Annotated in this window: 51 protein-coding genes and 1 riboswitch (1 of these 52 only partly in view); of the genes, 22 read left to right on the plus strand and 29 right to left on the minus strand. The window is 41.0% G+C overall.

From position 1 onward, the window contains the following. The first annotated feature begins 118 nt into the window (after positions 1–118). From GHD25_RS07690 to GHD25_RS07705, 4 genes are all read left to right on the plus strand, one after another. Entirely contained in the window at positions 119–1,099 is a 981-nt protein-coding gene (locus GHD25_RS07690) for an N-acetylmuramoyl-L-alanine amidase (RefSeq protein ID WP_164215803.1), read from the plus strand. A gap of 322 nt (positions 1,100–1,421) precedes the next feature. Next, positions 1,422–1,577: a hypothetical protein gene (locus GHD25_RS07695; RefSeq protein WP_164215804.1), complete on the plus strand. Its 156-nt coding sequence runs from the start codon at positions 1,422–1,424 to the stop codon at positions 1,575–1,577. A gap of 102 nt (positions 1,578–1,679) precedes the next feature. Next, on the plus strand, positions 1,680–2,468 hold the full coding sequence (locus GHD25_RS07700) for a carbon-nitrogen family hydrolase (protein WP_164215805.1): 789 nt from the start codon (positions 1,680–1,682) through the stop codon (positions 2,466–2,468). 309 nt (positions 2,469–2,777) lie between these two features. Then, on the plus strand, positions 2,778–3,254 hold the full coding sequence (locus GHD25_RS07705) for a hypothetical protein (protein WP_164215806.1): 477 nt from the start codon (positions 2,778–2,780) through the stop codon (positions 3,252–3,254). Between the two features lie 100 nt (positions 3,255–3,354). Here the strand turns inward: GHD25_RS07705 and GHD25_RS07710 are convergent, their stop codons facing one another. After that, positions 3,355–4,425, minus strand: a complete 1,071-nt coding sequence (locus GHD25_RS07710) for a YkvI family membrane protein (RefSeq protein ID WP_164215807.1) — start codon at positions 4,423–4,425, stop codon at positions 3,355–3,357. Positions 4,426–4,668: 243 nt separating this feature from the next. Between GHD25_RS07710 and GHD25_RS07715 the strand changes: the two genes are divergently transcribed. The 3 genes from GHD25_RS07715 (at position 4,669) to alr (ending at position 8,480) form a co-directional block, all read left to right on the plus strand. After that, a complete protein-coding gene (locus GHD25_RS07715) occupies positions 4,669–5,907 on the plus strand; it encodes a PucR family transcriptional regulator (protein ID WP_164215808.1) in 1,239 nt (412 codons plus the stop codon). Positions 5,908–6,025: 118 nt separating this feature from the next. Beyond that, the gene (gene ald / locus GHD25_RS07720) at positions 6,026–7,141 is read left to right on the plus strand and encodes an alanine dehydrogenase (protein ID WP_164215809.1); all 1,116 of its coding nucleotides are present in this window, start codon (positions 6,026–6,028) and stop codon (positions 7,139–7,141) included. 172 nt (positions 7,142–7,313) lie between these two features. Beyond that, positions 7,314–8,480, plus strand: coding sequence for an alanine racemase (gene alr, locus GHD25_RS07725; RefSeq protein WP_164215810.1), 1,167 nt, complete (start codon positions 7,314–7,316; stop codon positions 8,478–8,480). 319 nt (positions 8,481–8,799) lie between these two features. On the opposite strand, the gene GHD25_RS07730 is transcribed toward alr, so the two are convergent. Further along, a complete protein-coding gene (locus GHD25_RS07730) occupies positions 8,800–11,892 on the minus strand; it encodes an AAA family ATPase (RefSeq protein ID WP_164215811.1) in 3,093 nt (1,030 codons plus the stop codon). A gap of 18 nt (positions 11,893–11,910) precedes the next feature. Continuing rightward, entirely contained in the window at positions 11,911–13,089 is a 1,179-nt protein-coding gene (locus GHD25_RS07735) for an exonuclease SbcCD subunit D (protein WP_164215812.1), read from the minus strand. Positions 13,090–13,272: 183 nt separating this feature from the next. On the opposite strand from GHD25_RS07735, the gene GHD25_RS07740 reads away from it, so the two are divergent. Further along, positions 13,273–13,506, plus strand: coding sequence for a hypothetical protein (locus tag GHD25_RS07740; protein ID WP_164215813.1), 234 nt, complete (start codon positions 13,273–13,275; stop codon positions 13,504–13,506). A 27-nt stretch (positions 13,507–13,533) separates the two neighbouring features. On the opposite strand, the gene GHD25_RS07745 is transcribed toward GHD25_RS07740, so the two are convergent. Together GHD25_RS07745 and GHD25_RS07750 are read right to left on the minus strand one after the other, a co-directional pair. Beyond that, the gene (locus GHD25_RS07745) at positions 13,534–14,088 is read right to left on the minus strand and encodes an RNA polymerase sigma factor (RefSeq protein WP_164215814.1); all 555 of its coding nucleotides are present in this window, start codon (positions 14,086–14,088) and stop codon (positions 13,534–13,536) included. A 574-nt stretch (positions 14,089–14,662) separates the two neighbouring features. Beyond that, positions 14,663–16,075 carry a dipeptidase gene (locus GHD25_RS07750; protein WP_164215815.1) on the minus strand — a complete coding sequence of 471 codons (1,413 nt, stop codon included), beginning with the start codon at positions 16,073–16,075 and terminating at the stop codon, positions 14,663–14,665. 153 nt (positions 16,076–16,228) lie between these two features. On the opposite strand from GHD25_RS07750, the gene GHD25_RS07755 reads away from it, so the two are divergent. Next, positions 16,229–16,759, plus strand: a complete 531-nt coding sequence (locus GHD25_RS07755; protein WP_164215816.1) for a DUF1648 domain-containing protein — start codon at positions 16,229–16,231, stop codon at positions 16,757–16,759. 79 nt (positions 16,760–16,838) lie between these two features. Here GHD25_RS07755 and GHD25_RS07760 read toward each other — a convergent pair whose 3' ends face one another. Both GHD25_RS07760 and GHD25_RS07765 read right to left on the minus strand, forming a co-directional pair. Next, positions 16,839–17,711 carry a DUF3307 domain-containing protein gene (locus tag GHD25_RS07760; RefSeq protein ID WP_164215817.1) on the minus strand — a complete coding sequence of 291 codons (873 nt, stop codon included), beginning with the start codon at positions 17,709–17,711 and terminating at the stop codon, positions 16,839–16,841. Beyond that, positions 17,708–18,400, minus strand: coding sequence for a SatD family protein (locus tag GHD25_RS07765; RefSeq protein WP_164215818.1), 693 nt, complete (start codon positions 18,398–18,400; stop codon positions 17,708–17,710). The genes GHD25_RS07760 and GHD25_RS07765 overlap by 4 nt, the downstream gene beginning before the upstream one ends. A gap of 381 nt (positions 18,401–18,781) precedes the next feature. Beyond that, a riboswitch (PreQ1 riboswitch) is annotated at positions 18,782–18,828 on the plus strand. A 101-nt stretch (positions 18,829–18,929) separates the two neighbouring features. Between GHD25_RS07765 and queF the strand changes: the two genes are divergently transcribed. From queF to GHD25_RS07780, 3 genes are all read left to right on the plus strand, one after another. Further along, positions 18,930–19,427, plus strand: a complete 498-nt coding sequence (gene queF / locus GHD25_RS07770) for a preQ(1) synthase (protein ID WP_164215819.1) — start codon at positions 18,930–18,932, stop codon at positions 19,425–19,427. Between the two features lie 85 nt (positions 19,428–19,512). Then, complete coding sequence (locus GHD25_RS07775; protein WP_164215820.1) at positions 19,513–20,130, plus strand: queuosine precursor transporter; 618 nt, start codon at positions 19,513–19,515, stop codon at positions 20,128–20,130. A gap of 9 nt (positions 20,131–20,139) precedes the next feature. After that, positions 20,140–20,277 carry a hypothetical protein gene (locus GHD25_RS07780; RefSeq protein WP_164215821.1) on the plus strand — a complete coding sequence of 46 codons (138 nt, stop codon included), beginning with the start codon at positions 20,140–20,142 and terminating at the stop codon, positions 20,275–20,277. Between the two features lie 516 nt (positions 20,278–20,793). Here the strand turns inward: GHD25_RS07780 and GHD25_RS07785 are convergent. The 4 genes from GHD25_RS07785 to GHD25_RS07800 all read right to left on the minus strand — a co-directional run bounded on the left by GHD25_RS07785 (position 20,794) and on the right by GHD25_RS07800 (position 25,076). Beyond that, positions 20,794–21,966 carry a saccharopine dehydrogenase family protein gene (locus GHD25_RS07785; protein WP_164215822.1) on the minus strand — a complete coding sequence of 391 codons (1,173 nt, stop codon included), beginning with the start codon at positions 21,964–21,966 and terminating at the stop codon, positions 20,794–20,796. 39 nt (positions 21,967–22,005) lie between these two features. Continuing rightward, positions 22,006–23,415, minus strand: a complete 1,410-nt coding sequence (locus GHD25_RS07790; protein WP_164215823.1) for a Na+/H+ antiporter NhaC family protein — start codon at positions 23,413–23,415, stop codon at positions 22,006–22,008. 79 nt (positions 23,416–23,494) lie between these two features. Continuing rightward, positions 23,495–24,577, minus strand: coding sequence for an alanine/ornithine racemase family PLP-dependent enzyme (locus GHD25_RS07795; protein ID WP_240452274.1), 1,083 nt, complete (start codon positions 24,575–24,577; stop codon positions 23,495–23,497). Continuing rightward, positions 24,555–25,076 (minus strand): M20/M25/M40 family metallo-hydrolase, encoded by a 522-nt coding sequence (locus GHD25_RS07800; RefSeq protein ID WP_164215825.1) that lies wholly within the window; start codon positions 25,074–25,076, stop codon positions 24,555–24,557. Before GHD25_RS07800 ends, GHD25_RS07795 begins: the two co-directional genes overlap by 23 nt. A gap of 422 nt (positions 25,077–25,498) precedes the next feature. Between GHD25_RS07800 and GHD25_RS07805 the strand changes: the two genes are divergently transcribed. Next, the gene (locus GHD25_RS07805) at positions 25,499–26,170 is read left to right on the plus strand and encodes a GntR family transcriptional regulator (RefSeq protein ID WP_240452279.1); all 672 of its coding nucleotides are present in this window, start codon (positions 25,499–25,501) and stop codon (positions 26,168–26,170) included. Between the two features lie 120 nt (positions 26,171–26,290). On the opposite strand, the gene GHD25_RS07810 is transcribed toward GHD25_RS07805, so the two are convergent. Continuing rightward, a complete protein-coding gene (locus GHD25_RS07810; protein WP_164215827.1) occupies positions 26,291–27,472 on the minus strand; it encodes a saccharopine dehydrogenase family protein in 1,182 nt (393 codons plus the stop codon). Between the two features lie 290 nt (positions 27,473–27,762). Between GHD25_RS07810 and GHD25_RS07815 the strand changes: the two genes are divergently transcribed. Next, the gene (locus tag GHD25_RS07815) at positions 27,763–28,725 is read left to right on the plus strand and encodes a hypothetical protein (RefSeq protein WP_164215828.1); all 963 of its coding nucleotides are present in this window, start codon (positions 27,763–27,765) and stop codon (positions 28,723–28,725) included. Positions 28,726–28,835: 110 nt separating this feature from the next. Continuing rightward, on the plus strand, positions 28,836–29,246 hold the full coding sequence (locus GHD25_RS07820; RefSeq protein ID WP_164215829.1) for a PaaI family thioesterase: 411 nt from the start codon (positions 28,836–28,838) through the stop codon (positions 29,244–29,246). 64 nt (positions 29,247–29,310) lie between these two features. On the opposite strand, the gene GHD25_RS07825 is transcribed toward GHD25_RS07820, so the two are convergent. Beyond that, positions 29,311–29,529 (minus strand): YjzC family protein, encoded by a 219-nt coding sequence (locus GHD25_RS07825; RefSeq protein ID WP_164215830.1) that lies wholly within the window; start codon positions 29,527–29,529, stop codon positions 29,311–29,313. A gap of 135 nt (positions 29,530–29,664) precedes the next feature. On the opposite strand from GHD25_RS07825, the gene GHD25_RS07830 reads away from it, so the two are divergent. The 4 genes from GHD25_RS07830 to GHD25_RS07845 all read left to right on the plus strand — a co-directional run bounded on the left by GHD25_RS07830 (position 29,665) and on the right by GHD25_RS07845 (position 33,558). Further along, on the plus strand, positions 29,665–30,795 hold the full coding sequence (locus GHD25_RS07830) for a glycerate kinase (RefSeq protein ID WP_164215831.1): 1,131 nt from the start codon (positions 29,665–29,667) through the stop codon (positions 30,793–30,795). A 134-nt stretch (positions 30,796–30,929) separates the two neighbouring features. Continuing rightward, positions 30,930–31,313 carry a DUF4064 domain-containing protein gene (locus GHD25_RS07835; protein WP_164215832.1) on the plus strand — a complete coding sequence of 128 codons (384 nt, stop codon included), beginning with the start codon at positions 30,930–30,932 and terminating at the stop codon, positions 31,311–31,313. Positions 31,314–31,796: 483 nt separating this feature from the next. Then, a complete protein-coding gene (locus GHD25_RS07840) occupies positions 31,797–32,423 on the plus strand; it encodes a metal-dependent hydrolase (protein WP_164215833.1) in 627 nt (208 codons plus the stop codon). 322 nt (positions 32,424–32,745) lie between these two features. After that, the gene (locus GHD25_RS07845) at positions 32,746–33,558 is read left to right on the plus strand and encodes an alpha/beta fold hydrolase (RefSeq protein WP_164215834.1); all 813 of its coding nucleotides are present in this window, start codon (positions 32,746–32,748) and stop codon (positions 33,556–33,558) included. Positions 33,559–33,626: 68 nt separating this feature from the next. Here GHD25_RS07845 and GHD25_RS07850 read toward each other — a convergent pair whose 3' ends face one another. The 3 genes from GHD25_RS07850 to GHD25_RS07860 form a co-directional block, all read right to left on the minus strand. Further along, positions 33,627–34,148, minus strand: a complete 522-nt coding sequence (locus tag GHD25_RS07850) for a BsuPI-related putative proteinase inhibitor (protein ID WP_164215835.1) — start codon at positions 34,146–34,148, stop codon at positions 33,627–33,629. 129 nt (positions 34,149–34,277) lie between these two features. Next, positions 34,278–35,444 (minus strand): nucleotide sugar dehydrogenase, encoded by a 1,167-nt coding sequence (locus GHD25_RS07855; RefSeq protein ID WP_164215836.1) that lies wholly within the window; start codon positions 35,442–35,444, stop codon positions 34,278–34,280. Between the two features lie 211 nt (positions 35,445–35,655). Further along, positions 35,656–36,447 carry a transposase gene (locus GHD25_RS07860; protein WP_164215837.1) on the minus strand — a complete coding sequence of 264 codons (792 nt, stop codon included), beginning with the start codon at positions 36,445–36,447 and terminating at the stop codon, positions 35,656–35,658. A 351-nt stretch (positions 36,448–36,798) separates the two neighbouring features. Between GHD25_RS07860 and GHD25_RS07865 the strand changes: the two genes are divergently transcribed. Next, on the plus strand, positions 36,799–36,954 hold the full coding sequence (locus GHD25_RS07865) for a ribbon-helix-helix domain-containing protein (RefSeq protein ID WP_164215838.1): 156 nt from the start codon (positions 36,799–36,801) through the stop codon (positions 36,952–36,954). Between the two features lie 35 nt (positions 36,955–36,989). Here the strand turns inward: GHD25_RS07865 and GHD25_RS07870 are convergent, their stop codons facing one another. The 7 genes from GHD25_RS07870 to GHD25_RS07900 all read right to left on the minus strand — a co-directional run bounded on the left by GHD25_RS07870 (position 36,990) and on the right by GHD25_RS07900 (position 46,353). Further along, positions 36,990–38,351 (minus strand): hypothetical protein, encoded by a 1,362-nt coding sequence (locus GHD25_RS07870; protein ID WP_164215839.1) that lies wholly within the window; start codon positions 38,349–38,351, stop codon positions 36,990–36,992. 54 nt (positions 38,352–38,405) lie between these two features. Then, on the minus strand, positions 38,406–39,608 hold the full coding sequence (locus tag GHD25_RS07875; protein ID WP_164215840.1) for an MFS transporter: 1,203 nt from the start codon (positions 39,606–39,608) through the stop codon (positions 38,406–38,408). Positions 39,609–39,761: 153 nt separating this feature from the next. Further along, positions 39,762–40,955, minus strand: coding sequence for an L-2-hydroxyglutarate oxidase (lhgO, locus tag GHD25_RS07880; RefSeq protein WP_164215841.1), 1,194 nt, complete (start codon positions 40,953–40,955; stop codon positions 39,762–39,764). Between the two features lie 110 nt (positions 40,956–41,065). Next, the gene (locus tag GHD25_RS07885; RefSeq protein WP_240452275.1) at positions 41,066–42,463 is read right to left on the minus strand and encodes an SLC13 family permease; all 1,398 of its coding nucleotides are present in this window, start codon (positions 42,461–42,463) and stop codon (positions 41,066–41,068) included. Between the two features lie 358 nt (positions 42,464–42,821). Next, the gene (locus tag GHD25_RS07890; RefSeq protein ID WP_240452276.1) at positions 42,822–44,795 is read right to left on the minus strand and encodes a TRAP transporter permease; all 1,974 of its coding nucleotides are present in this window, start codon (positions 44,793–44,795) and stop codon (positions 42,822–42,824) included. Positions 44,796–44,800: 5 nt separating this feature from the next. After that, a complete protein-coding gene (locus tag GHD25_RS07895) occupies positions 44,801–45,307 on the minus strand; it encodes a DUF1850 domain-containing protein (RefSeq protein ID WP_164215842.1) in 507 nt (168 codons plus the stop codon). 29 nt (positions 45,308–45,336) lie between these two features. Next, positions 45,337–46,353, minus strand: a complete 1,017-nt coding sequence (locus GHD25_RS07900; RefSeq protein ID WP_164215843.1) for a TAXI family TRAP transporter solute-binding subunit — start codon at positions 46,351–46,353, stop codon at positions 45,337–45,339. Between the two features lie 730 nt (positions 46,354–47,083). Here GHD25_RS07900 and GHD25_RS07905 point away from each other — a divergent pair. Further along, the gene (locus GHD25_RS07905; protein ID WP_164215844.1) at positions 47,084–48,040 is read left to right on the plus strand and encodes an acetamidase/formamidase family protein; all 957 of its coding nucleotides are present in this window, start codon (positions 47,084–47,086) and stop codon (positions 48,038–48,040) included. Positions 48,041–48,096: 56 nt separating this feature from the next. Here GHD25_RS07905 and nhaC read toward each other — a convergent pair whose 3' ends face one another. After that, a complete protein-coding gene (nhaC, locus tag GHD25_RS07910) occupies positions 48,097–49,518 on the minus strand; it encodes a Na+/H+ antiporter NhaC (RefSeq protein WP_164215845.1) in 1,422 nt (473 codons plus the stop codon). A 319-nt stretch (positions 49,519–49,837) separates the two neighbouring features. On the opposite strand from nhaC, the gene GHD25_RS07915 reads away from it, so the two are divergent. Then, positions 49,838–51,265, plus strand: coding sequence for an APC family permease (locus GHD25_RS07915; RefSeq protein ID WP_164215846.1), 1,428 nt, complete (start codon positions 49,838–49,840; stop codon positions 51,263–51,265). Between the two features lie 263 nt (positions 51,266–51,528). Here the strand turns inward: GHD25_RS07915 and GHD25_RS07920 are convergent, their stop codons facing one another. The 5 genes from GHD25_RS07920 to GHD25_RS07940 all read right to left on the minus strand — a co-directional run. Further along, positions 51,529–52,968, minus strand: a complete 1,440-nt coding sequence (locus GHD25_RS07920; protein ID WP_164215847.1) for an SLC13 family permease — start codon at positions 52,966–52,968, stop codon at positions 51,529–51,531. 115 nt (positions 52,969–53,083) lie between these two features. Further along, positions 53,084–55,105, minus strand: coding sequence for a TRAP transporter permease (locus GHD25_RS07925; protein WP_164215848.1), 2,022 nt, complete (start codon positions 55,103–55,105; stop codon positions 53,084–53,086). Between the two features lie 208 nt (positions 55,106–55,313). Next, a complete protein-coding gene (locus tag GHD25_RS07930) occupies positions 55,314–56,348 on the minus strand; it encodes a TAXI family TRAP transporter solute-binding subunit (RefSeq protein WP_164215849.1) in 1,035 nt (344 codons plus the stop codon). Between the two features lie 19 nt (positions 56,349–56,367). After that, positions 56,368–57,369 (minus strand): DctP family TRAP transporter solute-binding subunit, encoded by a 1,002-nt coding sequence (locus tag GHD25_RS07935; protein WP_164215850.1) that lies wholly within the window; start codon positions 57,367–57,369, stop codon positions 56,368–56,370. 159 nt (positions 57,370–57,528) lie between these two features. Then, positions 57,529–57,671 carry the end of a response regulator gene (locus GHD25_RS07940; protein WP_205601343.1) on the minus strand. Its footprint extends 520 nt past the window's final position, so only the last 143 of its 663 coding nucleotides appear in the window; its start codon lies beyond the right edge, outside the window; the stop codon is at positions 57,529–57,531.

Below are 57,671 nucleotides of genomic sequence, written 5' to 3' on the forward strand. Positions count from 1 at the left end.
TTCAACTCTAATTCCCTGAAACAACAATGAATCTACTAATTTTCCCTATTAGGTATATTTTCTATTAAACTTGGTTAGCTTGTATATTAACAAACTAGTATTTTAGGAGAGAGTGAATATGAAACATTTTAAAATAGCTGCAGTGCTTACCGTTATACTATTCTCAATGTTTATATTCCCGGCAGTGCTGCAAGCAGATAGCGGAGATACATTTATCGTAGGTACTGATTCAATGGAAATGAAAACAGCGCCGGAGCAGAAAAGCAGCAGCATTGGTTACTTAAATAGAGGAGATAAAATCACCATTTTTGAAGAAAAAAACGGCTGGGGAAAATCCTATTTTAACGGAGAAGAAATTTGGGTAGCACTGTACTTTCTTTTCCCTGTTGAAGATGAAGAAATGGAAAGTAATGAAACAAAAGAAACAAAACTATCAAATCCAATCACTTTCTTTGATGAAAATGGAGAAGAAGTTACTGTTTCAACAGAATGGAAGCATGTAAAAGACGAAAGATTATTGTCAGGCTCTACTGAAATTGCCAATCAAGATATCGGTAAATCCCTTTCTGACTATCACTTTATTATCGATGCCGGGCATGGCGGAATAGATTCCGGCGCTGTCGGGTTGAATGAAGTTAAGGAAAAAGACTTGAACCTTTCCACAGCAAAAACCATTGCTGAAAAATTGGAGGATGAAGGTGCAGCAGTTTCTATGACACGGAAGGATGACACCTTTATTTCTTTGGATGAACGTGTCCATATCAGCAATTCAAGTAATGCAAATGTCTTTATCAGCATCCATTACAACGCCAATGAAGACAGTGCAGCAAAGGGGCTTTCTACGTATTACAGTTCAAGTGTGACAAAAGAGCTCGCTGAAATTGTTCAGTCCTCCATTCTTGAAAGGGTAAACCTTGAGGATCGCGGGGCCAAACAGAACGGTTATCATGTGCTGCAGCATAATAATAAACCTTCCATCCTGATTGAGCTTGGGTTTGTCACGAACCCGAGTGACATAAAAGTAATTCAGACAGCGGATTATGAAGAAAAAGCAGCAGAAGGTTTGATCGACGGACTGAAAGAATACTTTAACGAGTAGGCAATATATATGCTGAAAGGGCAGGAAATCCCGGCAGTCTGCCGGTTACTTAATATTCCTGTCCTTTCTTTTTCCCCGCTTTCTTTTACCTATGGAAAATCATTAGATTTCATAGTAATAAAGTCCCTCCAACTTTAATTTCTACCCTTTTTTCATCTGGCTATGTCTTCCTGATTCTGGTACCATTTAATAGAAACAGCAAGAATAAAAGCTTTGGGGAACAACAAGTATCTTTTTGATTTTTACAGGCAATTGTGCTGATTTTACGCTGGCAAAGTCTGGACATAGTGTGGAGCAGGATGAGCTTATCGATCTGAAATAAATGATGGAGAAGCCGTTCATAACTAAGGAAGAACTGATCATTAATCGGGCCAAACTGCCATCCTTCATCAGCATTAATACTTATTATAAGCTGGAAAAGAATAACATTGAATTTAAATTCATAGCATTAAATGATATTAACAAGGGAACACGCTGAGAATCCATCAGCCTTTATGAAAAACCCCGAAGCAAAAGCAGCGGCAGCAATTTTAAAAAATGAACCGGACATTCTATTATCCGGTAAGGAGGAGGAATTTCATTGAAGTATGCCATTTTCCAAACCGAAATTATTCCTGCTGATCCAGAAGCAAATGAGGCACAAATTCGTCAATGGACAGAGAATACTGTTCAAATGGATAAACCGGATACAATTATGCTCCCTGAGCTGTGGAATACGGGATATGCCCTTGACTCACTTGCGGAAAAAGCTGATATGCACGGTGAACGGACTAAAGCTTTTTTAGGGAACCTCGCCAAAATACACAGCATAAATATCATCGGCGGATCTGTTGGCAATAAAAAGAACGGGAAATTATTTAACAGCAGCTTTGTTTTTAACCGCGGCGGTGAGCTTGTCTACGAATATGATAAAATTCACCTCGTCCCCATGCTGAATGAACACCAATTTCTTGATGGCGGGGAAAAGAAAGCCGAAGTTTTTGAGCTGGACGGCGTTAAAATGGGATTGATCACATGTTATGATTTGAGGTTTCCGGAATTGGCAAGACAGCTGGCCCTGGAAGGTGCAAATGTCCTTCATATTATTGCCCAATGGCCAAAAGCACGTAAGGATCACTGGAGGCATTTACAGCTGGCAAGGGCCATTGAAAACCAGCAGTTTATCATATCCTGCAACACTGTAGGTTATTGCGGCGACACGGAATTTGCCGGCAATTCCATGGTGATCGGCCCGTGGGGGAATGAACTGGCATTTGGCGGTCCAAGCAATAAGGAGACCATCACCATTCCCATTGACCTTTCCATTGTGCCTCAAATACGGGAAGATGTGCCGGTATTCACCAGCAGGGTTCCGAAGTTTTATAAGTAATAAAGTACGGGGCGGACAATGCACCCAGTTCTTTTTTTATCGTACATTAGCAAGCGCCCAGCGAGCGCTTTCCAATCTTCTGAAAGATGTATATGTAACCATTACAACAGGTTTGGCATACGGAATAAACTTTTAAATACTCAGATTAAAAGTACAAGTATTAGGGACGGCAGACTAGGCACAAAATGCCAGTCTGTCTCTTTCATTCCCCCAACATAAAGCAATGAGCCACCTCACTGCCAATGCCTTTCTAATATGATATAATTTCCGGTGGAATAAATCTGGTATCCGTACACGTGGAGGGTAACGATGAACAAGTGGTTCTATATTAACTTGTCTGTATTTGTATTGGCTTTATGGAATGTGTTTACACACTTTTCTTTTCCCGGCTTGCTGCTTCATGTCAGTCTTGGTCTGTTTGGGCTAATGCTTATTCTATTTAATTGGACACGCCATGCCATGTATTCGACAATCCGCAGCTCCCATGACCGTCAAAAGAAAATTAAAATTGCCCAGCTGATAAAAAAAGACATGCCATTTCACCGCTGGACCGGTACTGCTGCATTGATTATCATTTTATTTCATGGAACTTCCGCTATACATCATTTTGGTTTCCAATGGAATAATTTAAAGTTTCTCAGCGGATTACTTGCTGTATTCATCCTGGCAGGCGTGGTTGTTACAGGATGGATGCGGAGAATCAGACCAACCGGCTTAAAACGCAGGGCACATCTGTACTTTGGTATATCTTTAATTTTGCTGATTACCGTTCATCTCCTCTTTTAGCTAAAAAACCCGCAAGTCTTCTGAAGACCTGCGGATTTTTTCATAAAAGGTTTGCTGTTCACTAAAAAGAGAATATCGATGTATTTTTATGAAAAAGTCTTTAATTATCTCTTTCTTTTAAAGCCGTGATTTTTTTCATTCTGAAAGGTGTGACAATCAGAACCCCGATCAATACCAGTCCCAGATAGCCGATAAGCGGGTAAAAATATGCTACTAAATCTGTGAACCCTACAAAACTCAGCAGAAATCCGGCAATCATAGTGACCGTCAGGAAAATTTTAAAACTCTTTGTCTCTACCTCAACAAATCTTGCACTGAATGAGTAAAACATACTGATTGCCGTGTTAAATATCATACCAAATAAAACGATTGCAAATATGGTACCCAGTATAGGAGAGATATCGTTTACAATACCAAGCATTGGCATTTCATAATTACCTGCTTCTTCAATTTTTGAAAAGATGGCGAGATGACTTAACATGATAATTACACCAAGAATTAAACCGCCAAGCAGCCCGCCGGTTGCAGCAACCTTTCTGTTTTTCTCATCGCCTCCCATGACAATAGCCATAGCTGCACCTACCGAAATATTAAAGGAAACATAATTAATCGCAGATATAAACCAGTTCGGCAGTGTAGTATCAAAACTTGTGGCAGTATCATTAAGTGCTGCAAATGAGCTGTCCATCGTAAGAAAACTATAAACGGAGACAATAATTACGAATAAAATAAGAAACGGTGTCACACTGCTTATTGCTGCAACTACACGATTCACTTTCAGCATACCGACCAAGAGAACGATGATCGTCATAAGGATTGTTCCTACAACATGCGGGACGCCAAATTGCTGATTCAAGTTAGCCCCTGCGCCTGCTATCATTACAACCCCGACACCAAACGTGGTAAAAATAAGAACATAGTCAATAACCGTTCCCAAATATTTTCCGCTGATTTTATAAATTACATCTTTGTGTGAATTTGTCTGCGATCGGCTGCCGAGATAAACAAGCATCATTCCTGTGTACGCAAATAAGGCTGTAGTAACAATCGCACCCAGGATACCGAGAAGACCGAAACTTGTGAAGTATTGTAGAATCTCCTGTCCTGAAGCAAGGCCCGCCCCCACGATAATTCCGGTAAAAGCGCTTGCAATTTTCCAAGTACTCTTCATTTTTTGTTTTCCTCCTTTGATGTCAGTTCCATTATACATGCAAAAAGATGAAATCTGTTTGTGAATGTACTAAAATAAAGAGTAGATTATTTGTGGTTTTCTTTAAACCAATTCGTCATTCAAAGTGTATAACAGATGGTAAATTCTGTCGAATAATAAATATATTATCCATAAAAACTCCAAAGTATTTCTATTATACTCTGCATATAAACTGAAATTATGAAAAGAGAGGAAAAGAATTTAATGAAATACACCTCAAACGAACCAGGATATCACTTGAAACGGACATTTAATTCTTTTGAGCAGCTTGCCGACTATATTGGTGATATTTTTGACTGCCCCATTACCATAGAGGATAATAACCATCAAGTTATCGCATACAGCAAACACCGGGAAAATGTCGATGAAGCAAGAATTTCCACCATCATGAACCGCAAAGTCCCGGATAAAATCATTAACAGTCTTTGGAAAAACGAGGTCATGCCCAGGCTGATTGATAGTGATGAGCCTGTTTCCATATCTGAAATAAAGGAGATCGGCCTGGGGAACCGGGTAGCCATTTCCATATGGAAAAAGAAAGAGGTTCTCGGATTTATTTGGATCCATATTAGTGATAAAACACTATCTGAATCGGAGTTGTCCCTCTTAAAGGAAGCGGCATGGCAGGTTAAAAAACTATTACTCGCAAAAAATTCCGGAATAACAAAATCCGAAGAAAGCTATAAAGATTTTTTCTGGCAGCTGCTCACAGGAAATATGAGAAATCCGGAAGAGATTCAAAACCAGGCAAAGCAATTTAACGTCAACCTCAAAGATAAGCTCACCGTTGTAGTTTTCAGATTTTCCGATCAAATTACCGAACAAATAGAGAAACATGCCTATTATTTAGCTGAAATCCAAACACAGACAAAAGTCATTTTCCGGCTATTTGATGAAAATGAATTTATTTTACTGGTTCGCATCATAAAAGATAGTAACATTGAAGACAGACTTCAGGATTTTATGAAACAGTTTATATACAAGATCAGCAGTCAGCTGGAGCTAAACGGAATAAACGGAGCTTCCGGCTTCATTTACGATGAAGCAGCACATATTAAAAATGCATATAAAGAAGCGATACGTACAATTCATCTAAAAAGTATATTTCCAAAAGAACTAAAGCATACTTTTCTCTATGAAGACCTCGGTGTATATAAATTTATCGATGAATTATATACCACTTGGAACAAACAAAATCAGCAAAATAAATATGTAAGGAGGCTGCGGGAATATGATGAAAAAAACAAGACTGCACTATTAAAAACATTACAATATTATTTACAGTCGGATTCGAATGTTTACCGGAGTGCAAAGCAGTTATTTATTCATCCGAATACGATGAATTACAGATTGAAACGAATTAAAGAAGTAAGCGGGCTGGACTTAAAAGACACTGTACAAAAAACAGCTGTTTACCTCGAATTGATTATGGAAAATATATAAATAAATAGTCTTTGTGGAAAATTACAAAGCGAATTGCTTATTTTTATGTTTTTTCATAAGGTAAAATCGCTCAAGAAGCGATACGATAGGGATAAAGACGAAAAAAGGAGAGATATACATGATTATTGGTGTACCTAAGGAAATAAAGAATAATGAAAACCGTGTTGCCATGACACCTGCCGGAGTTGTTAACTTACGCAATGCCGATCACACAGTGCTTGTAGAAAAAGGCGCAGGAATGGGAAGCAGTTTTACGGACGAAGAATACAAAGAAGCCGGTGCAGAACTCGTTGCAGATGCTGCAGATGTTTGGAAAAGAGCAGACATGGTTATGAAAGTAAAAGAGCCGCTTCCATCCGAGTTTGAATATTTCCGTAAAGGCTTGATTTTATTTACGTACTTGCATCTCGCGGCTGAGCCTAAGCTGACCAAAGCCCTTGTAGAAAATGAAGTAACTGCTATTGCATATGAAACAATTACGGTTAACCGCACGCTGCCGCTGCTTACGCCAATGAGTGAAGTTGCCGGAAGAATGGCAACCCAGCTTGGTGCACAGTATCTCGAAAAATCCAAAGGCGGAAAAGGGATTCTTCTTGGCGGAATTCCGGGAGTAAGCCGCGGTACTGTTACAATTATTGGCGGAGGTGTTGTTGGAACGAACGCTGCAAAAATGGCGCTTGGTCTTGGGGCAAATGTAAACATTATCGACTTAAATCCTGCAAGACTTCGCGAGCTGGAGGACATTTTTGGATCAAGTATTCAAACATTGATGTCCAACCCGTTCAACATTGCTGAAGCAGTAAAGAATTCAGATCTTGTGGTCGGCTCTGTATTGATCCCCGGAAGAAAAGCGCCAAAACTTGTTTCTGAAGAAATGGTCAAGTCCATGCAGCCCGGCAGTGTAATTGTAGACGTTGCCATCGACCAGGGCGGAAACTTTGAAACCGTTGATCATCCAACATCCCATGATGATCCAATTTATGTAAAACATGATGTATTGCATTATGCCGTCGCAAACATTCCGGGGGCAGTGCCAAGAACGGCAACCGTTGGACTGACAAACGTTACTGTTCCATACGCTGTACAAATTGCTTCCAAAGGCGTGGAGAAAGCAGTTGAGGATAACCCGGCAATAGAAAGCGGGATTAATGTCATGAATGGTCAAGTAACATACGAAGCGGTTGCAAATGATCTTGATTACAAATATGTTCCTGTTAAAGATGCATTGAAATAAATGCCGGATGGTGTGATTGTCCATTTAATTATGTGGAAATGGACATTGCAATTTAATTTAAAGTACCCTTCCATAGCCATGCTGGAAGGGTACTTTTTGGAGTTTAACAGTCTATTTTTTGATGGGCAAACTATGCTGGATAAGGTTTTCCCATCGTAAAGGAGGAGAAGGCATGCAACATGGAAGTTACCGCGAAACCTGGACGGAAATCTCATTAGATGCTATCCATCATAACGTAAAAACCTTTAAGGACCATATAGGAAATAACACAAAATATATGGCTGTTGTTAAAGCTGACGGCTATGGACATGGCGCAGTCGAGGTTGCCAATGAGGCGCTCCTTGCTGGTGCAGAGTATATCGCTGTAGCAATATTAGATGAAGCTGTATTACTTCGGGACGCCGGAGTAAAAGCACCTATCCTTGTTATGGGATATACCCCGCCGGAGGCACTCAAAGAAGCCATCGAACGTGACATAACACTGACAGTGTTCACCCTGGAAGCTGCAGAAGCAGTAAACAAATTGGCCAACGATTTGCAAAAAAAGACCCGTATTCATATTAAAGTGGAAACAGGGATGAATCGAATTGGCCTCAGGAACAAAGATCATGTACTAGATCTCGCCCGCTCCCTGTCATCCGAATGGGTTTCCATTGAAGGGATATTCACTCATTTTGCCGACGCGGATAATAAAGACACTTCCTATACGGATAAACAGTTTGAAAGCTTTTTGGAAATGACGGATTATTTGCAGGAACAGGGTATTAATATACCAATCAGACACTGCTGCAACAGTGCCGGAACCATTGCCCATCCATCCAAGCATCTGGAAATGGTGCGGGTCGGCATCGCTATGTATGGTTTATATCCGGAAGATTTTATGAAAGAAATGATTGATCTGACACAGGCAATGACGTTAAAAACAAAGCCGGTATTTATTAAAAATCTGCAGGCACAGGAATATATCAGCTATGGCTGCACCTTTACAACCGAACGGGATTCCAAAATTGCCACTATCCCCATCGGCTATGCTGACGGTTTTTCACGGCTCCTGTCCAACCGCGGCGACGTAATCGTAAACGGAGAACGGGCCGGAATTGTCGGCCGTGTTTGCATGGACCAATCCATGATAGATGTTACCGGAATTGACGGTGTAGACCGGGAGACGGTTATCAGTATCTTTGGTGATGAAAAAGTAGGTCATATTCCAATGGCAGAAGTGGCTGACCTGATGGGAACCATCCACTATGAAACAACTTGCCTGATCGGAAAGCGGATACCAAGGGTATATGTGAAGGATGGCCGGGAAGTGAAGGAAAAAAGTCAATTGACGGAGTAAGTGGTTTCCTTTTAGCAACCGGGAAATCTGGCCGGAAATCGTGCAGGAGGAGGTGACTAACCTCCGACCTCTCACACTAATTACTGCTATTGCCTTCATGATTCGGGGCTCGAACCCTATAGAATGTGCGCATGCCTGGCACACCGAAAAAACCGCCTTTACAACAGGCGGTTTTTTCTATCTCGGCGGTCTGTTTTGCGGATACTTCTTATTATCCTTCATATCGTTTAATTCTTCTTTGGACTTGTTCTTTTTCTTTTTCCCTTTACTCATCATTATTCACCCTCCTTGGTGATTAGTATGAGTAAGATAAGCAAATTTATTTCGTTATAAATCTGGTGGTGCTTGCGCCTGATTTTTTCTTTTGTACTTCCAGCACGGCTGGGAACACGGTTTTTAATTCCTGTACATGGGAGATGACGCCGATCATGCGGCCGGATTGCTGCAGTTCAACCAGCGTATCTATCGCTTTGTTCAACGACTCTTCATCCAATGTCCCAAATCCTTCATCTATGAACATCGTTTCAATCGAGATACTTCCCTGGAAACTTTGGATAATATCAGACATTCCAAGTGCCAGACATAGCGAAGCATTAAACTTTTCCCCGCCTGAGAGTGTTTTTACATCCCGGGTCTGTCCCGTGTATGCATCATAGACATCTAGTGCCAGACCGCTTTGTCTGCCATGGGATTCCTGCCGGTCACTGCGCATGAGATAAAATTGCCCGTTGGACAGCCGTTTCAGCCGCTGATTGGCTGCAGCAATGATTTGCTCCAAATAATCCATTTGCAAATAACGTTCAAACGAGATTTTTTGATGGTTATTCCCCCGGATCACATTATATAAATCAGTTATCGTCCTTAACGATTCTTCCTTTTCCATCACTGCTTCCTCTGCATCAGCTATCTTCTGTTTCAATTTGCCGGCATCTTTATAATAACGCTCAGATTGATTCCATTTCTCCAAGGCCGCTTCGTAAGCATTCTTTAATTGTTTCAACTGCGCATCCAATGCCGCTACATCCATTCTGCGCTTATCCTGCAGATTCCTTTTCATTTCTTCCACACGGCGGATTAATGCCGTTCTTTCTTCTTTAAAACTTTCTATTTCTTCCTTTACTTTCTGCTGCTCCTGCTCACCCATTTTTGCCTTTTCATATGCTTCCCGGGATGTAAATTCATGTTTTTTCCACGCTTCTTCAAATTGCTGGGCAGCTTTTTCCTTCTTTGCCGCAGATTCTTTCATTTGCTTTGAATTATGATCTAGACTGGCTTCGCACTTCGTATACTGTTCTTTCACTTGTTCCAGTTCTTTTTGGATTTGATTCCAGGCTTTCTCCAGCTGTTCTTTCCATTTCTCTGTTTTATTTATTTCATTTTTTAAGGCTGTCAGTTCACGTACCTCTTCAGGCACAGGCTTCACTTTCTCTTTATATCCTTCCTGCTTTGCTTTATATTGGGTACGCAGTTGATCGCGCTTTTCCCTGTAGTCTTCCCGTGTTTTTTCAAGCTGCTTAAGCACTTCTTTTTCCTGGTCATATTTCTTTTTTAAGGTATGCAGCTGCTGGCGCATTTTTTTCAGCCTGTTTACTTCCGTGTCCAGCATCTTCTCTTCCTGTAAAACTGCTTTATACGTTTCTTCCAATTTTTCCGGAGGAACAGCATATCCTGATGTCTCCTGTTCGGATTTCTTGAGCTGCCGCTGTATCTCATTGTATTTTGCCATAATTTCCCGGTATGTACTGTCCTTTTCATCCAGCTTTTTTTTCAGGCTCTCCAGCTGTTCTTTTGAAACACTTTCTTCTTCATGTGCCGCTTTATTCGGGTGATCATGGCTTCCGCAAACCGGACAAGCTTCCCCTTCATGCAGATGGCTTGCCAGAACAACCGCCTGATTTGCCAGCCAGGAGCTTTCCAGCTTGGCATATACAGCCTTCATCTCTTCTGCCTCAGCTTTGCTAGTATGAAGCTCTTTTTCCAGATCTTTCTGGTGACGTGCTAAATCTATATACTCCTTGAAAATTCGCTTCTGTTCCCGGATGCGCTCAAATTTTTCCTGTTTATCGGGTAATTCTCCTACTAACGCATCCATCTTCTTTACGTCGCCGTCGAATTGCTCTGTTTCTTCCGTTTTTCTTTTCAGTTCCCCATCTGCTTGTTCCAATTCCTGCGTTGTTTTTTTGCCCTTGATGATCAGCTCATTCAGTTCCTTTTTTTGTTCGTCAATTTCCTCCACCACCGGCAAAAAACTTTGCAGACGATCAAGCGTGTTGCTTACATTTTCCCTTTCGGTCTGCTTTGCTTCCTCCTGCAGATAACGCTGCTGCACCTGTCCCAGCTTCTCTTCTGCTGATTTCATTGCATGCTTGGCCCGCTCGAGCTCCGTTTGCTTTTGTTTTTCATCATCAATCCAGTCATTCAGGAGCTTTTCATAGGGCAAAATCAATCCGGCCTGTTCCGCAGCTTTAAGCTGTTTCTCTTTTTCATCAAACGCGGGCACTTGCTCATTCAATTGTTTTAAATGAAACTCTTTTTTCTCCAAATCATCAAATTGCTCGTTCAGGGCCGCTGCCTGATGATATTCCTTTTGTTTTTCATCATGTTCCTTATATGCTTTTTGATAGTTTAGCTTGTCCTGCTCCATCTCTTTTTCATAATAAACGACTTCTTCAGCAAGACCATCTGTAATCTGCTTTACATTGTAAAATTCCCCGGAAAGCACTTGAAAAATAACGGAACTTTCCCGTTCCGGCAGCGTGTTCTTAATTTCACGGATGACATTGTCTTTCTGTTGTGCTGCCTGGTTGAATGCATCGTCTGCAGCCTTTTTCTTTTCCCGCAGCCGTTCGGTAATTTGTTTATAAGGCTCTGTCTTAAACAGCCGCCGCAAAATTTCTTCTTTATTTTCCGTTGTGGAAGTCAGCAATTTTCGGAATTCTCCCTGCGGCAGCATAACAATTTGCTTAAACTGGTCCTTCGTTAAGCCGATCAAAGCTTCCATCTTTTTATCTATCTCGGAAACCATTTGCCTGTCCACACATGGCACTTCCCCGTCAGGTGTTATTTCAAAAAACTCGTAGCGTTCCCCGGTTTTTGTTTTATTTCCCTGTTTCACATGTCCGAGCTGGCGGAGTACCCGGTATGTTCTCCCCTTCAACTCAAAAATAAGCTCCACGGATGTATTCGTCTCATCTGCTGCAAAATCACTTCGCAGCATCGTATTATTTTCCCGGTCCTGTCCACTTGCGGTTCCATATAATGCAAAACAGATCCCGTCAAAAATCGTGGTTTTCCCTGCTCCCGTATTTCCGGATATGACAAAAAGACTGTGTCCGTCCAGGTTAGTAAAATCGATCGTCTCTTTGTCCTTATACGGGCCAAAAGCTGTCATCGTCAGTGTAAGTGGCTTCATCTCAGTTCCCCCCTATTCTTACACATGCAGTAATTTTTCCCTCGTTTCATTTTTCTCTTTTATCAGATCCTCCAGCACCTCTATAAAGATCTCTTCTGTATCCTCTGTTGCTTCCACCCCTTTTACTTTCCTGTAAAATTCCTGGAAACGCTCAAGATCATTGGCTTCTGTACGAGCCGGCGAGGAGTAACTCTCAGTCGTTTGCAATGGCAGGCTGTTCATCGACTGTTCAATATGCATCGTGTTCGGATATACGGATCTCACCTTTTCCATCGGGGATAGAACCGGCTTATCATCTGTCAGGCGGACAAATACGTAATCTTCGTTTACAGGATGTGTCAGTAGTTCATGGAGTGTTCCCTCCACTGTTCGCATGTCCCTTCTCGGTGTGAGCAGCCGCTTTTCTATTTCCACTTCCCCTTTTTCATCCATCTCCACGATGAGATATCCCTTCTTATGACGCTCCTCCGATACTGAATACTTCAGCAGCGAACCGGCATAGCGGATTTTTTCTTCCGTAACGAAATGCGCCTGGTGCAAATGCCCGAGCGCAGTGTAATGAAACGTGGCAAAGTGTCCGGCATCCACATATTCGGACCCGCCGATCGACAATGGCCGCTCCGATTCACTTGTATTGGCTTTCTCTTCCCCGTAAGGTGTGACAAAAGCATGTCCTACAAATACATGCCTTGCTTCAGGGTCCATGTTTTCATGAATTTCCTTTACGATTTTTTCCATCGCTTCGTTGTGGGAACGAATCGATTCATCCTCCAGGACATGTCTCACCATGCTCGGATCGCAATATGGAACAAGATGAAAATGAACCGCTCCATGTTCATCATGCAGTTTTACCGGATCCATCTCTTTGGTAAGCGTCCCTGTAATGTGACAGGCCCTGTCCTTCATGATCTTGCTGCCAAAATGCAGCCTGCTCGGACTGTCATGGTTTCCGGCAATGGCCAGTACCGGTATTTCGAGCTGCATGACGACCTTATCGAGAAAGTCATCAAGCAAATGAACCGCTTCGACCGGCGGCACGGCCCTGTCATATAAGTCACCTGCAATAATGACCGCATCCGGTTTTTCTTTTTCTATGTCTTTTATAAATTGCTGTAATATGTAATCCTGATCTTCTGTCATGTAGACCCCTTGCACCAGTTTTCCCAAATGCCAGTCAGCCGTGTGAAAAAATTTCATTCGTTTCCTCCTCCTCAGGAATAAACTTCGCTTTTTTCAATGGTAACGCTAACCTAATTATACTAGATTTATAGAGATTAATAAATCCAATCCCTGAGCATACATACATTTCTCTTTCCTCTCTGTTATTCATCTATACACAGTTTGTCCCGGACACATAACTTAATAGAGAGGAGGCTTATCATGAAAAAGGAAGGTCATGCAAACCGTATTCTTTGTAATAAAATAAACCACATTTCCGGCGGTGCTTCCATCAATTATGGACCGTCTTTTCATAAGGGCCTTCAGGCAAACGTCAAGATAAATACAGGTGAAATTGCCATTGGTGACGAATTTACTTTTCAGGGTTCGGAAGAAGAAAATAATGCAGAGGATAATGCTCAGCAGAAAAAACAGAAAGGGAAGTTTCGGATTTAGATCCGCTTCCCTTTTTTCGATTCCATGCTATATATCAGTCAGGTCATCCGATTTCTTCTTCAGCTTTTTCCTTGCTTCCCTTCCCCAGCTTTTCACGGCATCTGGGGAAACACCTTCCTGTTCGGCAATTTCTTTTATTGCCATGCCTTCCATCACAAACAATCTTACCCATTTCCACTGGTTCTCACTTAATTCCAACTTTATTTTACGCCAAAAATCTCCGTTATACGTATACTGTTCTGTTCGTTTTTGAATTGGATAGGATGTGCCGCCTGCTTTGTAATAATTCCCATCTCCTTCTTTCACCATCATTTCCTGTGACAATTGATGAATTCCTTCTTTTTCCCGTTCTTTTTTTCTTATTAAATCAATCATCCGATTCCGAATGGTATAATTAAAATAAGTTGCCATCGGCCCCCTGTCAGGCTCATATTTCTTATAGGCATTCCACATGGCGACCAAACCTTCCTGATAAAACTCCTGCTCCGGATCCCTCACCTGCAATTTATGCATATGATAGAAAATCCTCCTTTCATTTTGCCTGAAAATCTCCTCAAAAGTTATGCGCTTCTTTTCAGTCATTGATCATACCTCCTTGTCCAAAAAAACCCATTTCTGGACCAGCTTTGTAATTACTATTCGAAACGCGTCCTTCTCCGGTGGCATAAAACTAAAAATTACTTGTCCACATTATAGAACATTTGTTCCCGTTTTAAAAGTGACTTTATATCCAAACACAAAAACATGCACACCCTGAAACACCGGGACGGTTCTTTTGTTGCAATTGGTTTTACAGGGTAGAAATTATAATTTCAGCAATTAAGGTGGGGCCGGGGAACTATTGCTGTATTGCAGCCCAAAAAAATTGGACCCGGGGAGTTTTAAGTAAAGAAAAAACTGGCACAATCACTAATAGACGAGCAAATAGTATGGAAATCAAATCCACTGAATATCCCGACCGTTGCAGAATTCCTCTAATAGGATCTATCGTCTTATAAGGGATCAGCTGCAACTATAGTACCGGAATCCAAGGCGCCCAGATAACCAAAGATCTATACAACTATAGATTTTTTAAATATCACACATAAATAAAAAACTATTTTATTTCAATTTCCATGAAACAAAACAGTTTTTTCTATTTTCAGCCAAGTGACCATTATTCTTCTATATGGAATATCCGTGTTTCTCTTTTCTTTTCACCACTTTCACTTGCAGCTTCAAAGGTGACAACATGAAATTTCTCTTTCAATCCTTCTTCAGGCTGAAAAGCCATTATTGAGGAATCTTCATCATAATCCGGTTCATATATCTTTCCATCTATGATGACCCGTAGACCGTTTTCATTAATAGCTGTGCCATCTGCCAACTCTATCTCAGCACGTAACATCGGAGTTTTGCTTTCCACTGCATCGCCCATTTCCATTTTTGGATAAATCTTTATGCCGCTGGCTTCACTTATCGAATCAGGATTGGCACCAGTCTGCACTTCATGCAGCAGCCTTAACGTATTGCCTCCCATTATTTTCATTATATCGATATGGGAATATCCGCGGCTTTTTAGTTCTGCTGCAATTTTCGGTAAATCGGCGGCATTCTGCATATCCGCCGGAAGTGCTGCCCCGTCAAAATCAGAACCTATGGCAACGTGATCCGCCCCCATGACCTCCACAGCATGATCAATATGGTCCACAATATCTGACACTGCTGCTTTGCCACTATCGGTTAAAAATTCCGGATAGAATACAATGCCGATCGCCCCGCCGTTTTCTGCCAGGGACTGCAGCTGTTTATCGTTTAAATTCCGCGGATGGGAATGTAAAGCATTGACGCCGGAATGGGTGGCAATAACCGGTTTCTTACTTACATCCAGCACATCCCAGAATGTTCTTTCATCCATATGGGAGACATCAATCACCATGCCAAGACGGTTCATCTCCTTCACAATCGTTTCGCCAAGATCTGTTAAACCGCCGCTCGAGGGGGTATTCATGCCATCATTATAAACCCGGTTTGCTCCTTCCCCAAGTTCATTGGAATAATTCCAGGTAAATCCTATTGTTGTTATCCCAAGATCATGATATTGGTGCAGCAGTTCCGCCGCATGGGCACCAGCCAGGGAATAAGCTCCCTCAATCGCCGGCACTGCAGCAACTTTCCCATCCTGAATTGCCCGCCAGATGTCATCCAAAGTGGATGTGACGGAAAATGTCTCTCTATTATTTTTTTTCGTCCAATATAAAGCATGAATGGATGCCAGCGTATCACTAATATTTTTTGCATGATTGTCATGATGCCCCGAGGTAAAAGCAGCCATAAACGGTACATGCAGCCCGCCATCCTTCAGCTTCGGGATATCCACTTCAAAATCGGTTTCCCCGCCAATATCCACTGCAGGCATGCCCGTATCATCATCAACTACCTTCATCAATGTATCAATGTGGCTGTCCACAATAATCATATTTTCATATACCTCTGCCGGGCTCCATTGTTTCATATCCATCATGGTAATTAAAGGCGTTTTCATTGTAAGAGCAAGCATGATAATGCCATATAATACCGAGAGTTTCATCATGATTCCTCCTTGCAGATCATTCAGCATATTTATCGATTAAAATTCTGCCTCCACAAGCACATCCGTCATGTTATAATAATGCTGGCAAACAAAAAAATACAGAATTGCATGAATTCAGGAGGAAAACCCCATAAAGAGGTGAGGTAGAATTTGTGGCGAAAAATTAGTACATATTATTCTCCGTTTGTGGATGTAATTTCATTTAGTCTGCTGATTCTGACAGGTGTTTATGTCATTTCCCAGTACGGCCAGCTGCCGGATGACATTCCAAGGCATTTCAATGCCAGGGGCGAGCCTGATGCATGGGGAGGAAAAGGCTTCCTCATTGGCATGCTGATTTTATTCGGTTTTATTTTATCCCAGGGATTTATTCTTAATTATTTTTTAATCATGAAGCAGGATGCAAAAGAAGCCATGCAATTTGTCAATATGCCCTTTATTAAAAAAGAAGAATTGACCGGTAAGCAGGTTTGGCTAATCAAGCGCAGCACGGCAAGGATGATGGCAATCCTTAATCTGTGTCTCAGCATCATGTTCAGCTTCCTTCTCTACAGAACAGTGCAAACGGCTATGGAGCAGGAGAACGGCCTTGGTTCGGGTATATTGATTTTCACCATCATCATTTTGCTCGTGCCAATTTACTTTATATGGAAAATATACCGTGTGGCAAAACAGAACTGACTGCGCTGTTTTTACCATCTTACAGGTTTTTTCGGCAGATGTAAAAAGACTGCACAAATTGTCAGTGCAGTCTTTTCAGCTATAAAACCCGAAGTGCAAGAAATCCGAGGCAAACGGCGATCACAATACTAAATAATGTGCCAATCAAATAATATTCAGCAAACCGTTTATCCTCAAATTGCCTGAATCTGGTAATGGATTTTATCGCCACCAGAATAGTTATACTCGTCAGTGCCTGATTTACTACCAGAATAATAATCAGAATGCGTTCCAGCATGCCTATATACCGTCCTATATTTTTGTTTTGCCTGGGATACGCGAAGGAAACTTCTGTTGTAGTAATCGTGCCTGTGACTCTATCATTCTCCTTTTTTTCCTGTCTTTCCCGTTTTGTATTGATAACCGAATCTTCAGGTGCCAGGTTTTTAAGAACGATGGCAAGAAAATAGGAAGTCCCATAGGTTGCTACCATGACCAAAATCCCAAGTGCCAGCATCGTCTCAAGCTGTGTCAGGGATATTCCGTAAAAAAGATATGCATAAATCCCTTCCAACAGTTCAGGCATTGCAAAAGTTACCACTTGAAAGCTGCGCAGGATCCACACAATCGAGATGACATGCAGCAGCTGATCCAAAACAAAAATAAGGGCATGATGTTTTTGGGAAGTGACCATTGCTGAGATGATCTCTTTAATAAAATCGATAATAAAGTGAATGGCCGCAATGGATAAAATCACGGCCGTAAAAATAAGTACAGCGGATAAGCTCCATTGATTTTCCCGGATAAAAAACGGCAGCAAAAATAAAAAGTACAACAGCAAATGAATGCCTGTATGGGTTGTGAGCGCCTTTATTCTCGTTGATTTTTCCTTCTTTTGCTTCACAAGCAAACTTGATTGCAAAAAGAAATCCGCCAAGACATGGGCAAAAATGAGCAATAAAAAATACGTCATGTTTTCCCCTCCAAACCATCCTGAAGGACATCCAGCAATTCAGCCAAACTTTTCTCCATCTGATGAACCAGCTCATAATTGGCTGCCCTCAGATGATTGCTGATACTTGCTCTTGGGTTTTTATAGTTAAATAACCTGCCGATTTCCTCATAGGTTTTTCCCGGCTGCTTATTTATTTCATTTATAATTTGCTGCTGTTTCTTACTGCGCTTTTTCTTATAGGAGCGAATCATATAAAACTGGCTGTTTACCGCCTGATAAGGAAATGAAGGACTTCCATAAAAAAATGCTTTATTGTTAAATTCCTTATTCCATACGGCTGCTTCCTTCCTGTTATTTTTCAGATACTGATCCCTTGCCTCCATGGCATAAATAATGGCAGGACTATTGGATGTATGTACGTCAATACGCTTCGTTTGGTGAATTTCACCACATCCGCATCCTGCATAAACAGCCATTTCCCGGCTATTTGCAAGAATATAGTCTAATGCCCTATAGCCGTCTGCATAACGGCGAAATACCCCGATCACCTCATCACCATTACGAATGGTAAAAGACATGATCATTTGATCGGAATATTTTTCATTTAATTTCTCTTTTAGCCTTTGAAGCTGTTTTTCCAGTTTAGCTGTCTCGATTTTACGTGAATCTGCGACGTCCAGGGCAATACATGCAAACGTATCGGACATCTCTCTCACCACCTCCAGTAAGCACTTCTTTTGTATACGGGAAGGAAGTATACATCACCCTTGTATATGCTTTTCACATATATCTATTAAAGTATATTTATTTAAAGTATACAAGTCAATGGGCAGAAGGGGCTATGCGGCAGCTGGAAAATGAACATTCTTACGGCTAAATCCCGGGTCGGTGCTGAAAACCGCGCTTATCCCGGTGATGTCGCGACTTGAGGGATTGTCGCTCGGTTTTTCAGCCTTGCAGGCAGCTTCTTGGCTTTTCGTACAACTTTCCTATGTTGCTGGCGGCTTTCATGCCTCTCAGAACGGGTTGACAATTCAATACTCCCCTTATATAATAACTCAGGTAAATAAAATATCTGTTGAAGACTGACAGAAGAGGTTCTTAGCTCAAACCCTCTATAAAAAACTAAGGACAGATGATGCGATTATAAACCATGTGCCTTAGGGCCATGGTTTTTTATTTTTCATCCTTTTACATGCTTATGAACACACAATCACAGTGAAGGAGGTTGACCCAATGGCCGGAAGAAATGAAGAAGATCTCAAGGATATCACTTTGCTCGGCAATCAGAATACGGAATATCATTTTAATTATGCCCCTGAAGTGCTGGAGACATTTGACAATCAGCATCCGGACAGGGACTATTTCGTAAAATTTAACATCCCTGAATTTACTACACTATGCCCAATGACAAAGCAGCCGGATTTCGGAACCATTTATATCAGCTATATCCCTGACATAAAAATGGTAGAAAGCAAATCACTGAAATTGTATATTTTCAGCTACAGGAATCATGGCGGGTTTCACGAAGACAGTATTAATACGATCATGAACGATTTAATTGAACTCATGGACCCGCGCTACATTGAAGTTTGGGGCAAATTCACGCCAAGGGGCGGCATTTCCATTGACCCGTACTGCAATTACGGAAAGCCGGGCACCAAATTCGAACAGATGGCAGACCACCGGATAATGAACCATGATCTGTACCCTGAAAAAATAGATAATCGCTAATCTTAGAGGGTCCGCTTAATCCTTTTCTGTCTACACTTCCCCCGGGTAACAGCCAGCTGACATCGGGGAAAAGGAGAAGAAAAAGATGTATACTTATTTAAGTGCAATGTTTGTCGGCCTTTTAATCATTTCCAATGTGCTGGCCGTTAAACTGGTCAGCATCTGGGGATTTATTTTACCCGGTGCTGTCATCGTTTACGTTGTAACTTATCTGATAACGGACGTTATCGGAGAGTTGTATGGAAAAGAAGCTGCCAGAAAAACCGTGCAGGCAGGGTTTATCACACAGATTGCAGCACTTATTTTTATTTTTATTGCCATCCAGCTGCCGCCTGCCCCTGTATTTGAATCACAAGCACAGTTTGAAGAAATTTTGGGAGGAAGCTTCCGCGTCATTCTCGCCAGTTTGATTTCTTATTTTGCAAGCCAAAACTTGGACGTAACCATATTTCACCGGCTGAAAGCAAAACACGGAGAAAGCAAACTATGGCTAAGGAATAACTTGTCCACCATGACAAGCCAGCTAGTGGATACAGCTATATTTATTACGATTGCTTTTTGGGGAACGGTGCCAGGCGGTGTATTATTCGGCATGATTGCAACACAGTATGTATTTAAATTTTTGATAGCGCTAATTGATACGCCCATTGCCTATATACTGGTCTATTTTGGCAGAAAGAGAGAAACTGAAGCAGCTGTGTAAAGTAATGAAATGAGGCCACTGAGTAAGCATAGAAAAGACGAACAATCTACCATATTAGCTCCGGAAATATACGTAGACTCCCGGGACTATGGTACAGCCGGTTCCTCGTCCCACCGGAAAGATTTGAGGGAGCAAAAGCATCGTTAAGCCCCCTAAAGACGAATTAGCAATCTTTATTTGCGAGGAGTGCTGCACCACTGAAATAATTGCAAAACGAAGCGCACGAGGAGGCTTACCAGCCGCTCGCGGCAAAGCAGACACCGAGAGAACTACCAAAGGGAGTTTGATCAGAAGTCATACTTGTGAAAGTGGTGAAAGCGTAGTATATTTCCGAAGCGGGTTTTTATCCTAGTGTATAAGGATATTCTGGTTTCTGTTTACTAAATTGTTTTGTCCCAGCATATTGACTGCTTCGGATGCTGGATTTCCGTAAGCAGTTTTCACTTTTATTCTATTATAAAGATACCTATTTAAGGAATAGATAAACGTATAGATTCATAGGGAAAACTGGCCGCTAGCGCTGCCGGCACTAGCGGCATCAATAGATAGTTCCCCTCAAAGGGGACGGCATTAGTGTGAAAGATGATCCACCGAGCTTTAGGCTATTTTTCTTTGCTCATTTGAAGAAATCAGCACCGACTTGCAAATGGGCAAAGAAGTAATTTATTTAACCTTAATTATTTCATTAATTTTAATTCCTCTTTCACTGACTTCTTCAATAAACTTTTGATAAGGTATATCGATTGTCGGTGACAAGACACCCTTCTTTTCAATGGTGCCATCCGCAAGCATTTGTGCTACAATACTTGCTGTGTAGCCAACAGTGCGGTTCATGGCAAAAAGGCCGGATTCCAAATCCCGTTCATCTATCAGTTCATAAATAATCTCCATCTTTTTCCCGTCTTTTTTTCCGCGGATAACATTTTTCATGATGGTAAGATCCTTTTCATTCCCTTTATATTGGAGACGCGGTTCAAGATGTTTTACAAGAAAATCGTGAGGACTTATTCCTTGAAAACCTGGGACAGCTTCTTCCTCTAAAAATCCTAAACCAACCATATCTCTCCAAAATTTCGCATGTCCCTTCCAGCGGATCGTCCTTCGTTCAGTGGTAACCACTTCATCTGCAATCCCCAGCAATTTGGCAAATTTTACGGCATCCCCATTTGGCATGGACTCTAACCCCTCCACACCGGCTACACTAATTTCTTTTATCCATTCCGAATTATGCTGATCCTGTGCAGGTATATCCACCAGTTCCCCATCTATTTTCATTCTTGACGGACGTTTTAAGGTTCTTAATACCATATCAAAATTCCAGGAAATTTTGTATTTAATAGGATTGTTCGCTGCCTCCGGTTCAGGTACGCCGCCACAATAGGAGTAAAGTTCATATACTTCATCAAGCTGACTGACGGCATAGCCGCATAACACTAAATCAATACCCGGGTCCAACCCGGATTCAGGCATGATTGCTACTCTTTTTTCTTTTGCCTTTCTAAAAACTTCCTCACTTAAACCGCTTGCATATGAGCTGTTTACTAAAGGAACTCCCGTTTCTATTGCTGCCCTTGCTGATGTTTCATTAAATCTTACTGGAAGCAAATCTATTACAGCATCTACATTATCTGAAAAAATTTCTGCCAGGTTCTCCTGAGAAGTGGCATCCACTTTTTGCTTCACAATTTTTTCCATGGCAAGATAATCACTGAATTCATCCAGTGCCTCAAATGCCATATCTGCACAAACTATCTTTGTTACAGCCTCGTTTCTTCCCAAATCCTGTAAAGCTGCACGTCCTTGAAGCCCTGCTCCTCCCAATACAACTATTTTCATATAAAATTGCCTCCTTTTAATCTGTAATCTTCCAATCTGCTAAGCTGCTAAACCAATCACTAAATAAACTGCGAATCCTAACATTCCTGCCAATATGGCATAAGGCAATTGGGTCCGCACATGATCAATATGGTCTACAGCAGCACCGGTAGAAGCCAGGATCGTTGTATCGGATAATGGGGAACAATGATCACCAAACACCCCGCCGCCGGCAACTGCGGCAATCGTTGCAAGTACAACCATATTTATGTCTCCCCCGGCAAACCCAATGGCAAGCGGAACTGCTATTGGTATCATGATTCCATAAGTTCCCCAGGAAGTACCGGTTGAAAACGAAATTACTGCTGCAAGCAAGAATGTGATGGCCGGAAGAAGGCCTGGATTCATCCATGATTCCGTAATTTGTATTAAGTATACTGCTGTGCCCATGTTTTCGCTTAATGTATTAATTGCATAAGCAAACACCAAAATCATAACGGCAGGCATAATCCCCTTAATACCTCTCATTGCCGTATCCATAATATCCTTCATCGGTATCCCCTGTACACGCATTACAATTCCCAAAAATACAACCGCAGCCAGGAAAGCTTCCATCGTTAATGCAGATCCCATAAATATATAGCTTCCGACTGCAACAAGAATAATGACAACTACAGGCATAAAGAAATTCCAGAAAATACTCAGCAATCGATCCTTATAATAAGGTTTGATTCCTGTCAGTTCATCCGAAATTAACGGATTAGATTTATCACGGATCAGCTTCCCTTCTTTAATTGCCCTTTCTTCAGCTTTTTTCATCGGGCCGAAATCCCTTAACACACCTGATACAATCAGGAAAACCATGATAACAGTGATGATCGCATAGAAATTAAATGGAATAGATTGAGTGAATACACGAAGTGCTTCCGTTTCATCCTGAATTGGTTCCATCCCAATTAATAGTCCTGCAATAAAAACTGCCCATGCCGTAAATGGGACAATAACAGCCACCGGTGCAGAGGTAGAATCAATAATATAGGCAAGCTTCTCCCGGGAAATCTTCACTTTATCCGTTACCTTCCTCATTGTAGCACCAACAAAGACCGGGCTAAAATAATCACTGAAAAAAACAAAGAGCCCCATAAACCATGTACCTATTCCAATTCGCTTTCTTGAAGCATTTCTCCGTCCCACCATATCGGCGAAACTATTAATTGCACCAGTCCGTAAAAAGAATGCAATCAATACACCAATAGCAAGCTCCAATATTAAAATCCAGGAAAAATCTGTGTTCCCCAATGCATTTGTCATTAAGTTTGGAAAACCAAGCAGTCCTTCTCCTGCCAGCAAAACACCTACTACACAAGCAATACCCAATGCCAATATCGTATCCCTTAGCCAAAACGCCAGAACAACTGCAATGATTGGAGGTATGATTGAAATAAACCCCAATGTTGTTAAATCTTCCATATTCCCCACTCCCGATTATTATTATGTCCTGAAATTATACTAATGTTTTAATCTGATAAAATAGCTGAAACAAGTCGATTTATATATATAATTTTCTTACATGTCCGGATGTCATCACCCTCATAATAGCTACATAATCCAATATAAAGCTGACTGTATCTCCAACAGCGAAATTTTCTCCACACGCGGTGATGTCCAATACAAGATGGTCGCTGCTGCTGCCGATAAGCTCCACTTTCTCATTCACCGGATACATAAAGCGCGGCTCTGTATCTTGTTTGCCGATAGCACAAATGGCTCTTTTGCGGATACCCTTATCAGGAAATTCAGTTTTATTTCGAAATGAATCAACACCTGTGGTTCCAAATGGTTTGGAAGGCTTCTCTTTTATTTCAATAATTTCCGCCTTTAGAATAAAGGTATCCATATAGGTATCCGGTAATCGCGGCAAACTCACTTCGACGAAACCATTGAAAAATGCCGTGCCGATCCGCAGTTGATTAATTCCTTCTGGCATTTCACCGTTATCTATTAATGCCAGCGAACCAGTGCTTCCGCCTGAAATCAGGTCAATATCTATCCCAAGTTTATTATTTATCTCCTGTTTCAGTTCCACCAATCTGCCAAGATTCTCATTTGTTGGTTTTATAGAGCCAAAACAATTTAAATTCGTTCCCAATCCTGTCAAATTGACACCTTCCAGGTTTGTAATTTTTTTTATTATACTGAAAAGCTCTTCCTGATCGTAAATCCCCTCCCGTAAATCCCCTGCTTCAATCATTAAAATAACCTCGTGCTGTTTATTCATCCTTCTTGCCTCATTTGCAATAGCTTGAATAACGGTAATCTCCGAATTTAAGGAAACGTCGCTATATCGCACTACATCTGCGGCCTCACTTAACATTGGCAATCTGACAAGCATCTTCTTTGCTGCAATATGCTCATATGCCTTCAGGTTGCCAATTCTAGCATCAGCAATCGTAGAAATGCCCGCGTCCACAAACACCCGGGCAACTTCTGACGATCCGTTCGTACCTTTTAACACTGCCACGGGCTCCATCCCTGAATTCCTGCATTTCTTACTTATCAGTCCTATATTATGTTTTATTTTTTCTAAATCGATGTGTACTACAGGATAATTAAACTCTAGAACCAAGTACACTGTCCCCTTTCCTTTTTACTGAAACACATTCTTCATTTACAAGTCCCAAAAATACCTTTCCAATATTTAACATAGCTTTTTCATCTACGTCGAATTTGCTATGGTGATGCGAACAGACAGCATTTAGCTCCTCAGTACTGCCGCCAACAAAGAAAAATGCCCCCGGTATTTCATTTACATAATAAGCAAAATCCTCTGCTCCCATTACAGGGGCCATTTCATCTTTATAGTTTTCCATTACTTTTTTCACCTTTATGACTTCTTCCGGATGATTATACAAAGATGGATAACCGTGAATATATTCCAGATTGTAATCTGCACCGGAAACAGCCAGTGAATACTCAATGACGCGGCGTATTTCTTTTTCCAGCTGCGTTAGTACTTTTGAATCAAAGGATCTGACTGTTGCTCCAATTTGGGCTTTGTCCGGAACAGTTGCTCGAAAATTACCGCTGTTAAAATGGCCAACGGTTATTACTGCTTCTTTCAGTGGATCCACTCTGCAGGCAACAATAAAACACCAATTTGAAAGCGTTCACAACTTATTCTAGTAATAATTCATGACCAGCCCTCCATATCATATTTTTTCTGCTTTGAATATGTCATATTCTAAGTAACAAACAAAAATATTGTACATCTTTATTGTTCAACAATATTAATAGTAGTTTACAGTTTACTTTTATTTCTGTCAATAGGGATGTTGAAATTTGTAGAAAATTGCAACACGAGATATCTCATTTGTGAAAACTCTATTCTCCAACTTTCCTATATCCTCTATGCCGCAGTAAGCGCTGATGTGTGATCTGCATCTTTTGCATACGTTCTATCTTTTCCGTTTACAGTACTGCCGGTTTTACAGACGATCTGTTTTTATAGTATGATCTTTTTAGAGATGTGAGGGAGAGATGGAAAGTGAAAAAAATGACCGTAGAAGAAATCGTCTATCATAAAGTTAAAGATGCGATTATCCATCGGCAGCTGGCACCAGGTCAGCAGCTGGTAGAGTCAACTATCTCCGAACAATTAAAAATAAGCCGTTCTCCGATCAGGAATGCCCTTAAGCATCTGGCTGATGAAGGGTTTGTTAATTTAGTCAAAAATAAAGGAGCCTTTGTTTCGAATCCAACCAGAGAGGAAATGCTGCAGGCATATGACCTCCGAAAAGAGCTGGAAAAAATGGCGGCAGTCCGTGCCATGTATCATTTAACTGAAAAAGACTTTCTCATCCTCACCGATATTGTGGAAGAAGAGAAAAAGGTTTTAGGTAAAAATGATCTCGTTGGTTATACGGAAACCAATAAAAAATTTCATATGTATATCGCAAGCCGTTCAGGAAATTATTTTCTTCCTGAATTTATTGAAAAACTTATTAACCAAACAAATATTTATGTTATCCTATTTGATTCCTTTTTTATCGAGGAGGCTTATCAGCCCCTCGGAACAAAGGGACATTTAAATATTATACGATTATTAAAAAACAGGCAGCCTGATCTATTAAGAGAGGAAATTGATAAGCATTTTTCAGATGCCATGGATAGTACATCCCAGCAGCCAAGTTCTTATAAAAGCTTGGATTCTATTTTTCGCCAATAGTCCGGTATTTTTATTTTCCAGCACCAATTTCCATAAACCCTTTGTTATTCGTTTTTTATGGTAACGCAAGAAGGTCCGGTTATTAACCGAACCTTTTTTGGTTATATTTCATTTTTTGCTTTAGTCAAATACACGCTTTGATTCCTGTACTTTAATCCCGCGTTTGCCGATAGCTTCTATAAATGGCTCGTAGGGGATATCCACTGTAGGATTCAGTAAGCCAGGACGGGTTATTTCTTTTTTTGCCAACATTTGTGCCACAATGCTTGCTGTATATCCAACGGTATAATTCATGGCAAAAAGACCGGTGTCCAGATCCCTTTCTGCAAAAATACTGTAGATAAGTTCTATCTCTTTGCCGGCTTTTTTACCACGCACGATGTTTTTCATCAGGACCAGATCTTTTTCATTCGCTTCATATTGCATGCGCGGATTCAAGTGAGATACGAGGAATTCAACCGGTTTTATGTCACCAGGAACAAGAGGAACAGGTTTATCTTCAAAAAAACCAAGGTCTGCCATATTTCTCCAGAATTCCATGTGCCCGCCCCAGCGGATAGACCTTCTTTCTGTATTTTTTACTGTCTTGTCTATACCCAGCAGCTTGGCAAAGCGAACAGCATCTCCGTTTGGAAAGGCTTCTAAATCATTAAAACCAGGAAAATCCACATTTAATTTCCATTGTTCCCTATTTTGATCTCTGGCAGGTATAGTAATTACCTCGCCATCCTTCATAACGGTTGCCGGACGGTAGTAGGATAATAAGGTATTATAAAGATTCCAGGTTACTTTATATTTTAGCGGATTTTGCTTTGCTGCCTTCTCCTCGGGGATTCCGCCTGTATAAGAATACAGATCATACACTTCATCAAGCTGTGTTACTGCATATCCGCATAAAACAAGGTCAATGCCGGGATCCAGCCCCACTTCCGGTAATATAGTAACACCTGCTTTTTTTGCTTTCTCATCCAGATCATCCGCAAGTTCTGTTGCATAAGAACAGTTAACCAGGGAAACCCCCGCCTCGACTGCTGCTTCAGCGGCGATTCCGTTAAATTGCTTTGGAAGCACATCAATAATAATATCCACATCTTCTCTAAATAGCGAGAGAAGGGTTTCCTTGCTAGTGGCATCGATGGATTTTTTACTTACTTTATTTAAATCAATATTTTTCTCAAAAGATGTCAATCCGGAGAATTCTGCATCTGCACAAATTATTTTCTCCACGTCTGCGGAATTGCTTAAATCATGTAATACAGCTCTGCCTTGCAAACCTGCTCCTCCAAGAACTGCAACTTTCATATCATTTCCCCTTCCTAAAGAATATAATTAATGTGGAACATAATTGTTGAACAATATTATTGCTATTATATTACTTGCTTATATAATTTTCAAGCTGAAATTACAGGTGTTTTTTCCGGCAGAAAAATACTAAGGCCTCACGCTATTTCCAAATCGATATTAAAATATTTCTCTATCAGGAGAATTACTTTCCCTCCAATGTTATACTATAGTCAATTATTAGTTCATGTTTTTATCTGTCCGAAAAGGGAAAATTAGATTAACATTCTCAAAAGGGGGATCTTTTAAAAATGAAAAGAACATATCTGCTGATTGCCGTCAGCCTGCTATTTTTTCTAATAGCATGCGGGCAAAATGGTAATGAGCCTGAAGAATCAGAAGAAGAATCTGCAGACGAAACTGCCGAAGAGGGAGAAACACAAGTAAGTGAAACAAATGAGGAGCAATCATCACCATCTGAAGAAGCAAATGAAAAGGAGCAGCACATAAAGGAAGAGATCTTGGACAGCGGTTTTATCGTATACGGACATAGAGATTTTGAAAGGAGCGAAGAGTTGCTTGCATTCTCTTTTCAAAGATCAGATCAGCAGCTTCCATTGGAAGAAAGGCTTCTTGATTCTCTGAAAGAAAGTGCTGAGACAGATAAGCTTGCGGAACTGGAGCAGATCGCGGTGGATGGTACTGCTGCTTCCCTTTATTTTACTGAAAATGAACAATTGCAATCCATGGCATCTGCAGAACAGCTGTATTTCACGGATATGCTGCATGCCATCAGCTCGCTCTACGGCATTGAGACATTGGAATTTTATACTGGCGATGAACCGGGGATTGAGTTTGGGCAAACAGGCACTGTCGAACGTCTTGATGTGGAAGCACCGGAAAACAGGGGTTTTTATGTATATGGTGATATAGACGGAATGAGGACTTATATTAGCGGGGTTTCTGCGGAGGAAATAATGACAGATGAGGCCGGCGATTTGATGGATTTCCCTGAAACAGTAAACAAGATGAAGGCCGTTAAGGATAATTCCTCCTATCAACCCGGTATTGGGGCAGGCATCGAAATCATTGATGTTACTGTAAATGATGCCGCTGCAGAAGTTCACTACAATTTAGCTGAAGATCAGGCTGATATCACGGATTTTGAAAATGTGCTGCAACTGACAGCGCTTGATTTTGGTTTTCAGGAACTTCATTTAATTAATCAGGAAGAAGGACAGGCAAGTATATTTCTTTTCGATCCGGCTGAGTAATGGTAATTGAAAGTTCGGCATATAGGAAACCATAGTGTTTGAGTCTTCTTTTTTCTAATAAGGAAAGTTCATTGATGAAAAATAAATGCATATAAATAAGGGGGAGAAAAATGGGGTATGGCAGTTTGTTAAATGGAATAGAACCTGAAAATACACTGGTAGGCGCTTTAGGGATTACTAATAAAGAATTGACGCCTGACCGGGTTGTTTGCACGATGCCTGTTGGACCAAAAACCATCCAGCCGATGGGACTGCTGCACGGCGGCGCCTCTGTTGCACTTGCCGAAACGGCTGCAAGCATCGGAACTGCACTAAACATCAATTCTGAAACCCATTTTCCGGCAGGGATTGAAATTAATGCCAATCATGTAAAAGGTAAAAGGGATGGTATTGTTACTGCCACTGCAACCCCGCTCCACAAAGGCAGAACCACGATGGTTTGGGATATTAAAATTACAGATGAAGAGCACAATCTCATTTGTGTCTCGAGATGTACTGTAGCTGTGGTGGAAAAGAGATAAGGACGGCTTTCGTTTTCAGCCCCTTAGCAAAAAGAGATCGTGATTTGTTCACGATCCCTTCCGCTTAATTTGATGTATGTCTGCTATTTTGCGGACTTGGCCGGGAAAGGCTCCGTTTATGTTTCCAAACTCTGTCATTATTTGAGGTCTCGGGAAACTTATCTCCCTTTGACATTTCCACCTGTCTCGGCTCTTCCACCCCGCTTCCTGTCTCGCCAACTTCAATATAAATTCCATTATTCGGTGCTTTTTCCCCGCCTTTAAATTGACTGATTTCACCCATTATTTTAAACCTCCTTGTCATTCCTCTTTCATATTATGGCTTAGTATGCGGCTGTTATGTATCAAAAGGTGTAGGAAGAATTTCATTTTTACGGTATAGTATGGGTAATATTTATTGGCGGAAAGGAGGAACGTCATGAAAATAGTTGTCGCACCGGATTCATTTAAAGGCAGTCTGACCTCAGGGGAGGCTGCACAATGCATGGCTGACGGAATACATCAAATTGTGCCGGAAGCAGCAGTGATTCAAAAGCCAATGGCTGATGGCGGGGAAGGAACGATGGAAGCTTTACTTACGGCAACAGATGGTAAAAGAATCTCATTGGAAGCAACGGGACCACTGGGTAATAAAATATCCACTTCTTTTGCTGTCACTGAACGAAAAACTGCTATTATTGAATGTGCGAAAATTGCAGGACTGACACAGGTACCCGAATCACAGCGAAATCCCGATCACACTACCTCGTTTGGGCTTGGAGAAATAATGCTTGTTGCGTTGGATAAAGGCTGCACGGAAATCATCATTGGACTTGGAGGAAGTGCGGTAAATGAAGGCGGATTGGGCATGCTGCAGGCTTTAGGTATGAAAGCAACTGACACCGGCGGAGAATTGGCTGGAATTTTTGGAGAAAACCTTCACCGCGTGCAAACCATTGATTTTTCCGGAATGGATGCCAGGCTTCCACACGTATCAATTAAAGTGGCATCCGACGTCGATAATCCCCTTTGCGGAGAACGCGGGGCAACATATGTATACGGTCCGCAAAAAGGAGCATCCATCCGGCAGCTGGAAGAATATGATGACGCGATGGAAGGTTTCGGTCATCTTGTCGAAAAGGAAACCGGAAAACAAATCATGAACACACCTGGAGCGGGTGCAGCCGGGGGACTCGGTTTTGCATTGTTATCCCTGGGAGCCGAGCTTATGTCCGGTGCCAGGCTGGTGGCAGAGGCAAGTGGTATGGAGAAAGCCATCCAATCGGCAGATCTTGTCATCACCGGGGAGGGACAAAGCGATGAACAAACACTTTACGGGAAAGCCCCGGGTTATATTGCTTCCCTGGCAAAAAAGCACCAGGTGCCTGTTATCCTGCTTTCCGGCAGTCTTGGAGGTAATACAGATGTTTTGCGCGAACATTTTTCCGGTTGTTTTTCCATTGCGAATAAGCCGATCACACTTCAACAATTTATGGAAAACGCCGGAGAGCTTTTGACGGAGCAAACGAAGCAGGTTATGAATCTGGTATGGATGTTAAATAGAAACTAAGAGAGTTTTGGAGATTCCGGTTAAAAGTGTATTAAAGTATGCATAGTGGTTTTCATAAACTATCACATTCTATTACGTATGACTTATGATTTTTGCTATATTATATATAAGAGAAATCCTTGAGGAGGCTGCTGATGAAACGGACTGCGGAATTGGTATTAGGTATTATTGGAACGGCCATTGATTTTATATTTTTTATTGCATTAGGATTACTGTTGCTTCTTATAAACATTGGGGTTGGATGGTCAGGCCTTGAAGCATATTTTGATGATGTATTGAGCAGTTTTTTATTGATATTGCTTGGCGCATTATGGATTCCTGTCATCAGTTCTTTCATCAGTTTTTTATTGGGATTAATTGCTGTCATTAAGGTTTCCAGCAGACCGCGGCTTTCTGGCGGATTGTTTATTGCTGCGGCAGTTGTCAGCAGCTGGCTGATGTTTTCCGGGGTGCTATTTCAATCACTATTTTATTTAGCAGCAGGAATACTTTGTTTTGTGAGGAAAGAGACTGAGTAGAGGGACCCGCCCTCTGCCAGTTATCTGCTGATTACAATCCCGGCCTCGATTACGATTGCAAATAATAAAGCCGCAGCAGCTAAATACCATAACGCGACGCGGCTCTCGGTATTCCTTTTCCACTTTCTAAAATAATAGAACGTAATATAAACGGGACCGACCTGAACACCGGCTGTTCAAATTCAAAATATTGTTTCCCTATGAAGCTCAGGGATTAGTTCCTATTGTCCAGCGGCCAATTCCGGTCCACAACTTATCCCGGATTCCGGGAGACCTACATACCTCCAAATACGATTAAAAAATGAGAGATTATGTTGTTATATAAAAGAAAAATCCCTGCCTCCCGGACCTCTCTGGTATTAATTAATGTAAACATTAGAAGTGTGACAAATAGTGTCACTGCAGGAAAAAACATACCTAAGCAGAAGCCTCCCCTGCTTTATGATAAAATAGAAAAACATAAAAAAAGAGGAGCATTATAAAATGAATGGCACTGCACATGCAGCACTTGGAAGTGCAATAGGCTACATAACGGCAAACACCTTTGATACTTCCCCATCAGCAACAGTTTTATTGATAGGGCTGGGAACAGTGTCCGCATTGGTACCTGATTTGGACATTGACGGAAAACTGCGTGGAAGAATTACTTTATCCCATAAATTACTGCGGACGGCAGCTCAGATTATTGGTGTATTGATGATTTTTTACAGCTTTTATGAAGGAACGGATACGTCAAAATTTATCGGTGCGGGAATTGGCCTTGTAATACTGCTGCTTTCTTCCCGGCTAAAACAAAAACATATGCTCACACTGACTGGGATAGGGGTATTGGCGGGAGGAGTTTCTCTGCAGGAAAACTGGCTGATTCTCTTCGCGATTTATATTTTAATTGCATCTGTGGTATCCCACCGCGGTTACACACATTCGATCTTGGGAATTGTATTCTTCGGCATGATTGCTTCCAGACTCGAAACATCACTCGGCATCCATGGTGTTTATTATGCCTGTCTTACTGCATATATCAGCCATCTAGTAACTGACAGTAAGTTTTTGCCTTTTAATAAGCGGGGAATCAAGCTGTTTTTGCCAGTTTCTTCGAAGGAAATGTGAGTGAATTAAATCTAATGTGGGAAGTGTTCGCATTCCCAGTTCAGGCATTTTCCAATAAATATCCCTTTAATATAGGAAAATAAAACTTACTATATTAAAGTTAAATCAGGGAAAGAAAATCAAGTATTATGGAAGGGGTTAAAGCGGACGTAAAAGGAATTTTAAAGAAACTACTTTTCCCTATCCGACAAGGGATAACCTGCCATGTATTTAGCTGCAGCTGCTAATCCAAAAAAACTCATTCCTGGTTCTCTATAAATATACCCTGGAATATAAATTATTAATTATCATTTTCACAAAGGAGCTGAAACTTTTGATATCAATGAAAGAATCATATGTTGAAGTAGACAGCGGCGCGGAATTATTTGTTCAAGAATCCGGGGAAGGTGATCCTATTGTTTTTATACCAGGATTTACTTTCACAACAGAAGTCTTTTCCAAACAAGTGGAATTCTTTTCAAAAACAAACCGGGTGGTGGTGATTGATCCAAGGAGTCACGGGAGATCCACAACGGTGTTGCATGGGAATGATTATGTCACCCATGGTACTGATTTAGCCAGTGTAATTAGGCAGCTGAATCTAAAAAATGTCACCCTCGCTGGATGGTCTTTCGGCTGTTTAACTGTTTGGGAATACTTCAAACAATTTGGTGGATCCAATATTAAATCGATGGTCATGATTGATATGCCGCCGAAATCTTTGTCTGTCAATGAGAATGATTGGGTTGAAGGTGAGCTTGATGATATTGCCGCCATTTACACCACAAATTTGCGGGATCCAAAAGGACAAAGAGCATTCATAACTGACTATATTACCCAGGTAATGGTGCAGCGGGAATTACTGCCTGAAGAATTAACCTGGCTTGTTGAACAGTCACTGAAAACTCCATACTATGTAGCCGCAAACCTTTTCGCATCAGGCATGTTTTCCGATTATCGCGAAGAAGCTGAAGCTGCTAGCAAATCCATTCCAACTTTGACAGTGGTTGCGGAACACTGGGCTGATACCGCGTTGGGCTATATTAATGAGCATTACCCTGAATCACAAGTCGAAGTGCTTGGCGGGCATATGATGTTTTGGGAGTATGGGGAGCAATTTAATGCTGTGGTGGATCGGTTTTTGCAGGGGCAGTAATTTTTTCTGCATCCGGTAAACTTCGTCATAAAAAATCTCACACTTCAACAGCGTGAGATTTTTTATATTCACTCTTCTTCAATAGAAAAGGTTACCGTAACCTGGTTTCCGCTCAAACCTTTAGCTACCGAAAATGCTGTCAGTGTATAATCTCCCGGTTCCAGGGCAGGAAGCTTCAATTTATAGCTCAGTTCCTCCCCGGGCGGCAATTTTATATCCTCCAGCACCTGCATAAATGCCATGTCATCAGAATATCGTTTAACCAGTTCATTGGTCTGATCCCGCAGTTCATATTCGTATCGCTGGCTGGTTGTAAAAGAAAGCTCTTTTTCTTCCTCACTTTCATTGGTGATAGTAAATTCATATACAGTATCCTCAGCCGATATCGAAATAGGTTGTAACGCATATACTACCCCATCATTGGTAATTTCAGCCGCCTCCTCTCCCGTATTTTCCTCTTCATTTTCCTGCTCTTCAGATTCATTGCCCCGAGTTCCGTTCTCGTTGGATGTCTCTTCTGCACAAGCTGTTGCAATGACAGTAAAACCCAGCAGAAGCAAACCCATTAACAGTGTCTTCGAACTCCTCATATTATCCACCTCTTATGACTATTATTCCATAAGATGGATTTTTATAAACTCAGGGACAAGGGGACAGGTACCGTGTCCCACATTTGCAAGTACAATCGACTGGGACAAGGAACCTGTCCCTCTGTCCCGCTAGTCCCTGCTGAACAAATCTCTTGTATATACTTTCTCCTTGACTGCCTTCAATTCATCCGACAGGCGATTGGCTACAATCACATCAGCTTTATCTTTAAATTTATCAAAATCTTTCATTACCTGATAGTTTTCAAAAGTATCTTCTCTGAGAGACGGTTCATAAATAACAATGCCGACGTTCCTTTCTTTCAGCCTCTCTATCACGCCTTGAATGGCAGATTGCCTGTAATTATCAGAGTCGGTTTTCATCGTCAGCCGGTAAATGCCAACAGTTTTTGGATTTTGTTTCAAAATTTGCCCGGCAATGTGATCTTTCCTCGTGCTGTTGGAATCCACGATCGCCTGGATGATATTATTTGGGACACCATCAAAATTGGCCAGCAGCTGCTTCGTATCTTTTGGCAGGCAATAACCGCCATAGCCAAAGGATGGGTTGTTATAGTGATGGCCGATTCGAGGATCATGCCCTATTCCCTCAACAATCTGCTGTGCATCCAGTCCTTTCATTTCCGCATAGGTATCCAGCTCATTAAAGAAGGATACCCGCATGGCAAGATAAGTATTGGCAAATAACTTGATTGCCTCTGCTTCCCTGGAACCGGTGTAAAGAATAGGGATGTTTTCCTTGATCGCTCCCTCTGCCAGCAGTTTGGCAAATATTTTTGCCCTCTCAGACTGCTCCCCTACAATGATGCGGGAAGGATAAAGATTATCGTAAAGTGCTTTTCCCTCCCTTAAAAATTCAGGGGAGAAAATAATATTTTTTGTATTAAATTTCTTTCTGACTGACTCTGTGTAGCCAACCGGGATTGTTGATTTAATGACCATGACAGCATCCGGATTCACAGATAAGACATTTTCAATCACATTTTCTACGGTACCAGTATCAAAGTAATTTTGGTCAGGATCATAATTCGTCGGCGTTGAAATAACAACAAAATCGGCTTCTTTTAATGCCTGCGTTGTGTCTGTAGTTGCTGTCAGGTTCAAATCCCTTTCCTTTAAAAATTGCCGGATCTCTTCATCGGCTATAGGAGATACTTTATTATTAATCATATTCACTTTTTCTTCATTTATATCCAGCGCGATTACTTCATTGTGCAGTGCCAGGAGGACGGCATTCGAGAGGCCGACATAGCCGGTTCCTGCAATCGTTATTTTCATTGAAAAAATACCTTTCTATAATTGTTTTAAGTAACTTTTAATGGCTAACTAAATTATAATAGTCCATTGGTGGATCTGCAAACTTTCGGGACATGGGGACAGGTTCCTTGTCCCAGTAACTGATAGAGGCACAATTAACCTGGTTCCTCTCCCCCATTCAACCTGACAGCATTGGCGTTTAGCGCACTCCCATGTTCCACGTCTCAATAATTTAACGGGACAGCTGACCTGTCCCTCCGTCCCTTGCTCTCCCAATTACGCTTTTTGATATTCCTGTAATTCTTTCCAGTTGTCGAAGTGAAGTGCCTTCCATCATTTTTATTTTGGCTAATATAGCATCTCTGTCTTTTTTATCCATTTGCTGCAGACTGCTTGTGTTATAAACGCCTAGCTGGTACAAATAATTCCGGACTTCCTGATCGGTTTTTATTATTTTTACCTTTATATCCAGGCATTGATCATCATTTATTTGCTGCATGTGCTCCAAATATAAGTGAACCGCTTTGGTTTTTTCTTTTGCATATAAACGAAGTCCCAACTCGGTATCCACCAGATCCCCGCAGCTGAAGTATTCATGATAACTGGTCCATTTGCATTCTGATATATTATTTGCAATTCCGGCTTTCAGCGGATTTTGATGGATATATCTCAATACAGTCAAAAAGTAATCCGCACTTTCGACATTTTCACTTTTAAACCTTTCCTGAAATAAGTGTCCGGACCTTTCATACTTATGATTATACCAATATACATAACTTGAACTAATTCTTTTGATTGAATTGGCCAAGCATTCTTTCTCTGATTCTTCCCATAACAAATGAATATGATTATCCATCAGGCAATAGCTGTGAATCTTATATTCACTTATAGTCTTATACTTTTTTAAAATTTCCAGGAACCTATTTCTGTCTTCTTCCTCTTCAAAAATCGTCTGCCGATTGACTCCCCTCATAATAATATGATAAATGCCACTCCGGCTCTTCTTCCTTGCTCTTCTTACCATAGAACATCCTCCTGGGATAAAGGGAATGATTCATTACACCCGGCTCCTCTTTTAAATTTAAGGTACTTTATACCTCCAGGGTTGTCAAAATCTCAAAAGAGAAAAATAATACTATTTGGAAGAGTAGATTTTCAATTTTTATAAGCCGAAAAAGCAATTTTTGCTTGGTGAAAGTAGTTTGATTTATAAATTCGGTATATTTTCAGAAAAACAAAATAGTGAATAACAACTTTTGTAAAAACAGTTTTTGTGAAAACCGGTATGGCACAATAAGCTCTGGGACACGGTACCTGTCCCTGTGTCCCTTGCTATTTTTCCGTTTTTGGTCTATAATTGATATGAGGTGAAGAAATGCCTGCGAAAAATAGGACAATCAGTGCATTCGTTATGTTTCCCAATGATTTAGTGGAGGAAATCAAAGCTTATCAGGAAGAAAACAAGATCCTCTCAAATAATGAAGCCATCAGAACGCTTATCAGAAAAGGCTTAAAAGACTCTCAGGAATAGAGAGTCTTTTTTCATGGAGGCGGCTTTCTTTATCTTCACACTTTTTCCAGTTCATCCAAAAAGGTTGGCCTGCGTTTATATTTCTCCTGTAATTCTTCTTTCAACTGGATAAACGAGGTCTTTTCGAATGCTTTTTTATATTTCCCGATCAGTTTGCATACGCCCCGGTAATGTTTTCTTGACCCGGCAGGCTCTGCTTGATCATGAATAAAGTTCTTAAAAATCATTTCTGCTTCCACATGATATTCATCTATCAGGTAAGGATACAACTCCTGAATATAGAAATTATCTTCTTTACAAATACGGTACAACTTGTCCTGCCTATTTTCCTCTTTTGCAATCTCGATATAAGTAGCATTGTTTCCTGTTTCTTCAAATCCATCGAAAATTTTCTCTGCTACTGTCTTCCATTCTTCTTCATTATATAGGTTTTTCAATTTCTTGTATGCTTCAAAGCTATTGTTAAAAACTAATTCCATCAATATTTTCCTTTGATTTTCAATGTCCTCAAGGACTTCATAAATTTTCAGTTCATATTCTTTCCATTTTGTCACCAGCCCGGGCAGTTCTTTATCTTGTATCTGCCCTTCTCTACTTAGTTTTAATGCTGATCCAGTGTTTTCATTTTCAAGTTCATATCTAATTGCTTTTTCCCTGAAATCACTGTACTGAATATGCTCATAAATAAACTCTCCGGCTCTTTCCCATTCCTGATTTAATTCCAGGATCTCCAATTGAAGGAGCATTATTTCTATCGTATCAAACTCCTTTGACCATGAGGAGGACTCCCCGGAGAGCTTTTCCAATAATTGATTCAGCTTTTTCTCAAGCTTCTGTCTCATGGTTGGTTCAATGGAAAACAAAGTACATATTTTCAAAAGATCGAACTGCCAATTGCTCCAGTCGTCATATCGTGTATGGTTAGCTTCCTTCATTATTAATTGAAATACCTTTTTCTGCGTATTTTTATCATCTGATATTACAGAATAGGAAGCAGCCTCTCCAATCAAAGAAATACTTTCCTCAATTGCACCCCCTATTGCACCATTTGAATCATCAGCATATTGCATCATATCCACGACTATGGAAAGAACAGCTATAGCCAGCTTTGCTGCCATTTCGCTTTCCCCTGCTGCCAGTTTATCCCTTCCTTTGTCCAACACCATTTCGGCACCTTGAAGTGAAGACGGGACGTACCTCAAACTGATAAAACCTTTCCATTTATACCGATTGATATACGTCCTTATCAGCTTTTTACTTTCCTTGATTTCATCTTCACCGCCGGAAAGTTTATATTCCAGCATAGTTTCTATATTTTCATCGGTTTCTGCCACTGCAGTGAGTAAATCGACCAATTCCTTTTTCGTCAGTTTGGAAATTTTTGTCTTAAGGCCCATTTGATCCGCTCCTCAAATCCAAGGATTATTTTATTACATCTTCTTGTGCCATACCTAGCTATACCACTCTTTGATCTTTTCATCCGCCGGCAGTAAAAACGCCAGCAATCCAAGAAGCGGCAGGAATGCAGTTGCAATCATTGTCGGCGTCAGGCCGATCAGATCAATTAAAGATCCAAGCACTACTGATCCAATCGCCCCCATACCAAATGCCAAGCCGACAATGAGTCCGGACATGGTTCCGATTTTCCCGGGAATTAATTCCTGTGCATAAACAACGGTTACAGAAAAACTGGACAGCACAATGATCCCAAGCAGGGCAAGTAAAATAATCGCCATCACCGGGCCGGCAAATGGTAAAATTAACGCCAGCGGAGCGGCTGCCAAGAGGGAAAATATAATGACATTCCGTTTGCCGAATCGATCCGCGATCGGGCCGCCAAGAAAAGTCCCGATGGCTCCTGCAAGCAGGAATGTGAAGATATATCCCTGGGACTGGGCAATGGTTGCGCCATAGTTTTCTATCGCAAAAAATGCATAGAAATTGGCAATAACACTCTGGTACCAAGAGCGGGCAAAAACGATAAACACTAGGACGATGAGCGCAGCTTTTATTGCTTTAGAGAGGTTTTTATCCCGCTTTTTTTCTCCATTTTGTGCTTTTACTTTCATTGGCCTGCCGACTTGAGATTGGTACCACCTGGCAATATACATTAAAAAAATTACTGCCAAACCGGCAATCAGCGTAAACCAAATGGCACCAAACTGTCCAAGCGGAACAAGGACAAGCGCGGTAATCACGGGAGCAAGCGCCTGCCCCGAATTCCCTCCCACCTGATAAATCGATTGTGCCAGCCCCCTGCGCGGACCCGCCGCAAGATACGCTACCCGCGACCCTTCCGGATGGAAGATAGCGGAACCCAAACCGATAAAAAGCACACTCGCCAGGATTGCCCAAAAATTAGGAGCGAGTGCCAAACCGAACATGCCAACCATGCTGCTTGCCAGCCCGATCGGCAAAGCGTACGGCATTGGCCGTTTGTCCGTATACATGCCAACCACAGGCTGCATGACAGAAGCTACCATGTTCAATGTAAACGCAATAAAACCGAGCTGGGTAAATGTCAGTCCCAATGAATTTTCCGGGATGGGAAACATGGCGGAAATGACCGCTTGGAGCGTGTCATTCAATAAGTGGCATAATCCTATAATGAATAAAATTGGATAGATGGTTTTGCTGTTTGTGGTAGTAGTCATATTTTCGACGCCTTTCGATCTGTACCTGCTCTATGTAATAAAACAACACTCGACATTTTAGAATTTTAAAAAGGGCATTGTTATGCCCAAAGTATCTCGCAAAATCACTATTATTTCAACATCGAAACTATGAAAATCGATTATTAATTATCTTTATATGGCTCTTTCCAAAATCCTGCCTGAAATCTCTTTCCCTATTTCCAGGGCTGCTGTAGCTGCAGGGGATGGAGCGTTACAAACATGAATACTTCTTTTGCCGTTTACAATAAAAAAGTCATCGATCAATGTACCATCATGCTGCAAAGCCTGTGCACGAACACCAGCAGGAGCGGCAATCAGATCATCTTCTGAAATATCAGGCAGCAACCGGCGCAAATTTTCCACAAATCTTTTTTTACTTAGGGAACGCACCATTTCTCCTGCGCCTTCTTTTGCATAGGAAGAACCTAATTTCCAAATGCCCGGGTACGATATGATTTCATAAAAATCTTTCCAGGCAAATGATGTCTTCTTATATGCCTCCCGTTTCAAACCGGGAACCGCATTTGGCCCTACTTCAATGCCACCATCGATCATCCTTGTTGCATGTACACCGAGAAAAGGAAAATCGGGATTGGGGACAGGATAAATTAAATGATTTACAAGATAGCTTCTTTCTTGTTTCAGCTTGAAATATTCTCCCCTGAATGGGAATATTCGCATATCTGTCAGATAGCCTGCCATTTTTGCAATCCGGTCACTATATAGTCCTGAACAATTAAGAAGCAAATTTGCGTGGTAAGTATGCTGATCCGTATCAATGGAAACTGCATTTCCGGTTTCGCTGATTGCTTTGACCTCTGCATCATACACGATTTGTCCGCCTTTAGAGTGGAAAATTTCTGCCATTTTTCCGGCCACTTGCTGATAATCCACTATCCCGGTAGTCGGCAAATAAATCGCTTCCAACCCATTTACATGTGGTTCTCTTTCCAGCAATTCCTCCTTAGTCAGCCTCACCGGAGATAAACCGTTCTTCACCCCGCGGTAGTACAGCGCTTCCAGCTGCTGCAATTCTTTATTGTTTGATGCAACAATTACCTTTCCGCAAATTTCATGGGGTATCTCATGGTTCAGGCAGAAATCACGCATACTTTCACTGCCTGCTCTTGCAAATTTCGCTTTATAGCTTCCCGGCTTGTAGTAAATTCCCGAATGAATAACACCACTATTGTGTCCGGTTTGATGGAGACCCGGATGTGATTCCTTTTCCAGAATAATTACATTTGCACCAGGATTTTCTTCCAATAAAGCCATCCCTGAAGCCAGTCCAACAATTCCCGCTCCAACAATTAGAAAATCATGCATATGTTCTCCCTCCCTGGGACATGGGGACATGGGACATGGGGACAGGTCCACTGTCCCAACTTTAAATAGAAGACCGAGCCTGGGACAAGGTACCTGAGCCTGTGTCCCTGTTATATTAATCCTACAATCTTCCACCAAGTCGATGCAACAAGTGCAGTGGCGAGCATAGTAATCACTGTTGCATAAAGACCCGGCTTTAAAAAGTCACGCTGTGAAATTAACCCGGTACTATGTACAATTAAATTCGGCATTGTTTCAACAACAAGCAAAAATCCATATAGACTTGTTAGTCCTGCTGTAAACGCCATCCCCAATGGATCTATATCCGCATTGGCTGCCAGGCTGATGGTGATTGGAATTAATGTTACAACAGCAGCCGGAACATTGGATATCATCTTGTGAAATACTTGCGTTAGTATAATAACAATGATTGCCGCAGTTAACGGGGTCTGTACAAGGGATAAAAACCACCCCACACTGAGATAATCACTTAAGGTTGCTACAGCTCCCGAATCCACCAAAGCATATCCCATGGACAATGTAACACTTAGAAGCAATACCGTATTAAAATTAATTTTGACCACATTTTCCCATCTGGCACATCCAATACCCGGCATAGTCATCACTGCTGCGCCAATTAAAGCAGGCACACTCGGATGCAATCCGTGCAGCGGCTGACTAATCCAAAGCCCGACTACAAACAGCAAAATAATTAAACATTTCCATTCCTGTTTATCCATCGGACCAAGCTCCTCCAATTTCAACTTCATTTCTTTTTTTACCCTTGGAAATGACTGTTCATTTTTTGGCAGCGGATAATATTTTATCAATAAAACCCAAATAGCCGGAATGAGAATGAGCCACAAAGGAAACGTATATAAAAACCATTGAAAATACGTTATTTCCACCCCGGCAAAACGGTGAAGCAGCTCTACTGTTAAAATGTTTCCAACTGCCGCTGTCATGATGGCAGTTCCGCTAATATTCCCGCCAAACGCCACGCCAAGCATAATCATTTTACGAAGATTGCTTCCCGGTTTTGCTTCCACTGTTTCTACAATCATGGATGAAATGGGCAGCATCAAGGTAGCACGTACAGCTGATGATGGAATAAAAAAAGCCTGGATTTGCTGGACAATGATTAAACTACCCAGCAATCCTTTTGCCCTGCCTCCCCATTTTTTTAAAATAAAATAACTTACTCTTTTAACAAGAGTGGTTTCATTCACCGCCCTTGCGATCATCATACCGGCAATGACAAGGTGTGTTGCGGGTGAAGCAAAACCACTGAACACGACTTCCGGTTCAGCTAAATTAAATAGCAGCATCATAACAAGGATCAAAAATGCCGTTAATCCCATGGGAAATGGTTCCAAAGCCCATAAAACAACCCCGGCACATACAATCGCAGTCATTAATTTTCCGGATTGCGAAAATGTTTCCGGCAATCCGAAATACAATAGCAAAAATATAGCAATAGCGATGACAATACTAATGATCTGTTGCATGTTTTCCTTGCTGGCAAAGTACATACTGCTATTCTGTTTGCTGACATAGGATTTCATTTCTTACTACCTTTCGTAATATATTAGCCGGGACACAGGGACAGGTTTACTGTCCCAAATTCAAACAATTGAAAGAGACAAAGTGTCCGCGACTGCACTATATGCTCGTCCCATCAAAAAGCTTTATTCCTGTGTCCCCTAAAGATGATGGGACAAGGTGCCTGGGACTGCGCTAAATGCTCGTCCCACCGAAAAGATTTGTCCCTGTGTCCCAAACGTGGATGGGCAAGGTGGGACAAGGTGCCTGTCCCTGTGTCCCTCGTGGATGAGGTGGGACAAGGTACCTGTCCCCGTGTCCCTGCTAGGTTGCTGTATTTACTTTTTTTCTTCTTTTAATCACCTGGAATATAACTACCATTGCCAACAAACTGAATCCAATGAGATCTGTTACAATCCCAGGTATTACTAAAACGATGGCACTAGTCACCGAGAGCACCCTAAGAATCCAATTCATCTCTTCCAGGAAATATCCCTCAAATCCGGCACCTAGTGCAATAATCCCTATGGCTGCTGTAACCCCAATTAGAACAGCTCCACCGACACCGGTTCCCTGCATAAGCAGTTCTGGGGAGTATACAAAAATATAAGGGACAAGAACGCCTGCTGCAGCAAGTTTTAATGAAATAAACCCGGTTCTGTTCGGCTCACCTCCCGCTATACCTGCACCAGCAAATGCAGCGAGAGCTACAGGCGGAGTAAGGTTAGCTAAAATACCGAAATAGAATACAAACATATGGGATACGAATGGTTCCACACCAAATTGAACCAATGCAGGTGCAGCCATCGAAGAGGTAATGATATACGTAGGAATCGATGGCAAGCCCATTCCTAAAATAATGGATGCAAGCATTGTGAAAAACAAGGTCAAAAATAACATATCATTACCAAGCACGAGAATGGCTGAAGTCATTTTCAGACCAAAACCGGTCAAGGATGCGACACCAACAATAATCCCTACCATAGCACAAGCCATAGCTACACCAAGTGCACTGCGTGTACCTTCTTCAAGTGCCTTTATTATACCTTTCATATTCATACGTGTAGTTGCTCGTAACATAGAAATAATTACTGTCGAGATAATCGCCCATGCGGCAGCATATATTGGCGTATACCCGCCAAATAACATATAAATCAGAATGAACAGCGGAATGAGCAGGTGTCCACGCTCTTTCATTACCACTCTCATACTTGGAAGTTCTTCTTTCGATAACCCTCTTAATCCGCGTCTTTTGGCACGCAAATGAACTACGGTGATTACTCCAAGATAATATAAAACTCCGGGAATAATAGCTGAGATAGCGATTTGGACGTAAGGCATGCCCAATGTCTCAGCCATGATAAACGCCGTCGCACCCATCACCGGCGGAAGCACCTGCCCCCCGACAGATGCAGCTGCTTCTACAGCTCCGGAAAAATTCTTTGAATATCCGGTCCTTTTCATTAATGGAATGGTAAATGACCCTGTAGTCACTACATTTGCAATCGCAGAGCCATTTATCGAACCAAGAAATCCACTTGAAATAACGGCTACTTTCGCCGGTCCTCCGGAAGTATGTCCGGAAATCGCCATGGCAGAATCATTAAAGAGTTGTCCCATTCCTGTTCTGTTCAAAAAAGCCCCGAACAATACAAACAGGAAAATATAGGTCGCAGAAACTCCTATGGCAGTTCCAAATATACCTTCTGTCGTTAAATATAAGTAGGTGACAATAGCGTCGATATCGTAACCACGATGTGCAACCACTCTCGGCAGATATGGACCTAAATAAGCATAAAGCAAAAACAAGGCACTAAGCACGGTTAATCCCGTGCCTACAACACGACGCCCGCCTTCAAGCACGAGAATAACCATGAGTAAACTGAAAATAATATCATTTTTGCTTGGCAAACCTGCTCTCTGCACAATTCCCATATAATCTACAAAAATATAGACAATGGTTGCCGCCGATAATAAAGCCAGTAAAAAATCAATAATAGATGCACGCTGCTGCGGTGCATTTTTCCTTGATGGATACAATAAAAAGACAAGCACCAGAATAACACCTGTATGTAAAGCCCGATGCTGCAGCGTGACTAGAGGACCTGTAAATGAAGTAATCAGATGGAATAGCGCCAAACCAACAGATATTAATGTAACGAGCCTGGCCATCCAAGGTATGTTCAAATTTCTGAATCTGGATTCGGAATCATATTTTTCAACTAGTTTGCGTTGTTCTTTACCGGAGAGCTGATTTTCTTCAGTAAGCTCTTCTGTTTCTTTAATCGCATTACTCACGCGGCCTATCCCTCCTTGTTTATATCCTCCAACTTTAATCTCAACCACTCATATGCTTGTAATTGTTCATAATGAATTTGAACATCTGAATGATCAGGAATATAGTTTGCTAATCGATATTTGTTTTCATGATCTTCAAGGTAATATTGTGAAACCGGAACATAGTAAAGCGAATAGTACGGTATCTTTCTGTTTATTTGGGTGACTTGAATAAAACCATCTTCCAAAAAATCCACTTTTCCTTCGACATCGGGAGTCCCTGCCCCGTATGACTGAAACAATGTTGATTCAAAGGATAATTCGCCCTCGCCGGTAATACGGTAAGTTTCCTCCCATGGTGTCAACTCAACGGAATGCCGCCAGCCAATCGTTACTGTATCCGAATTCCACGGCAAAAAATAAAAGGGCTCTCCTTTTTCATTCGTTAATAAAAGGCCTGATTGGACCGGCATCAGCAAGGCACCGATTCCAATCAGCAACAATCCAAAAGTCAAAACTGCTTTTTTTATCATATACGCACCCTCTGTACGATGGTGTCACATTACTCTGTGATGCCTTCTTCCTCAAAATACCTTTCTGCACCCGGGTGAAGCGGAGCAGGAAGGTTATCCAGTGCTTCTTCAAGTGTAATATCCTGGGCTGCATTGTGTGTATCTCTTAATTGATCAACATTTTCAAATATTGCTTTCGTCATGGCATATGCAAGATCATCTGAAACATCACTGTGGGTCAATAAAACATTGTTGACGCCAATTGTTGTGACATCATCTTCCAAATCATACACATCCTTAGGTACATTCGTCGGGAAAAAAGCAGGATAATCCTCTTGCATTCCCAAAATGATATCTTCATCAATTTCTACAACAACAATATCCTGTGTAGTTTGAAGTTCCAGTACACCGGCATTTGGCAAACCGGAGGAAATAACAACAGCATCTATATTTCCATTTTGGATTCCTTCCACACCTTCTGAAAATGATAGAAAATCTTCATTAATATCATCATAAGACATGCCATAAGCCTCCAACACACGCTGAGCACTGATTTCAGTTCCGGAAGCAGGAGCCCCCACGGCTACATTCATTCCTGCCAAATCTTCCACTGTTTTAATGCCGGACTCCTCAGTAGCTACAATTTGCAAATAGTTTGGATATAAAGAGGCCAGACTGCGGATATTTTCCTGGGCACCCTGTTCTTCAAAGCTGCCAACTCCTTCATATGCATCAGCAGCAGCATCTCCCATGGAAAACCCAATTTCTGCATCCCCCTGGTTAAGTGTTGTGGCATTCGCTGCTGATGCAGCTGTTGATTGACTATTGGCATTGGCACCTAAGTTTTGGAACATATCTGCCAAAGTTCCTCCGAGCGGATAATACACACCGGAGGAACCGCCGGTTAAAATCGTGACAAACTCACCATCGAGTATTTCTTCAACACTGCCGCCTTCACTTCCGCCATCCTCACCGCTGCTTTCTCCACCTGCATCACTGTCACCGCACGCCCCAAGTACAATTCCAATTAAGAAAACCAAACTAAAGATTGAAAACATCTTTTTCATTTTGTCGCCTCCAATAGCATCATTTTTTCCATAAATATCAATTCCACAATAAAATTCATCAATATAAATATCACATAAGTACTGCTGCAATACTTAACGTAACACTTATTAACCACCCCCATAATAGACTTAAACTCTCTCCCCCTTAAAGCAAACGCTTTCAAATCTATGGCTTCACAGATTAAAAAATCCAATCCAAATAAGACTATAAAAAAGTCTATTTGAACTGGATCTTATCTGTGGGATAACTTCGGCGGGAAGTTTTTAACAGATTAGGCAGATCGTTTTTTCATTCCGGTTTGTTAAATTAAAGAACGAATGAAATACGAAAGCGTTTTATATGTTAATCTTTATAATATATCATTTATTTTCAATTGTAAATAACTTTATTGATATTTGAGATTATTGTTATCCTTCTATATATCAATAGAAGGAAATCACGAGATTCCATTCTTTATACGTATGAATAAAACTACTAAGTATTTTCTTAAAAGTCACTTTCCATACCGATTGAATAAAAATCATCTAAAATATAGACTATATATTGAAGATAGCTTTCAAAACAATCCATAATGAAAACAAAAACCACTGATTATCGAGATAGAAACCCAATTTTACTTAGCTTGAATATATCAGCATTATTTTAATTTCTTCGCAAAAAATACCCTTTATCACTGTATCAGCCAAGTTATGTATCAAAAAATCGCCAATATTAAAGGAGAGATAGAAAATGAGCATTCATCACCACAATCACCCTTATATGACCATTCATGATTTCGAATCAAACAGTCACGTCGGCTGGGATAATTCCCTTAAACCCATTGCTGAAGCAGATTCTGGCCAGACCATCACGTACGAACTTACAGAAGCTTCCGGCGGACAATTTACAAAGGAATCTACAACAAAAGATGTGGAAAATCTGGATTTTGGAAAAATTAACCCTGTAGCAGGACCTGTCTATATAAAAGGAGCAGAACCAGGAGACACTTTGGAAGTCGAAATGCTGAATTTCTCCCAGCTTGATTGGGGATGGACAGCGCTTATTCCCGGGTTTGGTCTGCTTGCAGACGAGTTTAAAGAACCTGCAATAAAAACGTTTGATCTCTCCGGCAAAAATAAGATGGAATTCCTTGACGGCATCGACCTTTTCATGAAACCTTTCCCCGGAACAGCTGGTGTAGCTCTGCCTGAACCAGGCAACCATAGCGTTGTTCCACCAAGAAAAAATGGAGGAAACATGGATACCCGCCACCTGACCAGCGGAACAAAGTTGTATCTCCCGGTGTGGGTGGAAGGTGCTTTATTTTCCATTGGGGATACACATGCTGTGATGGGTGATGGTGAAGTGTGCGGAACTGCTGTCGAAGCCTCCATGGAAACAACGATCCGGTTTAAGCTGCACAAAGGAAAATCCATTGCGGAACCGAGATACGAAATTCCCGGACCGCCTACTCCGGAAGCTGACAGCAGAGGATATTACGTGACCACAGGGCATGGTGAAGATCTTTATAAGGCTGCTCAAAATGCCATTCGGTATATGATTGAACATTTGGTGGATACGTACAGGATGAGTGAAACGGAGGCTTATATGCTTTGCAGTCTTGCTGTGGATTTGCGGATCAGTGAGATTGTGAACATGCCGAATTGTTTGGTGTCGGCGTTTTTGCCGAATTCGATTTTTAGATAATATAAAAACGAACGGCCTGCCCTTTTGATGGGCGGCCGTTCGCTGATTATGTCAATTTACACAGTTTTCATTTCTTTTCCTTCTTCCGGGTCATCAACATACCATATAAATTTATTCATGTATCCATATATAATGACAAGAATAATCGCTGCAAAACTCAACCACATATATGGCACATACTGCAGTGTCGGTACGCCAAATAAAGCAACCATAAATATCCCATTGTCAGACCACGGCACCATCCCTGATGTTAATGTACCCCCTACTTCCGTGTTTCGGGAAAGTATTCTTCTGTCCACTTTTAACCGTTCATAGTTTTTCTCCATTATTTTCGGGGTTAGGATTAACGACACATACATGGCACAGCCAAAAACATTCGATAAAAACCCTGTTGCGATAGTCGATACTGAAAGACGTCCGGTGTTTTTAATAAACTTTGAAAATGAATCAACAATCACCTGCAGTGCCCCAATATAATTCAATAATCCACCGAAACCGAGTCCCAGCAAAATAACTACAATTGATCCAAGCATGCCAACAATACCGCCACGGTTTAACAATTCATCCATAAACGCATCACCGGTTTGTACACTAAATCCCTCATAAGCAGTATTTAAAGCTGCTACCCAATCAGTACCCTGAAATAACCCGGCCCAGACTACCCCTAATAGTGCGCCGAAAGCAATGGTAGGCACAGCAGGCTTTTTCATTGCTAACAGCGTAATAACTATAATTGCAGGGATCAGCATTCCCCAGTGAATACTGAATGTATCGTTCATGGAGACCATAATGGATTCGATTCTATTTAAATTTATATTGTCAGACGCATAAGTAAACCCAACTATTGTAAAAGCAGCGCCGCTAATTACTAATGCAGGAATACTTACATAAAGGAGCGATCGAATATGCTCAATTACATCCACTTTGGCCATGGAAGCAGTCAGGATGGTACTGTCTGATAATGGTGAAAGTTTATCACCAAAGTATGCGCCGGACAAAACTGCTCCAACTACCATTGGCAACGGTATACCCATCGCCTCTCCCACGCCTACCATCGCGATTCCAGCTGTTCCGGCAGTCCCCCAGGAGGTTCCGGTCGCCAAAGAAGTAATGGAACAAAGCAGTACCGTAGCCAGCAAAAATATACTGGGGTGGATAAATTCCAATCCATAATAGATAATGCTTGGTACAATCCCGCCAGCAATCCAGGTACCAATAAGCGCCCCAACTGCTATTAGTATTAGAACAGCTTCTAATCCACTGGAAATACCACCTTTAAGCGCATCCTGCAAATCACGGTATGAATATCCCAATCTTAATCCAAGTAAAATGACAAGAAATAAGGCAATAAATAAAGCTAATTGAATGGGTAAATCAAAAACACCAGTAAATGAAAATGCAATAGCTAAAAATAAAATCAGTACGATAATAACCTCGAAACTATTAGGTTTCCTTGTACCTTCTTTTGCATTTTTCATATTAATTCACCTCCCTTCTGCCGGAATATCATATTGAAAATATAATGAGCCGGAATCTAATTCAATTTAATTTGGATATACTGACACCATTTTCAAATATTGGTGTTTTTACATTTTTCAGGGCTTAAATAATAGCTAATATAATCAATATTTAACCTAGTCCATAAATATGCATGAAAAAGAAGTTCAAATTTTAATATTGATTAACTGTATTTTTTATAAAGTTTCCTTTTATTCTTTTTTCATAAAATTTTGTTTATGAAATAACTATAGGAGTATGAAAGTATCATTAATAAGCTATTTATAAGGGGGGCTATACTTGAAAGATCAAAATCTATTAAAAATATTAGGGAACAGGGATGTTCTGGCCCTGGCATTTGGGGCAATGATCGGCTGGGGCTGGGTAGTTACCACAGGCCTTTGGATCTCGGAGGCAGGTTCATTAGGTGCAATCCTTGCCTTTGCTATTGGTGGAGTACTCGTAGTATTGGTAGGATTGGCTTACGCTGAATTAGCTTCTTCCATTCCACTTGCCGGAGGTGAATTATTTTACAGCTTTAAAGCAATGGGAAGGGTTGCTTCTTTCATTGCCACATGGGCAATAATTCTCGGATATGTTTCTGTTATAGCCTTTGAAGCAGTCGCCCTTCCCACCGTATTTGAATATTTAATTCCGCATTACAGTATGGGATACTTATATACTATTTCGGGGTGGGATGTAACTATCACCTGGGCTGGTGTAGGTATGCTGGGATCTGTTTTGATTGCCTGGATTAATTATCGTGGAATTAAACTCTCCACAGCAATCAATTTTATATTAACAGCATTAATTATTATATCTGGTATATTGCTGATCACCGGAAGTAGTGTGTCAGGCAATATTCAAACAATGGAGCCATTTTTTGCAACAGGGATTTCAGGAATTTTAGTCGTTGTAATTATGACACCATTCATGTTTGTTGGATTTGATGTTATCCCTCAGGCAGCTGAAGAAATAAATCTGCCAAAAAAGAGAATAGGTCAACTGCTTATTTTGTCCGTTATTCTTGCAGTTATATGGTATATAGCCATTATTTTTGGCGTTTCCATGGTACTGACTCCCTCTGAAATGGCTGCTTCAAATTTAGTGACCGCAGATGCCATGGCTAAAGCGTTTGGAAGCAGTCAGATGATGGGAAACATTCTTGTACTCGGAGGAATCGGCGGTATCTTAACCAGCTGGATCGGCTTTTATGTTGGTGGAAGCCGTGCGATTTATGCACTTGCAAAGGCTGGAATGCTCCCAAAAACACTGGGTGAACTCCATCCAAAATATAAAACACCACATAAAGCAATATTATTGATTGCAGTCTTATCAACATTAGCCCCCCTACTTGGACGGCCTGCACTGGTATGGTTTGTAAACGCGGGTGGGTTGGGACTGGTTGCAGCATGGCTCATGGTTGCTGTATCGTTTATTATTATACGTAAAAAAGACCCTGATATGGTACGTCCATTTAAACTAAAAGGCGGAACAACCATTGGCTGGATTGCAACGATTATGTCCATTGGTGTAGCAATTTTATATTTCCCGGGTATGCCTTCCGCACTTGTGTGGCCATATGAATGGCTGATAATATTTGTTTGGATTGTTTTAGGTGCTGTTTTATACATGGTTGCTATGTCTAAATATGGCAGGAAGCATGCTGATATGCATATGGAGCGGGAAATGGAGAGAGTGATTAAGCATAAGGAAGAAGAGGAATAGCGATTAACTCGCTAATATGACTAAAAGACCGTCTAGTCAGGCACAGGTGGACGGTCTTTTAAAAAATTGGTTCTTTAAGAAAATCATTAATATTATTATTAAATTTTTTATAGTTACATTGCTGATTTAATGTGTATTTCCTAAACAGTAATAATGATGTTCTAGGAAGTATTTTATATAAAAGCTGCTTTCCATTTCTATCAATACACTTCGGATATCTTTCCTAAATTATACACTGCACTTACCTCTTTTTCGAAAGATATTTACGGCCAAAAACCCAGCCATCTCCACCAAGTAAAGGCTACAATCAAAGTTATAATAGTGCTGGCAGTCGTGGCTAACAGACCGGGCAGATAAAAATCCCGCTGATTTATCATACCGGTTCCATGCACTACAACCATCGGCATTGTCTCCACGACTAACACATAACCAAACAAAATGGTTATGGCAGAAGTGAAACTGATCACAACTGGGTCAAGTTCTGCCTGCAGTGACAAACTGATGAGAACAGGAAGCAAGGTCACTACTGCGGTTGAAACATTCGTAACACCCAAATGATAGATTTGCGATAGCAAAATAACAATGAGTATAGCAAACCATGGGTTAGCGAAAATATTTAATATATTTTCAGAAGTAACCAGCACCTCCAGCAGATCAATTGCTCCTGACTCAATTAACGCAAAACCCAATGATAGAGTTGCACCGACTAATAAAACCAAATCAAAATTAACATTCACTAACTTTGTCCATGTCACAAAACCTATTCTGGGCATAGCCATTAGCACCACTGCCATCAAAGCTGGAACAGTGGGATGGTATCCATGTATAGATTGTGTTATCCATAGGAAAACAGTTAGTGATAAAATAAGGATGCACTTTAATTCTGACTTGCTTAATGCTCCCATACTTTCCTTTTTCTTTTCCATTTGTTTATGGAGCAGATGAAAGGGAAAATTCTCGGGAGGAAAACACTTCCATACTATATAGGGGATAACCACAATCAGTAATACCCAAATAGGAAAAGCATACAAAAACCAGTCCAGATAGGATAAAGATCTCCCCACATATAATTGCAAAATCTCTATCGTTAATATGTTGCCAATGGCAGCTGTTAAAACGGCAGTTCCGCTAATATTTCCTGCATATGCTGTTCCTACAAGCATAAGTTTGCTAAAATTACTTCCTTTCCTTGCTCCCGCTGATTTAAGTACAGAAAGTACAACAGGTACCATCAAAGATGATCGCACAGCTGTTGCAGGAATAAAAAATGCTTGTATCTGCATAAGTAAAAACAACCCGATAAAAATACCTTTTGCTGTAGAACCCCATTTTGCAAGCAGTGTATAAGTAATCCTGTTCATTAAGGGAGTTTCATTCACCCCTTTGGCAATCATCATTCCCGCTACAATCAGAAATACAGCCGGGGATCCAAAACCGCTTAATACAACATCGATTGAAACAGCATGTAAAAATAATAATAGAACTATCATATAAACAGAAGTCATCCCTAGCGGGAGCGATTCAAAAGCCCATAATAAAATACCATAAACCATGATACTTATAGTAGCTTTTGCAGACCAGGAGACATCTGCCGGCAATAGGATTAATAACCCTATAAAAATAAGTGTTGATAGTACAAATGTAACCATATTTCCGGATAACTTTAGCCTATTAAATGGGTAATTCCATGACTTAAATAACATATCCAACCTTCTTTATACAGTTCGTAATAAAACATGCAAACCAGTGAACCCGCACCACTGAATAAATGGTACGGGTTTATTTCCAAGATAGTTATGCTGCTATACATATAAACGGCTAAGATAAAGTACTGGCACTCTCTACTACGGACTTCCGGGGCGTATCAGATTTATTTATAAACTTTTGAATAACTACTACTGAAGCAACCAGGACAAGTCCAATAATATCCGTTGGAATACCCGAAAGCATAAACATTATTGCAGCTATCAAAAGCATAATCCGGCTATACCAGCTTGCTGGTTTCCCAAAAAACCATGCTTGTACGGCTGCTGAGAGAATATACACTCCAATCAGCGCTGTAATTACTGCTATTACAATTCCTCCCTTTGTACCACTTTCCAATAATAATTCGGGACTAAAGAAAAACATAAACGGTACAATGAAGGCTGCTAGACCTATTTTAAAAGCCTGGAAACTGGTCTTCATTGGATCTGTTCCCGAAATGCCCGCTGCAGCAAAAGCGGCAAGTGCAACTGGCGGCGTAATTGCAGAAATAACTGCATAGTAAAAAACAAACATATGAGCAATAATCGGGTCAATCCCAAGATTCACCAATCCAGGTGCGATAACAGAAGCTGCAACCGCATATGCTGCTGTTGTCGGCATGCCCATTCCAAGTATAATGGAAATCACCATTGCAAAGAGCAGGGCAATGATAAGATTATTATCCGCAATTGTAAGCAGCATAGAACTAAAACGCTGTCCTATCCCGGTTAATGCTATTACCCCGACAATAATTCCTGCAGTAGCAACAATCGCAATGAGCTGAACAGCATTTTTCATTCCCAGTTCCAATGCTTCCAATACCTTTCTTAACCCCATTCTAGTTTCTTTACTGAATAAGCTTAAAACAAAACAGGCAACAATTCCGGCAGTACCGGCAAAAATAACGGAAAACCCGCTTACAAGCAAGTAAATCAGCAAAATGACCGGTGCAAACAGATAAAATTTCTTCAACAATTTTTTTAAGTTAGGTAACTGGTCTCGGGATAAACCAACCATTCCACTTTTAATTGCTTGAAAATCCACCATAAAATAAACAGATACGAAATACAAAATAGCAGGAATCATCGCAGCTATAATAATTTCAGAGTAAGGGATCCCAGTAATTTCTGCCATCAGAAATGCACCTGCACCCATAATAGGGGGCAATAATTGCCCACCGGCTGAAGCTGTTGCTTCCGTTGCTGCAGCAAACATTGGCCGGTAACCTGTTTTTTTCATCAATGGAATCGTCAATGAACCAGTAGCCACAACATTACCTGCTGAAGTTCCATTAATCATTCCCATGAGACCCGAGGAAACAACCGCAACTTTAGCCGGTCCTCCCCGTAATCCGCCGGCTATCCTAAAGGCAACATCGATAAAATATTGTCCGACCCCAGACATTTGCAGAAAGGCACCAAATATAATGAAAAGAATTATATATTTGGAGGATACATCTGTAGTAACCCCAAAGACCCCGTCCAGCCCATATACATAAGTTGCAAACCTTTCCAGTGAATAGCCATTATGATTTAATATTCCTGGCAAATATGGCCCTGCAAAGGAATAAAGGATAAAGACAAATGCCAATATTGGCAAAATCCATCCGCTTGCCCGGCGCGTTATTTCAAGAACCAGCAATAAACCAAGAAGGGAAACGATAAAGTCCATCGTGGTTGGTGCAACACCAAAACGAAAAACGAGCTGCTCCAGGTTTATATAAATATATAAAGCTATAAAAACAGCAATAGCAATAAGCACCCAATCTATTATTGCCACTCTATTGGATTTTGTTTTCCCTCCTTTGTAAAGCATTAAAGCAAGAACCGTACCAAAAGCCAAGTGAGTACTGCGGAATACCCAGGGGTCGATTGGATTAAAGTTAAGTATATATAAATGATAAAGCGCTCCTATGACAGCTATAGCCATAAATAAATTGCGGACAACACCTGACAAATCTCTTACCTGTGAAGAGGAGCCTAAATCATCCTCTGTAATAGCCGTATCTATTTTCTTGTTTTTTATTTCATTTTTATGTTCTTCCTGCTTCTCAACATCCTTATTTGATTGATTATTGTTTTTCTGTTCTGTCATGCATTCCCCTCCTTGTTAACATGCTGAAACGATGTTCATGAGGGTGGGACAAAACAATTTTTAGTAAGCAGAAATCCGAACATACTTAACTTATACTTAAAACCCTCTTCGGAATTATGGCAGGTTGTTCGTCTTTTTCATGCATACTCAGCGTTCTGTCCCAGCCTTATTTAATTCACCCTGAATTTTTAAAGATAAAGTTAGTTATTTATTCCCACTCAGGAGGATAGACTGCATCCGGAAGTTCAATTCCTATTTCCTCATAATAACGGATAGCTCCAGGATGCATTGGATATTCTTCATTTTCCAATATAGCAGCAGGATCCTCTGATTCCTGGGCGGATGCATGAGTAGATATCATTTGGTCAATATTTTCATGATATGCTTTAACCAGATCGTAAACAAACTCTTCATTCGCATCTTTTTGAACAACTCCAAAGTTAAATTGTGCAATTGTTTCTATGTCACCATCAAGGGAATCATACGTATCCTCAGGTATTACAAATTCAGTGAAATATGGCAAATCCTCCATTACAGTTTCGCGTTCTTCACCATCTATCCCATAAATATTAATATCCGCCTGTGTTTCCACTTCTGTCACAGCAGCTATTGGTATTCCTGCTGAAAAGCCGATATGATCCAATTGGCCATCTAACATTTGTGAAGCCATATCGCTTGCTCCTGCTGCAACCTGATCACCTGTTTCAATACCAAGTGCCTCATAGATCAATGGATTATAAGTCCCTGGTGTTCCACCGGAAGGTCCGACACCAACCCGTTCCCCTTCATGTTCATTTATGCTTGTAACACCTGAGCTGGCAGTAGACCACCAGTGAAATGGGGTATTATACATTGGGAAAATAACCCGGATATCACTGAATTCTTTATCTGCCCATTCTCCCTCTCCATAATACCCCTCATACAACGGACCCATCGTAACCATTCCAAGTTGGATGTCATCCACATCCAAGAGCTGGATGTTATGCACCGGACCACCTGTTACTTCTACATTTGATGTTATATCGAGACCTTCGAGTAAAGTAGCCAGGCCGCCTCCCCAAATATAATACGTACCGCCTTGGGAAGCTGTACCAATTGTTACAGTAGAAGGATAATCTTTTTCTTCTACAGCTTCACTGTCTCCTCCATTATCTTCGCCCCCCGCTTCCTCATCATTGCATGCTGCAAGAAGCATAATGAACAATAAAAATGCTAGTAAATAAAACTTTTTAAAGCCTTTCATAAAAACTCCTCCTTATTATTTATTCATTTTGAAATTTCGGTAAATAATCTATATACTGTTTTCCATACATTTCCGAAAAACTATCATACAGTGGATTTAACACATCTTCCCAGATAATTTTTTCCGAATCGCTTAACTCATGAATTTCTATGCAACGGCATTCTTGGAGATATTCATATTCTTTTTTATTCAATTCCCTTGCTTTTTCTTTTTCCCATTCCGTTACTTCTTCCATCGCGTCTAAAATAACCACCTGGACTTCATCCGAAAGTCCTTGCCAAAAATCATTGTTGATTAGTACCAAGTAGCCTAAATATCCATGGTTGCTCACTGTCAAATGACTTTGTACTTTATGGATGTTTTTACTGACTATATTGGAATAGGTGTTTTCTTGAGCATTTAGTACTCCCTGTTCCAATAAAGGGAAAACCTGATCAAATGAATCTGTTTGAGCATCAGCCCCGAGTAATTCAAATTGTTCTTTTAGAACATCACTGCTCATAATCCTGAAATTAAGTCCTTCGAAGTCCTCCGGGTAATGTAACGGATTTTTGTTGTTTGTAACTTGTTTAAAGCCATTTTCCCAGAAAGCAAGTGGATAAAAGCCTTTCTGCACCAATTTATTTTCCAAAATTTTTCCGGCTGAACTATTTAAGTAATCATGTAGCTCTTCTTCGTTTCTAAAAGCGAATGGCAGGTCAATTACTTTCCATTCCGGAACCCACTCTGTAATTTTAGAGGTAGACGGAGCAAGCATTTGAACATCGCCTTCCAGCAGTGCTTCTATCTCCTCTCCATCTTTATAGAGGAAACTATTCGGAAAAACCTGTACTTCAACATACCCATCCGTTTTTTCCTCCACCAGCTCTGCAAATTTCCTTGAGGCAAGTCCCTTTGGCGTATCTTCACCTACAACATGGGAGAAACGAATAACAATACGTTCATCCTCGCTAAGCTGTTCATGGTCTTCCGGAAAGGATTGCACTTGACATGCTGCAATAAATACTAAGACAATTATCATCAAACTGGTTTTTACCCATTGTACTGGTACTTTTACTCACCACCTTTTCCAACCTATATCTCTAACATTTCAGATTATAAAGCGCTTTCATTATAAGGGCAATAAAATATTCATATTGATCTTTTTGTTCTTTTTGGTCTAAGCCAATGCTTGATCAATTTATACAGAATAGTTATGTCTTGGTCTGCCCACCTTACCATATTCTATCTGTACTGTTATCCTTTCTTGTTTTTCCAGATATTCAAGATATCTGCGAACCGTCACTCTTGCCATGCCCAACCTTTCAGCGAGTTCTTCCGCAG

Source organism: Virgibacillus aidingensis, assembly GCF_010994035.1.
Taxonomy (GTDB): Bacteria; Bacillota; Bacilli; order Bacillales; family Amphibacillaceae; genus Virgibacillus_N.

Coding starts and splice junctions, on each gene's coding strand:
- GHD25_RS07690 (WP_164215803.1), top strand. CDS start 119: ATGAAACATTTTAAAATAGCTGCAGTGCTTACCGTTATACTATTCTCA.
- GHD25_RS07695 (WP_164215804.1), top strand. CDS start 1,422: ATGATGGAGAAGCCGTTCATAACTAAGGAAGAACTGATCATTAATCGG.
- GHD25_RS07705 (WP_164215806.1), top strand. CDS start 2,778: ATGAACAAGTGGTTCTATATTAACTTGTCTGTATTTGTATTGGCTTTA.
- GHD25_RS07710 (WP_164215807.1), bottom strand. CDS start 4,425: ATGAAGAGTACTTGGAAAATTGCAAGCGCTTTTACCGGAATTATCGTG.
- GHD25_RS07715 (WP_164215808.1), top strand. CDS start 4,669: ATGAAATACACCTCAAACGAACCAGGATATCACTTGAAACGGACATTT.
- ald (WP_164215809.1), top strand. CDS start 6,026: ATGATTATTGGTGTACCTAAGGAAATAAAGAATAATGAAAACCGTGTT.
- alr (WP_164215810.1), top strand. CDS start 7,314: ATGCAACATGGAAGTTACCGCGAAACCTGGACGGAAATCTCATTAGAT.
- GHD25_RS07730 (WP_164215811.1), bottom strand. CDS start 11,892: ATGAAGCCACTTACACTGACGATGACAGCTTTTGGCCCGTATAAGGAC.
- GHD25_RS07735 (WP_164215812.1), bottom strand. CDS start 13,089: ATGAAATTTTTTCACACGGCTGACTGGCATTTGGGAAAACTGGTGCAA.
- GHD25_RS07740 (WP_164215813.1), top strand. CDS start 13,273: ATGAAAAAGGAAGGTCATGCAAACCGTATTCTTTGTAATAAAATAAAC.
- GHD25_RS07745 (WP_164215814.1), bottom strand. CDS start 14,088: ATGACTGAAAAGAAGCGCATAACTTTTGAGGAGATTTTCAGGCAAAAT.
- GHD25_RS07750 (WP_164215815.1), bottom strand. CDS start 16,075: ATGAAACTCTCGGTATTATATGGCATTATCATGCTTGCTCTTACAATG.
- GHD25_RS07760 (WP_164215817.1), bottom strand. CDS start 17,711: ATGACGTATTTTTTATTGCTCATTTTTGCCCATGTCTTGGCGGATTTC.
- GHD25_RS07765 (WP_164215818.1), bottom strand. CDS start 18,400: ATGTCCGATACGTTTGCATGTATTGCCCTGGACGTCGCAGATTCACGT.
- queF (WP_164215819.1), top strand. CDS start 18,930: ATGGCCGGAAGAAATGAAGAAGATCTCAAGGATATCACTTTGCTCGGC.
- GHD25_RS07775 (WP_164215820.1), top strand. CDS start 19,513: ATGTATACTTATTTAAGTGCAATGTTTGTCGGCCTTTTAATCATTTCC.
- GHD25_RS07780 (WP_164215821.1), top strand. CDS start 20,140: ATGAGGCCACTGAGTAAGCATAGAAAAGACGAACAATCTACCATATTA.
- GHD25_RS07785 (WP_164215822.1), bottom strand. CDS start 21,966: ATGAAAATAGTTGTATTGGGAGGAGCAGGGCTTCAAGGACGTGCAGCT.
- GHD25_RS07790 (WP_164215823.1), bottom strand. CDS start 23,415: ATGGAAGATTTAACAACATTGGGGTTTATTTCAATCATACCTCCAATC.
- GHD25_RS07805 (WP_240452279.1), top strand. CDS start 25,499: ATGACCGTAGAAGAAATCGTCTATCATAAAGTTAAAGATGCGATTATC.
- GHD25_RS07810 (WP_164215827.1), bottom strand. CDS start 27,472: ATGAAAGTTGCAGTTCTTGGAGGAGCAGGTTTGCAAGGCAGAGCTGTA.
- GHD25_RS07815 (WP_164215828.1), top strand. CDS start 27,763: ATGAAAAGAACATATCTGCTGATTGCCGTCAGCCTGCTATTTTTTCTA.
- GHD25_RS07820 (WP_164215829.1), top strand. CDS start 28,836: ATGGGGTATGGCAGTTTGTTAAATGGAATAGAACCTGAAAATACACTG.
- GHD25_RS07825 (WP_164215830.1), bottom strand. CDS start 29,529: ATGGGTGAAATCAGTCAATTTAAAGGCGGGGAAAAAGCACCGAATAAT.
- GHD25_RS07830 (WP_164215831.1), top strand. CDS start 29,665: ATGAAAATAGTTGTCGCACCGGATTCATTTAAAGGCAGTCTGACCTCA.
- GHD25_RS07835 (WP_164215832.1), top strand. CDS start 30,930: ATGAAACGGACTGCGGAATTGGTATTAGGTATTATTGGAACGGCCATT.
- GHD25_RS07840 (WP_164215833.1), top strand. CDS start 31,797: ATGAATGGCACTGCACATGCAGCACTTGGAAGTGCAATAGGCTACATA.
- GHD25_RS07845 (WP_164215834.1), top strand. CDS start 32,746: ATGAAAGAATCATATGTTGAAGTAGACAGCGGCGCGGAATTATTTGTT.
- GHD25_RS07850 (WP_164215835.1), bottom strand. CDS start 34,148: ATGAGGAGTTCGAAGACACTGTTAATGGGTTTGCTTCTGCTGGGTTTT.
- GHD25_RS07855 (WP_164215836.1), bottom strand. CDS start 35,444: ATGAAAATAACGATTGCAGGAACCGGCTATGTCGGCCTCTCGAATGCC.
- GHD25_RS07860 (WP_164215837.1), bottom strand. CDS start 36,447: ATGGTAAGAAGAGCAAGGAAGAAGAGCCGGAGTGGCATTTATCATATT.
- GHD25_RS07865 (WP_164215838.1), top strand. CDS start 36,799: ATGCCTGCGAAAAATAGGACAATCAGTGCATTCGTTATGTTTCCCAAT.
- GHD25_RS07870 (WP_164215839.1), bottom strand. CDS start 38,351: ATGGGCCTTAAGACAAAAATTTCCAAACTGACGAAAAAGGAATTGGTC.
- GHD25_RS07875 (WP_164215840.1), bottom strand. CDS start 39,608: ATGACTACTACCACAAACAGCAAAACCATCTATCCAATTTTATTCATT.
- lhgO (WP_164215841.1), bottom strand. CDS start 40,955: ATGCATGATTTTCTAATTGTTGGAGCGGGAATTGTTGGACTGGCTTCA.
- GHD25_RS07885 (WP_240452275.1), bottom strand. CDS start 42,463: ATGCAACAGATCATTAGTATTGTCATCGCTATTGCTATATTTTTGCTA.
- GHD25_RS07895 (WP_164215842.1), bottom strand. CDS start 45,307: ATGATAAAAAAAGCAGTTTTGACTTTTGGATTGTTGCTGATTGGAATC.
- GHD25_RS07900 (WP_164215843.1), bottom strand. CDS start 46,353: ATGAAAAAGATGTTTTCAATCTTTAGTTTGGTTTTCTTAATTGGAATT.
- GHD25_RS07905 (WP_164215844.1), top strand. CDS start 47,084: ATGAGCATTCATCACCACAATCACCCTTATATGACCATTCATGATTTC.
- nhaC (WP_164215845.1), bottom strand. CDS start 49,518: ATGAAAAATGCAAAAGAAGGTACAAGGAAACCTAATAGTTTCGAGGTT.
- GHD25_RS07920 (WP_164215847.1), bottom strand. CDS start 52,968: ATGTTATTTAAGTCATGGAATTACCCATTTAATAGGCTAAAGTTATCC.
- GHD25_RS07925 (WP_164215848.1), bottom strand. CDS start 55,105: ATGACAGAACAGAAAAACAATAATCAATCAAATAAGGATGTTGAGAAG.
- GHD25_RS07930 (WP_164215849.1), bottom strand. CDS start 56,348: ATGAAAGGCTTTAAAAAGTTTTATTTACTAGCATTTTTATTGTTCATT.
- GHD25_RS07935 (WP_164215850.1), bottom strand. CDS start 57,369: ATGATAATTGTCTTAGTATTTATTGCAGCATGTCAAGTGCAATCCTTT.